This window comes from Pseudomonas sp. CAN1 (genome assembly GCF_030462585.1).
Taxonomy (GTDB): domain Bacteria; phylum Pseudomonadota; class Gammaproteobacteria; order Pseudomonadales; family Pseudomonadaceae; genus Pseudomonas.
Window position 1 is genome coordinate 1 of sequence record NZ_JASMRU010000012.1, and the last position, 56,216, is coordinate 56,216.

A 56,216-nucleotide genomic window follows, 5' to 3' on the forward strand; every position below is an offset into this window, starting at 1 on the left:
GGAGCTTCGACTTTCACGGTCTTCACGGTGGAAGCGGTGGAAACGCCCAGGGCGTCCGGGGTCACCACGTCCAGCGGCTTCTTCTTCGCCTTCATGATGTTGGGCAGCGACGCGTAGCGCGGCTCGTTCAGGCGCAGGTCGGTGGTGACGATTGCCGGCAGGTTCAGGGCAACGGTCTGCAGGCCGCCGTCGATTTCACGGGTGACGTTGACCTTGTCGCCAGCGACTTCGACCTTGGAGGCGAAGGTGCCCTGGGCGTAGCCGGTCAGCGCAGCCAGCATCTGGCCGGTCTGGTTGTTGTCGCTGTCGATGGCCTGCTTGCCGAGGATTACCAGCTGCGGCTGCTCCTTGTCGACAATGGCTTTCAGCGCCTTGGCGATGGCCAGGGAGCTCAGTTCTTCGTTGGATTCAACGAGGATGGCGCGATCAGCACCCAGAGCCAGCGCGGTGCGCAGTTGCTCCTGGGCAGCGGTCGGGCCGACGGAGACCGCGATGATCTCGGTGGCGACGCCTTTCTCTTTCAGGCGGACGGCCTCTTCCACGGCGATTTCGCAGAAGGGGTTCATGGACATCTTGACGTTGGCGAGATCGACGCCGGAGTTGTCCGCCTTGACGCGGACCTTGACGTTATAGTCAACCACTCGTTTGACAGCTACAAGAACCTTCATGGATTCCTCGTTTTTCTCCGGTGAATAGGAATGTCGCCAGACAGGCCTGGCCGGTAGTGCACGCCATCTGCGACTACATCCAGCGCAACGCGACCGCAAAACCGCAGGTATCTTGACCGCATCGACCGGGCGGGTCAATACACGAAAATACCCCTTTATAAGCCGCGGACCCCGATTCTATCAGGGTTACGCGCGATTCAAACAAACGTTTGTATTGCGGTGGATAAAGGGTTTAGATATAGCAACAGGTCTAGCTATAATGCGCCCCGCTCTTACTGGGTGGGGGCACGCCCATCCCAATACCTACAAAATGCCCAGAGCCTTGATTCAGGAGAGATCGATAGTGGAACGCGAATTTATGGAATTCGACGTCGTCATCGTCGGCGCCGGCCCTGCCGGTCTGTCCGCCGCATGCCGACTGAAACAGAAGGCCGCCGACGCCGGTCAGGAAATCAGCGTCTGTGTGGTCGAGAAGGGTTCCGAAGTGGGCGCCCACATTCTCTCGGGCGCCGTGTTCGAGCCCCGCGCGCTGAACGAGCTGTTCCCCAACTGGAAGGAACTCGAAGCGCCGCTCAACACCCCCGTCAAGCGCGACGACATCTATGTGCTGAAGAGCCCGGAAGCAGCGGCCAAGGTGCCGAACCTCTTCGTGCCCAAGACCATGCACAACGAAGGCAACTACATCATCTCCCTGGGCAACCTGTGCCGCTGGCTGGCCCAGCAGGCCGAAGGCCTGGGCGTCGAGATCTACCCGGGCTTCGCCGCCCAGGAAGCGCTGATCGACGAGAATGGCGTGGTGCGCGGGATTGTCACCGGTGACCTGGGCGTCGACCGCGAAGGCAATCCGAAAGAGGGTTACTACACCCCGGGCATGGAACTGCGCGCCAAGTACACCCTGTTCGCCGAAGGCTGCCGTGGCCACATCGGCAAACAGCTGATCAAGAAGTACAAGCTCGACAGCGAAGCCGACGCCCAGCACTACGGCATCGGCATCAAGGAAATCTGGGACATCGACCCGTCCAAGCACGAGCAGGGCCTGGTGGTACACACCGCCGGCTGGCCGCTGAACGACGACAACCCGGGCGGTTCCTTCCTCTATCACCTGGAAAACAACCAGGTGGTGGTCGGCCTGATCATCGACCTGTCCTACACCAACCCGCACCTGTCGCCGTTCGACGAATTCCAGCGCTACAAGCACCACCCGGTGATCAAGCAGTACCTGGAAGGCGGCAAGCGCGTGGCCTACGGCGCCCGCGCCATCTGCAAGGGCGGCCTGAACTCGCTGCCGAAGATGGTCTTCCCGGGCGGCGCACTGATCGGCTGCGACCTGGGCACCCTGAACTTCGCCAAGATCAAGGGCAGCCACACCGCCATGAAGTCCGGCATGCTGGCCGCAGACTCCGTGGCTGAAGCCCTGTTCGCCGGCCGTGAAGGCGGCGACGAGCTGACCAACTACGTCGAAGCCTTCAAGGGCAGCTGGCTGTACGACGAGCTGTTCCGCAGCCGCAACTTCGGCGCGGCGATGCACAAGTTCGGCGCCATCGGTGGCGGTGCGTTCAACTTCATCGACCAGAACATCTTCGGCGGCAAGCTTCCATTCACCCTGCACGATACGACTCCGGACTACGCGACCCTGAAGAAGGCCAGCGAAGCGCCGAAGATCGACTATCCGAAGCCGGACGGCAAACTCAGCTTCGACAAGCTGTCCTCGGTGTTCCTGTCCAACACCAACCACGAGGAAGACCAGCCGATCCACCTGAAGCTGACCGACCCGAACACCCCGATCGCCAAGAACCTGCCGCTCTACGACGAGCCTGCGCAGCGTTACTGCCCGGCCGGCGTGTACGAAGTGGTGAGCAACGACGACGGCAGCAAGCGCTTCCAGATCAACGCGCAGAACTGCGTGCACTGCAAGACCTGCGACATCAAGGACCCGGCCCAGAACATCACCTGGGTTGCCCCCGAGGGCACCGGCGGTCCGAACTACCCCAACATGTAATGGGTTGGCAGTAACGAAAAAGGCTCCCTCGGGAGCCTTTTTCTTTGCAAGCTAAGTACTTGTAGCGATGAGCCGCGAGGACTACTGGCCGCATTCCGACTGCCAGGTCATGGCTGCGGCGCGATGGGGAAGAACTCCCCCGAACTCCATACTCCAAGCCAGTCAACGCCGTCGATCTCGCGGGGAACTGCCAGTTCCACCAGCTGGTAGAACACGTTGCGGTGGATCAGTGCTTCCAGGTTCACTCGCACCAGCACGTAGGGCGACGGCTCCTGGGTCTGCGCGTCCAGTTCGACGCGGATCGGATGCGCGGCGTCGGCCACCACTTCATCCTCGACGTTGGTGGTGAAGCGCAGCACCTGCTGCTCCCCCTCCCCTTCAACGGCCAGGGTGACCGCGACGAAGGGCGCATCATCGACAGTGATTCCGCACTTCTCCACCGGCGTGACCAGGAAATAGTCGTCGCCATCGCGGCGGATGATGGTGGAGAACAGCCGCACCATCGGCTTGCGGCCGATCGGCGTGCCCAGGTAGTACCAGGTGCCGTCGCGGGCGATGCGCATGTCGATATCGCCGCAGCAATCGGGGTTCCACAGGTGCACCGGCGGCAGGCCCTTGTCCTTGCTGGAGGGAATCTGCGCCAGCAGGTTGCCGGCCCGGTCCGCTTGATGCTGTGGATCTGTCATTGGTACTCCTCTCGCGTCTTCACCCCCAGCAGGCTGCGGGCATAGTCTTCCAGCGGGCGCCCGATCAGGTCCTCGGGGCTGGCGTCATAGAATGTCAGAAAACCGCCGCGGCTGCGGATAGTCGCACTGTCCACCAGGTAGCGGTTGTCGGTCTCGATCAGCATCACCTGGATCACGCTGCGGTCGCGTCCCACGGCGTTGTCGGTGTCTTCGTACTGCTCGTAGGTGCCGGCATTGTCCTCCCCACGGGCAAAGCGCGTATACAGCAGATAATTGGCGCCCGCCGCGCGCGCCTCCTGCATCGCCCCTTCCAGCCCCAGTGGACTCTTGGCCCGGCGCACCAGCGGGAAGTACTGGACGAAGCCGTTGAACGCCTCTTCGGCTACCACATTGGGCCGTGCATAAGGGTGGCCCGGCGGCACGAACGGGCCCTGGGCGATATAGATGAAGGAGTCCTGCTGCAGGCGCCAGTTGGAGGTGCGGCGGGTCTGGCTGTGATCGAGGAAGCCCGCGTCGCGCAGGTAGTAATCGGTGCCGTCGGCCAGGTCGTTGGGGCTCATGCAGCCGCCCAGGGCGGCGAAGGCAAGGATCAGAATCAGTTGGCGCATGCAAAGTCTCCGGAGCCGGCGACGGAAAACCGGCATTCGGACAGGCGATGCAGCTTCCGCGCCATCACAGGCCGCGCTGCCATTCCTGGCGCAGGTGCGCGCGCTGCGGCTGCTCGATGGCCTGGCGCACCTGGGCGAGCAGCTTTGCCTTGTCCGCCCCCAGCGTGCCCTTGAGAACCAGGTAATTGGAGGCGTGATCGCTGCGGAACACCGTGTCGCGCAACTCCAGGGCGCTCAGCAGGCGCTCGACCTCGACGAACAGCTCGGCCTGGGACAGCGGCTGAAAGTCCGGGAAGCCGGCGCGATACCGCTCCTCGCCGGTCGGGAAGCTCACCACCAGGGTGGAAAGGAATTCCGGTTGCGCTTCGTTCATCAGCCGCGCCGAGTTGTCGGCGTGCTGGGCGCTCAGGGTGCTGCCGCCCAGACCGTTGAGGATCATCACCGAGCGCGTGATTCCCGCCTCGCCCAGCTTCTGCAACGCATCCAGGGTGGAAGCGTAGGTCTCGCCCTTGTTCACTTTCGCGAGCACCTCGTCGTCGCCGGACTCGGCGCCCACGTAGGCCATGCGCAGGCCGGCGTCGGCCAGCTCCTTCAGCTCTTCCACCGACTTCTTGCGCAGGTTGCGCGGCAGGCAGTAGCTGGAGACGCGGTCCACCTCGGGCATGTGCTCACGGATGGCACGCAGGATGTTGAGCAGGCGCCGCGTAGGCAGCACCAGCGCATCGCCGTCAGCGAGGAACACCCGCTGGACGATCAGGCGCTCGCCGCAGCGACGAATCTCCTCCAGTACTTCGGCCTCGTCGCGGGCGCGGAATTTCTTCTGCGGCTGCGTATACATCTCGCAAAACCCGCACTGGTTCCACGAGCAGCCGTTGGTGACCGGAAGAATGAGCGAGTTAGCTTCGCTCGGCGGCCGGAACACCGGCTCGATATAGGAGATAGGGAATTCGTTGGGCATGGGCTAATCAGGTCTGGGGGCGATCTCAGCCGCCGATGATCTTCATGATGGTGACGCCGCCGGAGAAGGCGACTTCCTGCTTGTCCGCCAGGGCGCGCACCAGCAGGCGCTGCAAGGCCGGGAGCGCCTGGTGGCGGGGCTTGTCCAGCAGGTCGCCGACGTAGTGGCGGTTGCTCGACGACAGGCAGCCATGCAGCCAGCCGGTGGACGACAGGCGCAGGCGCGAACAGGTCCGGCAGAACGGCACGCTTTCGTTGGCGATCACCCCGAAGAAACCGCGCCCCGGCACTTCATAGCGCAGCGCAGTGGCATCCACCGGGGCATTGGCCTGGATGTAGGGGTGATCTTCGCCGATCAGTTCCAGCAGCTCGGTCATGCCGATGAACTGCTGGTTGAAGCCGTTCGGATCGCGGGCCAGGTGGCCCATGCGCATCAGCTCGATGAAGCGCAATTCGAAGCCGTGCTCCAGGCAGTAGTCGAGCAGCGGCACCACCTGGTCGAGGTTCTGCCCGCGCAGGGGCACCATGTTCAGCTTGATCTTCAGACCGGCGGCGCGCGCTTCGTCGAGCCCCTTGAGCACGGTGGCCAGGTCGCCGCCGCGGGCGATCCGACGGAAGGCGTCGGCATCCAGGGTATCGAGGGACACATTCAGGCGGCGGATGCCGCAGTCCAGCAGCAGCGGCAGCTTCTTCGACAGCAACTGGCCGTTGGTGGTCATGGCGATGTCCTGCAGGCCCAGGCGACTGACGCCGTGCAGGAAGGCATCCAGTTTCGGGCTGACCAGCGGTTCGCCACCGGTGACCCGCAGACGCTCGATGCCGGCAGCCTCGATCAGGTAGGCCACACCGCGCACCAGCGACTCGGCGGAGAGCTCGTCCTGGGCGGCGACCAGACGCTTGCCGTCCGGCACGCAGTAGGTGCAGGCGTAGTTGCACGCGGCGGTCAGGCTCACCCGCAGGTTGCGGAAGCGCCTGCCCTGGCGGTCGACGATCATGCTCGGCTCCGGTGGAGAACACTCACCTCAGTATATCTCCACCCTCGCCCGCTGCCCTGTCGCACAGGCGACGATGGGCCGCGCGAATGGCGACTCAGGCAGCCGGCGTATCGCCGTCGCGCTTGCGCTTGTTGCCCATGCGTACGCCGATCTCCATGAGGAACTGGAAGAAGCCTTCCTGATCCTCCAGCACATCGCGCCAGAACGGCGAGTGGTACAGCGCCACGGCGCCATGCACCAGCGCCCAGGCTGCGCAGTAGTGGAAGTAGGCCGGCACGTCTTCCAGCTTGCCCGCCGCGATGCGTTCCTTGATCAGCTGACTCAGGCGCTCGAAGTTGGATTCGCGGATCTTGTGCAGCTCCTCGACCATCTCCGGAACCTGGCTGGTCTTCACCACCTTCTCTTCCAGGCGGTCGAACAGGCGGTAGCGCTGCGGGTCGCGCATGCGGAACTCGAAGTAGGCGCGCGACAGGCGCTCCTTGTCGCGGGCGACGTCTTCGGAGTGGAACAGATCGGCCAGGTCGCGCTCGTAGTCCAGCATCAGGCGCAGGTAGATCTCAGCCTTGGACTTGAAGTGCTTGTAGATGGTGCCTTTGCCGATACCCACGGCATCGGCGATCATTTCGACCGTGACACTGTCTTCGCCCTGCTCAAGGAACAGCTTGAGGGCGGTATCGAGGATTTCCTGTTCGCGACGGCGGAATTCGCGAACCTTGCGCGGCTCTTTCTGCATAAAAAGACTGTTCGGTCAAAAATAGTCAAAATTCGAAGCCGCGTATTATGCCTATTCAGCGCCAAATTGCACGGATCATCCGACATGATTAGCTTTTCTTCCGAGTTTCCCCAACAAGCCGGCCTGCGCTACCTGAATCACGCGGCCGTCGCCCCCTGGCCCAGGCGCGCCGCAGACGCCGTCGCGGCGTTCGCCCAGGAGAACATCCTGCAGGGCGCCCGCGACTATCCGCAGTGGCTGACCATCGAGAAGCGCCTGCGCGAGCGCCTGATGCGTCTGGTGAATGCCCAGACCACCGGCGACATCGCGCTGGTGAAGAACACTTCCGAGGCGCTGTCATTCGTCGCCTTCGGCCTGGACTGGCGCGCTGGCGACCAGGTGGTGATCAGCGACCAGGAATTCCCCTCCAACCGCATCGTCTGGGAAGCGCTGAAGCCGCGCGGCGTGGAAGTCATCCAGGTGAGCCTGGATGGCGATGACCCGGAAGGCGACCTGCTGGCCGCCTGCACCCCGCGCACGCGCCTGCTGTCGATCAGCGCCGTGCAGTACGCCAGCGGTCTGCGCATGGACCTGGAGCGTCTCGGCGCCGGTTGTCGCCAGCGCGGCGTGCTGTATTGCATCGACGCCATCCAGCAACTGGGCGCCCTGCCCTTCGACGTGCAGGCCTACGACTGCGCCTTCGCCATGGCCGACGGACACAAGTGGATGCTCGGCCCGGAGGGCCTGGGGGTGTTCTATTGTCGCGCCGCCGAGCGCGAGCAACTGGCGCTGCAGGAATACGGCTGGCACATGCTGGAAAACGCCGGCAACTACGACCTTGCCGACTGGCAGCCGGCGCGCAGCGCGCGGCGCTTCGAGTGTGGCAGCCCGAACATGCTCGGCGCCGTAGCGCTGGAGGCCAGCCTGAGTCTGCTGGAGGAAGTCGGCATGGCGACGGTGGGCGAGTTGGTGCAGGCGCGCGTCCAGCAACTGCATGACGGCCTGGAGCGTATCGACGGGGCTTCACTGCACAGCCCGCTGGACCCGGCACGACGCGCCGGCATCCTGACCTTCAGCCTGGCCGGCTGGGACAACACCCGTCTGCTGGAGCGCCTGCGCGCCGAACAGGTAGTGTGCATCCAGCGTGGCGCCGGCATCCGTTTCTCGCCGCACTTCTACACCAGCGAGGCGGTCATCGAGGAAACCCTGGGGCTGATCGGCGCTCTGGCGGGGCAGTAAGGCAGGTGCGGCCGAGAAAGCTGCTCAGCCCGGTGTGATGTATTCCAAATCCGTTTAAAAAACCCCGGCCACCCTGTGGCAGCCCGCGCATCTTGGCCAATACTTGTAGATACCGGTGCGCGGCATCTCCCCCCAAGTGCCCCGCCGGTGAAGGTACCGAGGATTGCGTACCTTATTGTTACACTCCTAATGGTCTTGACCCGGATTCATCCCCCAGAACCCGGGTTTTTTTTGCCCGCAGGAAATGTATCCGGGACGACGCAATCAGGTCGTCAGCGGGAACAACCGGCGGAAGTTGGCGCTGGTCTGCTCGGCCAGGGTCTCGAAGCTCACCCCGCGCAGCACCGCCAGGTACTCGGCCACTTCACGCACGTACTCGGGCAGGTTCGGCTTGCCGCGATGGGGCACCGGCGCCAGGTACGGCGAGTCGGTCTCTACCAGCAGGCGATCCACCGGCACCTGGCGCGCCACTTCGCGCAGCTGCTCGGCGTTGCGGAAGGTGACGATGCCCGACAGCGAGATGTAGAAGCCGATATCCAGCGCCGCCTTGGCCATCTCCCAGTCTTCGGTGAAGCAGTGCAACACGCCGCCCTGCGGCAACGCGGCCTCGCGCAGCAGCGCCAGGGTGTCGGCACGAGCCTCGCGGGTATGCACGATGACCGGCTTGCCGGTGACCTTGGCTGCCTCCAGGTGCAGGCGGAAGGCTTCCTGCTGCAGCTCGGCGGCTTCGGGCTCGTAGTGGTAGTCCAGCCCGGTCTCGCCGATGGCCACCACGCGCGGGTGGTTCAGCTCGCCCAGCAGCCAGTCCAGCGCAGGCGCAGCGCCCGGCTCCAGGTCCAACGGGTGAACGCCCACCGAGCAGTGCACGTCGGCGTAGCGATCAGCTAGGTCCTTCACCGCTTTGGCGTTATCCGCACTTACGCCGATACACAGGAACTGACTGACGCCGCGCGCACGGGCGGCGTCCAGTGCGGCGTCCAGCGAACCGTTGTGGGCGGCCAGATCGAGACGATCGAGGTGGCAGTGGGAATCGACCAGCATGAAAACTTTCTCCGGAAAATGACGAAGCGCCCCTCAGGGCGCTTCGTGCTTGTAGCCTGTACAGCTGGTGGATTCTACATGGTATGAGTCGGGCGGTCCGACTTCAGCGCGCCGGCGAGGTAGGTCTCGATCTTGTTGCGCGCGGTGTTGTCGCCGTCGTTGAACTGCACGCCGATGCCGGCAGCGCGGTTGCCCTGGGCGCCCCGCGGGGTGATCCAGACGACCTTGCCGGCCACCGGGATTTTCTCCGGCTCATCCATCAGGTTGAGCAGCATGAAGACCTCGTCGCCCAGCTTGTAGGTCTTGTTGGTCGGAATGAACAGCCCACCATTGCGGATGAACGGCATGTAGGCGGCATACAGCACGGATTTGTCCTTGATGGTCAGGGACAGGATTCCGTTACGCGGACCCAGATTCGGTGGCAAGCTCATTCAGCTGTCCTGGCAGATTTTTCCGATGGCCGGATTCTAGCCCGGCCCGGGGAGACTTGCCCACTGTACGAGCAAGGCTTCGAGAAGCAGGGCACGATTGAGGTTGGCTTTATTGAGGACTTTCTGCCGCTGCGCGAGCAGCCAGTCCTGCATGGCCAGCACCTTGGGCTGCGAGGACTTCTGCGCCAGGTACTGCACCACCTTGCTCATGTCGGCGAGGCCGAGGCCCGCTTCGTCACGTGCCAACTGGTAGCGCAGGACGAGCAGCGTCCAGTCGCAGAACCAGTCGAAGAGGAGCGGCAAGGGTACCGCATTCCAGCTCTCGGCCAGCTGACTTGGGGCAACCTGCTGCTTGAGCAGCTTCTTCACCCCGTCCACCACCTGCGCCCGTTGCTCACGCACGCCCTGCCCATGCAGGCGCTGCGCGGTGAGCGGCGAACCGCCAGCCAGCACCAGCAGTTCATCCAGCACTTCGGCCGACTCATCCGGCAACGCCTGGGCCAGCCAACTGCGCGCCTGTTCGGCAGCAGGCTGCGGACAGGCCTGCTGCACACAGCGGCTCTTGATGGTCGGCAGCAGGCGGCTGGGCTGATGGCTGATCAGCAGCAGGACGGTATTGCCCGAAGGCTCTTCCAGGCTTTTCAGCAGGGCGTTGGCGGAGTTGAGGTTCATCGCCTCGGCCGGCTCCAGCAACACCACCTTGCGCCCGCCCAGCTGGGCGGTCTGCACCACGAAATTCACCAGCTCGCGCACCTGGTCGACGCGGATCGGCTTCTCCGCCTCTTCCGGCTCCAGCGGGAAATAATCCGGATGGGTGCCGGCCGCCAGCAGCTGGCAGGCCTTGCACTGCCCGCAGGCCTTGCCGCCTTCGGGGCGCTGGCAGAGCAGGAAGTGCACGAAGTTGTCCGCCAGCACACGCTTGCCGATGCCGGCGGGGCCGTGCAGCAGGTAGGCGTGGGCGTGCTGCGGGCGATTGCTCAGTTGCTGCCAGAGCCCCTGCTGCCAGGGATAGATATCAGCCATTCAGGCGCTCCAGCAGGGTCGGCAGCAGGCCGTCGAGATCACGCTGCACTTCGGCCAGCGTCTGCGCGGCATCGAGAATGTGATAACGCCCGGGCTCGGCGCGAGCGCGGTCCAGGTAGGTATTGCGCACCGCGTCGAAGAAGGCGCGGCCTTCCTGCTCGAAGCGGTCCAGCCGGCCACGGGCCGCAGCGCGGGACAGGCCGATTTCCACCGGCAGGTCGAAGACCAGGGTCAGGTCCGGGCGCAGGCCGCCCTGGACGAAGCTTTCCAGTTGCGCGATGCGCTCCACCGGCAGGCCGCGGCCGCCACCCTGGTAGGCGTAGGTGGCGTCGGTGAAGCGGTCGCAGAGGACCACCGCGCCGCGTGCCAGGGCCGGGCGGATCACCTCGGCGATGTGCTGCGCGCGAGCGGCGAAGACCAGCAGCAACTCGGTGTCCACCGCCATCTTCTCGTCGCTGGGGTCCAGCAGCAGCTCGCGGATGCGCTCGGCCAGCGGCGTACCGCCGGGCTCGCGGGTCAGCTGGACTTCGATGCCGCGCTCGCGCAGGCGTTCGGCCAGGTACTCGCGGTTGGTGCTCTTGCCCGCGCCTTCGGGGCCTTCCAGGGTGATGAACAGGCCGGTCACTCGGCTCACTCCTTGCGTTGTCGGGCTAGTGCGCCGCCGGGGTATCCGCGGCGGGCGCGTCCGGCGTGGGGGCCGGCAGAGAAGTCGGCGCCGGACTGGAACGGTAGTCGGCGCGGCGCTTGATCTGGAACTCCTGGACGGCCTTGTTATGGTCGTCGAGGTTGTCGGAGAAGGTGTGACTGCCATCGCCGCGGGCGACGAAGTAGAGGCTCTGCCCCGAGGCCGGGTTGAGCGCGGCGTGGATGGCCTCGCGGCCGGGCAGTGCGATGGGCGTCGGCGGCAGGCCGGCGACCACGTAGGTGTTGTAGGGCGTCGGCGTGCGCAAATCGGCGCGGGTGATCTTGCCGGCGTAGCGCTCCCCCATGCCGTAGATCACGGTCGGGTCGGTCTGCAGCAGCATGTTCTTCTGCAGACGGCGCACGAAGACGCCGGCGATCTGACCGCGCTCCTGGGGCACGCCGGTTTCCTTTTCCACCAGCGAGGCCATGATCAGCGCCTGGTAGGAATCCTTGTAGGGCAGGTCCTCGCCGCGCTTGTCCCACTCCTCGGCGAGGATGGTGTCCATGCGCTGGTAGGCGTGCTTGAGGATGTCGATGTCCTTGGTGCCGCGGACGAAGCGGTAGGTGTCGGGGAAGAAGCGGCCTTCCGGGAACACGCCGGGCTTGCCCAGCCTGGCCATGACATCGGCGTCGCTCAGGCCATTGAGGGTCTGGTCGAGCTTGGGCTGGCGGGCGAGCAGTTCGCGCACCTGATGGAAGTTCCAGCCCTCCACCAGGGTCAGGCCGTACTGCACCACATCGCCGTCGCGCCACAGGTCAAGCATCTGTGCGGCGGTCATGCCGGGCGTCAGGCGGTATTCGCCGCTGTGCAGGGCCTCGCCGGCCAAGTTGAAGCGCCAGTACAGGCGCAGCCAGAAGCCACCGTGCAAGACGTCTTCGTCCTCCAGGCGGGTCAGCAGGCGGCCGGGGGTGGCGCCGCTGGGAGCGTCCAGTAGACGCTCTTCGGTGAGCTGGAGCGGCTGCTGCAGCGCACGGTGCTGTTCCCAGGCGGCCAGGCCCAGTACGAGCCCGGCCAGCAGCAGGCCGCCTTCCAGCAGCACCAGCAATTTGCGCATCACGTATCAGAAATCCAGAAGTTCGCGGAGTTGGCCCTGCAGTTTACGGGTCAGCGGCCCGACCGGCCAAGCGTGCTCGGCAACACCGCGCACCGGCCAGATACCGTAGAGACTGTTGCAGAGAAAGACCTCATCGGCCTGCGCCAGTTCGCTGTGCTCGATGTCGCGGACGATGACCGGCAGGCCCAGGCCGCGCGCGCGCTCGATGATTTCGGCACGCATCACGCCAGCGACGCCGCAGCGGCTGAGTTCAGCGGTGATCAGCTCGCCCTGCCTTACCAGGAACAGGTTGCTGAACACGCCCTCGACGACACGCCCGGAAACATCGCGCATCAATCCTTCGGCGAAAGCCGGATCGCTCCATTCGGCGCGAGCCAGGACCTGCTCCAGGCGATTGAGGTGCTTGAGGCCGGCGAGCAGCGGCTGCTCGGCCAAGCGGGTGGTGCAAGGGAAGAGCGTCACGCCCTCCTCCCAGTGCTTCGCCGGGTAGGCCGGCGCGGGCGAAGCCAGGAGCAGGCGACGCACCTGGGCATCAGCCTGCGGCGCGTAGCCGCGTGCGCCTTCGCCACGGGTCAGCATCAGCTTGGCGACGCCGTCGCCGAGCAGGGCGGAAAAGCGCAGGAGTTCGTCTTCGACGAGATCGAGAGAGACCGGCAGGGACAGGCGTCGGACGCCCTCCTCCAACCTCGCTCGATGCCGTGCCAGCAGGCGCGGACGGCCTGCGGACACGCGGATGGTCTCGAACAGCCCGTCGCCGTAGGCCAGCCCGCGATCACGCGCGGACAGGGCCTCGGCGCTCTGGCCGTCGATCCAGCTCAACATCAGCCGTGGAACCGGCGGAATACCAGGGAGCCGTTGGTGCCACCGAAGCCGAAGGAGTTGGACAGGGCGACGTCGATCGGACGCTGCTTGGCCTGATGGGCGACCAGGTCGAGGTCGCAGCCTTCGCTGGGGTTGTCCAGGTTGATGGTCGGCGGAGCTACCTGATCGCGCAGGGCGAGCACGCAGAAGATCGCCTCGACCGCGCCGGCAGCACCCAGCAGGTGGCCGGTCATGGACTTGGTGGAGCTCATCGACAGTTGGTAGGCGTGGTCGCCGAAGATCGACTTCACCGCGGCGATTTCCGCGATGTCGCCAGCCGGGGTCGAGGTGCCGTGGGCGTTGATGTAGTCGACCTGCTCGGGGTTCAGTCCGGCATCGCGCAGCGCAGCCTTCATGCAGCGTGCAGCACCGGCGCCGTCTTCCGGCGGAGCGGTCATGTGGAAGGCGTCACCGCTCATGCCGAAGCCGACGACTTCCGCATAGATGCGGGCGCCACGGGCCTTGGCGTGCTCAAGCTCTTCGAGCACCAGGGAACCTGCGCCGTCGGAGAGTACGAAGCCGTCACGATCCTGGTCCCACGGGCGGCTGGCCTTGGTGGGTTCGTCGTTACGGGTGGACAGCGCGCGGGCAGCGCCGAAGCCGCCCAGGCCAAGACCACAGGCCGCCATCTCGGAGCCGCCAGCAACCATCACGTCAGCGTCGCCGTAGGCGATGTTGCGCGCGGCCATGCCGATATTGTGGGTGCCGGTGGTGCAAGCAGTGGTGATGGCGTAGTTGGGGCCCTGCAGACCTAGGTTGATCGACAGGAACCCGGAAACCATGTTGATGACCGAGCCGGGCACGAAGAACGGCGAGATGCGCCGTGGGCCCTGCTCGAACAGCGAGCGACAGGTGTTTTCGATGTTGGTCAGACCGCCGATGCCCGAACCGATGGCAACGCCGATGCGCTCCCGGTTGGCGTCGGTGACTTCCAGGCCGGAGTCACGCACCGCCTGGTAGCTGGCGGCGAGGCCGTACTGGATGAACAGGTCGAGTTTGCGAGCTTCCTTGGCGGACATGTATTGCTCGACGTCGAACCCTTTCACCGAGCCGCCGAAACGGGTGGCAAAGGCGGACAGGTCCATGTGTTCGATCGGGGCGATACCGCTGCGCCCGGCGAGAATGCCTTCCCAACTGCTCGGCACATCCACACCCAGGGGCGACAACATACCCATGCCAGTGATGACTACGCGTCTACGCGACACTGTGACTTCCTCTCATGTGTTTCACGGCAATAACGCCGGCAGAAGCCGGCGTTAAAGAAAAGCCGCACGCCTTTGCAGGCCGTGCGGCTTCTTTCGTCGGGGAGCCGACGACTACTTCTTATGCCTGGTGGGCAACGATGTAGTCGATGGCTTCCTGAACGGTGGTGATCTTCTCGGCTTGCTCGTCGGGGATTTCGGTCTCGAATTCCTCTTCCAGAGCCATCACCAGCTCAACGGTGTCAAGGGAGTCGGCGCCCAGGTCTTCGACGAAGGAAGCGCTGTTGGTGACTTCTTCTTCCTTAACGCCGAGTTGCTCAGCAACGATCTTCTTGACGCGTTCTTCGATGGTGCTCATACCTTGTTTTCACTCCTATGGACAATCCGTACAGCTGGGCTGCGGGTAAGTGTATAGAAAGGGTTTTCTGCATTTCAAGCTGAACGCTGACGCCCCTTCGCGGCAACCCAGATGCTCTGTCTATTCCAGCGTTACGACGCTTGGATAATTTAGACAGCGCATATGACATCGCCACGAAGGAACTCGTCACATCAGCTCATGTACATTCCGCCATTCACCGGTACCGTGGCACCCGTTACATAAGCTGCGCCCTCGGAAGCGAGGAATGCTACCACTTTGGCGATCTCTTCGGCTTGTCCCAGTCGACCCAGCGGAATCTGGCCGAGCAGCGCTTCACGCTGGGCTTCGGGCAGTTCGCGGGTCATGTCGGTGTCGATGAAGCCGGGAGCCACCGCGTTGACAGTGATAGCACGGGAACCCACTTCACGCGCCAGGGCGCGGGTGAAGCCTTCCAGGCCGGCCTTGGCGGCCGCGTAGTTGGTCTGCCCGGCATTGCCCATGGCGCCGACCACGGAGCCGATATTGATGATGCGACCCCAGCGTGCCTTGGTCATGCCGCGCAGGACGGCTTTCGACAGACGGTAGAGGCTGTTGAGGTTGGTGTTGACGACATCGAACCATTCGTCGTCTTTCATGCGCATCAGCAGGTTATCGCGGGTGATGCCGGCGTTATTGACGACGATGGCCGGTGCGCCGGATTCCTTCTGGATGGCCTCGACAACGGCGGTCACGGACTCGTCGTTGGATACGTCCAGGACCATGCCGGAACCCTGGATGCCGTTTTCCTTGAGGTACTCGGAAATCTTCTGCGCACCGGATTCACTGGTGGCGGTACCGACCACAGTAGCGCCCATGCGACCCAGTTCCAGAGCGATGGCCTGGCCAATACCGCGGCTCGCGCCGGTAACCAGGGCAACCTTACCTTGCAGACTCATGCCTTATCTCCTGTTCAAGCCAGAGCCGCGCGGGCTGCGCCGAAGGCGTCCGCGGAATCCAGGTTGTGGGTGGTCACGCCCTTGGCGCAACGCTTGTTCAAACCAGCCAGCACCTTGCCTGGGCCGCACTCGGCCAGGTCGGTGACGCCTTTCTCGGCCAGCAGTTGCACGCTCTCGACCCAACGGACCGGGCTGTACAGCTGCGCCAACAGGTCGCGCTTGAGCGCGGCCAGATCGGCCGGAACCTGGGCGGTGACGTTCTGCACCAGAGCGATCTGCGGCATCTGCCACTGAACGGCTTCTACGGCCTCCGCGAAACGCTCGGCAGCCGGGCGCATCAGCGCGCAGTGCGACGGCACGCTGACCGGCAGCGCAACGGCACGCTTGGCGCCACGAGCCTTGCAGCCTTCGATGGCACGCTCAACAGCCTTGGCCGCACCGGCGATTACCACCTGGCCCGGCGCATTGAAGTTCACGGCGCTGACCACTTCGCCCTGGGCCGCTTCGGCGCAGGCGGCGAGCACGTCGGCATCGTCCAGGCCGAGGATGGCAGCCATGCCACCGGTGCCGGCGGGAACGGCTTCCTGCATCAGTTGGCCACGGCGCTCGACCAGCTTCACCGCATCGGCGAAGGCCAGGCTGCCAGCGGCGACCAGTGCGGAGTACTCACCCAGGCTGTGGCCGGCAACGTAGGCCGGCTGCGCACCACCTTCGGCCTGCCACAGGCGCCACAGGGCGATGGAGGCGGTGAGGATGGCGGGCTGGGTCTTGTCGGTCTGGTTCAGGCGCTCTTCCGGCCCTTCCTGTACCAGGGCCCAGAGGTCATAACCCAGGGCGGCGGAAGCTTCGGCGAAGGTATCGCGGACAACGGCTTGTTGTGCACCCAGCTCAGCAAGCATGCCGAGCGACTGCGAACCTTGACCGGGGAATACGAAGGCGAGGGATGCGGACATTGCAACAGGTCCCTTTTGTCTGTGTCGTCAAATGGATAACGCCGGCGAGAGCCTGGCGCATTGAACTGACAGTTGGATGACGGTCTGACGACCGCGGTCACACATTACAGCAGATGTTCCAGGCGGCCATGCAGCCGCTGGGGCAGATTCTCGCGGACTTCCAGCAGCGCGCGACGCAATGCGCTCTGGATGCCCTCCTCTTTCGCACTGCCGTGACTCTTCACCACGATGCCCTGCAGGCCGAGGAAACTCGCGCCATTGTGCTGCGAAGGCGTGAGATCGCCACGCAGCCGGCGCAGGAATGGCATCGCCATCAGGCCGACCGCCTTGGCCGGCAGACTGGAGCGGAACAGCTCTTCCAGGCGCGCGGCGACCATGGCCGCCAGCCCTTCGCTGGACTTGAGCAGGATGTTGCCGACAAAGCCATCGCACACCACCACATCGGCCAGCCCGCGGTACAGGCCGTCACCTTCTATGTAACCGATATAGTTAACGCCGCGCGCCTGCTGCAGGAGACTGGCCGCCAGCTTCACCTGCTGGTTGCCCTTGATGTCTTCGGTGCCGACGTTCAGCAATGCAACACGGGGATTGTGCTTGCCGAGGGTCTCCGCCGCGACGGCGCCCATGACGGCGAACTGGTAGAGGTGCTCGGCACTGCAATCGACGTTGGCGCCCAGGTCGAGCAGATGGCAATGGCCAGTCTGCGTCGGCACGGCAGTCACCATCGCCGGGCGGTCGATGCCGGGCAAGGTCTTGAGCAGGTAGCGGGACAGCGCCATCAGCGCGCCGGTATTGCCGGCACTGACGCAGGCATGGGCCTTGCCATCCCGAACCAGTTCGAGGGCAACACGCATGGAGGAATCGGGCTTGCCACGCAACGCCTGGGACGGACGCTCGTCCATCGTGACGACTTCGCTGGCAGGGTGGACGTGAAGACGCTGGCGTTCAGCCGGAGAAAGGCCGCGCAGGTGTTCTTCTATCAGAGGAGCTTGGCCGACAAGGACCAGCTGGAGGGAAGCATACTCGGCCAGAAAGGAAATGCAGGCCGGAACAATGCAGTGGGGACCGTAGTCCCCACCCATTGCATCAATCGCGATGATTGGTGCGGACAAAGATTACTCGTCAGAGCCTTTGTCTACGACCTTGCGGCCGCGATAGAAACCGTCCGGGGAGACGTGGTGGCGCAGGTGAACTTCACCAGTGCTCTTTTCCACGGACAGAGCGCTCGCGTCCAGGGCATCGTGCGAACGACGCATGTCACGAGCGGAACGGGATTTTTTGTTCTGCTGAACAGCCATGATTGATTAACTCCTAAACGTTTGGGTCACGCTTCAACTGCGCCAGTACGCTGAACGGATTGGGCCGCTCTTCGACGTTCTCGCTCGGTTCGGGCGCTGTAGCGTATCCCACCGGCTGCTGGCAATCCTCAGGGTCATGGACCGGCACGATGGGCAAGGCGAGCAGCAACTCGTCCTCAGCCAGCGAGGTCAGGTCGATGGGGTCATCCCCCACTTCCAACGCATCGTAGCCACTGGGCAGATCATCGATCGACTTGCCTTCCGGGATGATGACGTAATCGTACTCACCACCCACATGGAAGTTGGCCGGCTCGAGACAGCGCTGGCATACCATGCTCACCTCGCCATTGAGCTCGACGTGCATGACCGCCAGTTTCTGCTGATCACGGAAGAAGGAAAACTTCGCGTGAATATCGCCATCACTGCTGGTCAGTTGCTCGCTGAGACGTGCCATCTTGGCGATCGGCAGCACACCCTCGAGGGTGGCGGCGCGCTCGACCAATTTGCGCGGATCAACGTGAGGTGGTATCGGTCCATTCAACATAAGCGCGCCATTATAGGGATGCACCTGAAGCTGTCAAAGGAAATTAGCCATAAACCGCTGTATGGACAGCTCTTTTCGCTAGAATCGCCGGGACGCTCCGAAGGAATTTCCCATGCTGCCCCTGATCCTTGCTTCCAGCTCACCCTACCGCCGTGAATTGTTGCAGCGCCTGCGCCTGCCCTTCGACTGCGCCAGCCCCGATATCGATGAAACCCCGCTACCCGGCGAAAGCGCCGAGCAACTGGTGCGCCGACTGGCAGAAAGTAAAGCGCGCGCCCTCGCCCAGCGCTATCCCGCCCATCTGATCATCGGCTCGGACCAGGCCGCGGTGAACGGCCAGCGAATTCTCGGCAAGCCCCACGACATCGAGCGCGCCACCGAGCAACTGCTGGCCGCCAGCGGCAGGAGCGTCAGCTTCCTCACCGGCCTCTGCCTGCTGAACAGCCAGACCGGCCAGGCCCGCGTCGACTGCATCCCCTTTACCGTGCACTTCCGTGAACTCGACGAAGCACGTATCCGTCACTACCTCGAAGCCGAACAGCCCTTCGACTGTGCCGGCAGCTTCAAGGCCGAGGGCCTGGGCGTCAGCCTGTTCCGCCGCACCGAAGGCGAAGACGCCACCAGCCTGGTCGGCCTGCCGCTGATCCGCCTGGTGGACATGCTGCTCGCCGAGCAGGTGCAAATCCCCTGACCGGGCGAATCAAAAGGCCCAGCAATCGCCGGGCCCTTTCTTCTATAAGCAGCTTTATATATGGCGCCTTATACAAGGACGCCTATTTAAGGAAGCGCATCAGCGCAGCATCGGCCCCTGCCAGCCCATCCACAGCGCCATGCGCTCGGCGACGCTGGCGCCCAGCTTCTTGGCGAAGCGGTCGAAAGGCGAGTCCTGGACGGTGTAGTCGACGATTTCCTTTTCCTTGATGATCTCGCGCGCCACGTAGCTGGTGCTGCCCAGGCCATCGATCAGACCCAGTTGCAGCGCCTGCTCGCCAGACCAGATCAGACCGGAGAACAGCTCCGGATGATCCTTGTCCTTCAGGCGATCGCCACGCCCCTTCTTCACGCTGTCAATGAACTGCTTGTGCGTGGTATCCAGCACCTGCTGCCAGAACGCGGTTTCATCCGCTTTCGGCGGCTGGAACGGATCGAGGAACGCCTTGTGCTCGCCCGAGGTATAGATGCGGCGATCCACCCCCAGCTTCTCCATGGTGCCGACGAAGCCGAAAGTCGCCGCGGTCACGCCAATGGAGCCCACCAGGCTGGCCTTGTCCGCATAGATCTCGTCGGCAGCGCTGGCAATGTAATAGGCACCGGAAGCGCCCAGATCACTGATCACTGCATAGACCTTGATATCCGGATGCTCGCCGCGCTGGCGTTTGATCTCATCGTAGATATAGCCGGACTGCACCGGGCTGCCGCCGGGGCTGTTGATACGCAGGACGATGCCCTTGGTGCCGGCATCCTCGAAGGCCGCACGCAGCGCACCAACGATGTTGTCGGCACTGGCCGCCTCATTGTCGGCGATCATGCCCTTCACTTCGATCATCGCCGTGTGGCTGGCGCCGCGCGAGGCGGACTTGGACAGACCACTCAACGGACTGAACAGCGCCAGCGCGCCGAACAGATAAAGGAAGGTCAGCAACTTGAAGAAGATGCCCCAGCGGCGCGACCGGCGCTGCTCCTGCACGCCCGCCAGAACTGCCTTTTCCAGCAGCTTCCAGCTCTTGTCATCAGCCGCCGCGGGTTGCGCAGCCTTGCTATCGTCCGCCTTCCATTCATCCGACATCAGTTACCCACCTCAAGCTGCGGTTTCACCGAGCGCCCGGCCAGCCAGGCGCGCAATTCATTGAAATGCCCTACTTCCAGCGCCGGAGCATACTCGCGAAGAATCTCCAGCGACTGCGCACCATAACCCACCGCCACCGAATCCATGCCGGCACGACGAGCCATTTCCAGATCGAACGGCGAGTCCCCCACCATCAGCGCATCACGGGCATCGACGCGGCAGTGCTCGAGAATCTCGTGCAACATGCGCGGGTCCGGCTTGCTCGCCGACTCGTCGGCGGCGCGGGTAATATCGAAGAAATCGGTCCAGCCCTGCCCCGCCAGCACGCGATCCAGCCCGCGGCGGTTCTTCCCGGTKGCCACGGCCAGCTGGTAGCCGGCACTGCGAAACTCTGCCATCGCTTCGGCCACGCCAGGGAACAGCGGCGAAGGCTGCACCTCCAGGCTCAGGTAGTGATTGCCGTAATCGACACGGAAGCGCTCCAGCGGCTCGCCATCCACGACTTCGGGATACAGCGTCTGGATTGCCTCGGGCAGCCCCAGGCCGATGATGCCCTTGATCGCCGCATCACTGCGCTCGGGAAGCCCGGAGTTGACCGCCGCGACGCGCATCGCCTCGACGATACGACCGATGGAATCCACCAGCGTGCCATCCCAATCGAAGATCAGCAGGGAATACTCACGCATCCAGGCGCTCCACGGTACGCAGCCAGACCTCATCCACCGGCGCTTCCAGCTCCAGCACCGCGCCATCAGGCAGCGGCACACGCAGGTAGGCCGAGTGCAGGAACAGGCGCTTGCCGCCCAGCTCACGGATTTCGCGGGAGAAGTCTTCGTCGCCGTACTTGGGATCGCCGGCGATGGAGTGGCCGGCATGCTTGGCGTGCACGCGAATCTGGTGGGTACGGCCGGTGATCGGCCGCGCCTCCACCAGGGTGGCGAAGTCACCGAAGCGGCGCAGCACCTTGAACTCGGTCAGCGCTTCCTTGCCCTCGGGATTCACTTCCACCACACGCTCGCCGGAGCGCAGGTTGTTCTTCAGCAGCGGCACGGCGATCTGCTTCTTCGCCGCCGGCCAGTTGCCGCGCACCAGCGCGTGATAGCGCTTGTCCACAATGCGTTCACCGCGCAGGGCGTCGTGCAGGTGGCGCAGCATGCTGCGCTTCTTGGCGATCATCAGCAGGCCGGAAGTGTCGCGATCCAGACGGTGCACCAGCTCCAGGTCCTTGCACTCCGGACGCAGCTGCCGGAATGCCTCGATGACGCCGTAGTTCAGGCCGCTGCCGCCATGCACAGCGATACCGGTAGGCTTGTTCACCACGATCAGCGCCTTGTCCTCGAAGACGATGGAGGCTTCCAGGCGCTCGAGCAGACCCTGGGCCAGCGGCACCGGCTCATCACGCTCGGCCAGCCGCAGCGGCGGAACACGGATCACATCGCCCGCCTGCAGCTTGTACTCGGGCTTGATGCGTCCTTTATTCACCCGCACTTCGCCCTTGCGCAGGATGCGATAGATCAGCGTCTTGGGCACGCCCTTGAGCTGAGTACGGAGGAAATTGTCGATTCGTTGGCCGGCATACTCCGGCGCGACTTCAAGCAGCTGGACGCCGGAAGTCGGAGGGGCGGGATTTGTCATCCGTACATGATAACAATTTTTCATTCAATTGAAGCACTTAATCATTGCTGCTATATTCGGGAGGCCGCCAAAAGTGGCCAGGCCTGCGGATGATCGCGTAATCGCCATCCCCAACCGCCTGCAAACACATTGAACGGACACGAGGCAGTCCCCGGAAGCGTTGCAACGGCCCGAGCGATTCTCGCGCCGACAGCGCCTCGAAACCCAGGCCTTCAGACATGACCACGGCAGCCAATGTCGCCGTGATAAAAGCCAACCCCGCTCCCGGATTCAGCGAGTGGCACCCGGCTCTTAGGGAAATGTGCAGGGTGGAGATGCACAACTGTCGGATTGCGTTGCTTTCATGCCTTGAACGCATGCCTTGAACGTAGACGCACTTGCCGTCCGCATCTGACAGCCAATTCCTCCTCCTGATGAGTGCTTGTTCTTACTCGACAAGCAGGAAACGTAGTCGCGGCACAGCAGATTTATCCTGCTGCCGCTGGACACTGGAATGGTCCGCCGTTCCTGAGTACGTGCCTTAGCACCGACCGTGAGAGTCGTGTGTGCCGATCGCCGTTTCCGGTGGCCCCGGAAACCATTGGTACTACATGAAAAGAATGCTGATCAACGCAACTCAACCCGAAGAGTTGCGTGTAGCGCTGGTAGACGGCCAACGCCTGTTCGACCTGGACATCGAGTCCGGCGCGCGCGAACAGAAAAAGGCCAACATCTACAAAGGCCGCATCACCCGCATCGAGCCGAGCCTCGAGGCCGCATTCGTCGACTTCGGCGCCGAACGCCACGGCTTCCTTCCCCTCAAGGAAATCTCCCGCGAGTACTTCAAGAAGAACCCTGAAGGCCGCATCAACATCAAGGACGTCCTGAGCGAAGGCCAGGAAGTCATCGTCCAGGTCGAGAAAGAAGAACGTGGCAACAAGGGCGCCGCCCTGACCACCTTCATCAGCCTCGCCGGCCGTTACCTGGTCCTCATGCCCAACAACCCGCGCGCCGGTGGCATCTCCCGCCGCATCGAGGGTGAAGAGCGCAACGAACTGCGTGAAGCCCTGAACGGCCTGACCGTTCCCGGCGACATGGGCCTGATCGTCCGCACCGCGGGCCTGGGCCGCAGCTCCGAAGAGCTGCAATGGGACCTGGACTACCTGCTGCAACTGTGGGGCGCCATCAAGGAAGCCTCCGGCGAGCGCAACGGTCCGTTCCTGATTTACCAGGAAAGCAACGTCATCATCCGCGCCATCCGCGACTACCTGCGCCAGGACATCGGCGAAGTGCTGATCGACAGCATCGACGCCCAGGAAGAAGCCCTGAATTTCATCCGCCAGGTCATGCCGCAGTACGCGAGCAAGGTGAAGCTGTACCAGGACAGCGTTCCGCTGTTCAACCGCTTCCAGATCGAGAGCCAGATCGAAACCGCCTTCCAGCGCGAAGTGAAACTGCCCTCGGGCGGCTCCATCGTCATCGACCCGACCGAAGCCCTGGTGTCCATCGACATCAACTCGGCGCGCGCCACCAAGGGCGGCGACATCGAGGAAACCGCGCTGCAGACCAACCTGGAAGCGGCCGAGGAAATCGCCCGCCAGCTGCGTCTGCGTGACATCGGCGGCCTGATCGTCATCGACTTCATCGACATGACCCCGGCGAAGAACCAGCGCGCCGTGGAAGAACGCGTCCGCGAAGCCCTGGAAGCCGACCGTGCCCGCGTCCAGGTCGGTCGCATCTCGCGCTTCGGCCTGCTGGAAATGTCCCGTCAGCGCCTGCGTCCGTCCCTGGGCGAGACCAGCGGCATTGTCTGCCCGCGTTGCAACGGCCAGGGCATCATCCGTGACGTCGAATCCCTGTCGCTGGCCATCCTGCGCCTGATCGAGGAAGAAGCCCTGAAGGACCGCACCGCCGAAGTTCGTGCGCGCGTGCCGTTCCAGGTTGCCGCCTTCCTGCTCAACGAGAAGCGCAACGCCATCACCAAGATCGAACTGCGCACCCGCGCGCGCATCTTCATCCTGCCGGACGACCACCTGGAAACTCCGCACTTCGAAGTCCAGCGCCTGCGTGACGACAACCCCGAACTGCTGTCCGGCCACGCCAGCTACGAGATGGCCCCGGAAGAGCACGAGGAAGTCCAGCCGGTCAGCGCCACCCGCACCCTGGTTCGCCAGGAAGCCGCGGTGAAGACCGTTTCCCCGCAGACCCCTGCTCCGCAACAGACTGCCGCTGAAGCACCGGTCGCCGTCGAAGCCACCAAGCCCATGCCCGAGCCGAGCCTGTTCCAGGGCCTGGTGAAGTCGCTGGTAGGCCTGTTCGCCGGCAGCAAGCCGGAGCCGACTCCGGTCGCCGCCGAGAAACCGGCCGCCGATCGCAGCGAGGGCCAGGGCGAGCGTCGCAACGGCCGTCAGCAGAACCGTCGCCGTGACGGTCGCGACAGTGGCCGCCGTGATGACGAGCGCAAGGAACGTGGCGAGCGTGGTCGTCGCGACGAGCGTGGCGAACGCGGCGAGCGTGCCGAGCGCCCTGCCCGCGAAGAGCGTCAGCCGCGTGAAGAACGCGCCGAGCGTCAGCCCCGCGAGGAGCGCCAGCCGCGCGAAGAGCGTGCCGAGCGTCAACCGCGCGAGGAGCGTCAGCCCCGTGAAGAGCGCGCTGAACGCCAGCCGCGCGAAGAGCGTCAACCGCGTGAAGAGCGTGCCGAGCGTCAGCCGCGTGAAGAGCGTCAGCCCCGCGAAGAGCGTGGCGAGCGCAGCGAACGTCAACCGCGCGAAGAGCGCCAGCCGCGTGAAGAGCGTCAACCGCGTGCCGAACGTGGTGAGCGCGCCGAGCGTCAGCCCCGTGAAGAGCGCCAGCCGCGCGAAGAGCGTCCGGTTAGCGATGTCGCCGCCCTGGAAGCCGAAGAGCTGCCGAACGAGGAGCTGCTGGATCAACAGGACGACGAAGGCTCGGACGACGAGCGTCCGCGTCGCCGCTCCCGTGGCCAGCGTCGCCGCAGCAACCGCCGCGAGCGCCAGCGTGAAGCCGGTGTGGATGGTGTTGAAGGCGCCGATGGCGAAGTGAGTGCCGAAGGTACTGCCGAACAGGCTGCTTCCGACACCCCGTCGCCTGCCGCCATGGTCGCTGCCGCCGCCACCGCTGTAGCCGTTGCCGAAGCCGCCGCCGAGCAGGAGCAGCCCGCTGCCCAGGCCGAGGCCCAGCCGCTGGAATCCGGCGTGGTTGAAGCCGTACGCACCGAAAGCGCCCTGGAGCAGACCATCGAGTTCCTGGCCAAGCCCGCCGAACAGGCTGCCGAGCCGGTAGAAGCCACCAGCGAAAGCGCTGAAGTGGTTGCTGCCGAACCAGCGTTCGCGGAAGAAGCACCGACCCCGGCTGCTGAAACCGTGATCGAAGCCGTCGCCCAACTGGTCGAAGAGCCCAAGGTCGAAGCCGAAGCTGCAGTGGTTGCCGAGGAAGCTCCGGCTGCTGCCGAAGCGGCTACCGAAGAAGCTGCGGCCGTTCCGGCCAACGCCACCGGCCGCGCCTCCAACGACCCGCGCGAGCGTCGTCGCCAGGAACGCGCCGCCCGCGAAGCCGCCGCTGCTGCAGCTGCTGCCCCGCAGGTCGAGCAGGCTCCGGTTGCCGAAGTAGTGGTCGAAGAGACCGCTGCCGTGGAAGCTGAAGTCGTGGTCGAGCCGGCCGCCGACGTTACCGCCGAAACCCTTGTGGCCGAGGTAGTGAACGAAGCTGAAGCTGCCGAGCAGGCTGAAGGCGAGAAAGCCGAACAGGCTGAGAAGACCGAGGAAGAAGAAGGTTCCGTGGTGGAAAAGCACCACCACTGATAGCTTCCTGATCGGAAAAAGGGGATGCCACGGCATCCCCTTTTTTATTGCCTGCACTGCTGGGTTCGCCTGTTACGTAGGAGCGGACTCCGTCCGCGATAGGTCCGCAGCGCGCCGGAGGCCAATCGCGGACGGAGTCCGCTCCTACGCCCAGCTTGGCTCCGCCCCCTGGCCGGTTCGCGAGCAAGCTCGCTCCTACAAGGAGATGCAGCGTCGCTGGGCATATAGCGGCGAATCGCAGACACAAAAAAGGGGATGCCGCGGCATCCCCTTTATTCGGACGAAGCGATCTCAGTAGAGATTCGGCTCCATCTCCAGCTCCACACCGAAGCGCTGGCGGATGTCGTCACGAATGCGCTCGGCCAGGGCATGCAGCTGCACTCCCGTGGCGCCGCCGTAGTTCACCAGTACCAGCGCCTGCTGCGCATGCACGCCGGCGGCGCCATCGCGGAAGCCCTTCCAGCCGGCCTTGTCGATCAGCCAGCCGGCGGCCAGCTTCATCAGGCCATCGCCCTGCGGATAAGCGACCAGGTCGCTGTACTGCTGAAGCAGTGTTTCGGCCTGCGCGGCAGTGACCAGCGGATTCTTGAAGAAGCTGCCGGCATTGCCCAGCATCGCCGGGTCCGGGAGCTTCTCGCGGCGGATCGCGCAGATCACCCGCGAAACATCGGCCGGCGTCGGCGCGGTCACGCCCTCCTCTGCCAGACGTTGACGCACCGGACCGTAGTCCAGGTGCAGCTTGGCCGCACGGCTCAGGGCGAAGCGCACCCGCAGGATCAGCCAGCGCCCCGGCTCGCGCTTGAAGCGACTTTCGCGGTAGGCAAAGGCACAGTCTTCCAGCCCGAACTCGTGCAGCTCGCCGCTCTCGCGGTCCAGTGCGGTCAGTCCAGCAAAGACGTCCTTGATCTCGACACCGTAGGCGCCGATGTTCTGCATCGGCGCAGCACCCACGGTGCCGGGGATCAGGCTGAGGTTTTCCAGACCGCCCAGCCCCTGGGCCAGGGTCCAGCGCACGAAGTCGTCCCATACCTCGCCAGCTTCTGCCTCGACCACCACGCGCTCGCCATCATCACTGACGACACGCACACCGCGGGAGGCCATGCGCAGCACCAGTGCCCCGACATCACGGGTCAGCAGCAGGTTGCTGCCGCCGCCGATGACCATCAATGGCAGGCCCTTTTCAGCCGCGGCAACAATCCCCGCGCGCACCTCGGCGTCATCGTGGGCCTGGGCGAACCAGCGCGCTGCGACTTCGACACCGAAGGTGTTGTAGGGCTTGAGGGAAATGCGTTCTTGCAGTTGCAGCGTCACAGGCGCCCCTTCGCTTCTGCCAGCAGGCCGTCGCAGGCCCTTTCCACCAGGTCCAGCACCTGCTCGAAACCATCCTCGCCGCCGTAGTACGGGTCAGGGACTTCATCGAGTTCCAGCTCGTAGCGGCGCAGGAACAGGTCCAGCTCCGCCTGGCCGCTGCTACCGCGCAGACGTTTCAAGTCACGCAGGTTGGCGTTATCCATGGCCAGGACCAGGTCATAGCGGGAAAAGTCGGCAACGCTGACCTGCCGCGCCCGCAGGCCCGACAGGTCATAGCCACGACGCAGCGCGGCGGCACGGGTGCGCGCATCCGGCGCCTTGCCGACATGCCAGTCGCCAGTGCCGGCCGAGTCGATCTCGATGCGTTCTTCCAGGCCAGCCGCACGCACCTTGTGGCGGAACACGCCCTCGGCGGTGGGCGAGCGGCAGATGTTGCCCAGGCAGACGAACAGGACCTTCATCAGGCCCCCAGGATGCGCCGGACGCGCTCCAGGTCTTCCGCGGTATCGACGCCGGCCTGCGGCGCTTCCAGGGCATCGGCCACATGGATGCGCACGCCATGCCAGAGCGCGCGAAGTTGCTCCAGGCACTCGGTGTCTTCCAGCCAGCACGGGCCCCAGGCCACGAAGTCGCGAAGGAAGCGCGCGCGATAGGCGTAAATGCCGATGTGGCGGCGGTACGGTACGTTGGCCGGCAGGCTTTCGCGGTCCACTGCGAAAGCGTCGCGCGCCCAGGGCAGCGTGGCGCGGCTGAAGGTCAGGGCCAGGCCATTCTTGTCGCTGACTACCTTGACGATGTTCGGGTTGAACAGCGCGGCCGGGTCATGGATTTCCTCGCACAGGGTGGCGATGCCGGCTTCCGGGTGCGCGGCGAGGTTGGCGGCCACCTGGTCGATGATCGACGGCGGCACCAGCGGCTCGTCGCCCTGCACGTTGACCACGATGGCGTCGTCGGCCAGGCCCAGCGCGTCGGCCACTTCCGCCAGGCGGTCGGTGCCGGAGTTGTGGTCGGCGCGGGTCAGCACCACCTGGGCACCGAAACCCTGGCAGGCATCGAAGATGCGCTGGTCATCGGTGGCGACCACCACCTGGGTGGCCGAGCTTTTGCCGGCCTGCGCCCAGACGTGCTGGATCATCGGCTTGCCGGCTATGTCCTGCAGCGGCTTGCCGGGCAGGCGGGTGGAGGCATAGCGGGCGGGAATGACGACGGTATAGGCCTGGCTCATGGCGTTACTTGTCCAGACGCTCGTCGACGTTCAGGGTACGCGCCTCGCCTTCGAGCATCACCGGGATGCCGTCGCGCACCGGGTAGGCAAGGCCGTCGGTCTTGCAGATCAGCTCGGACTTGTCGTCGGTGAGCTTGAGCGGGCCCTTGCACAGCGGACAGGCGAGGATATCGAGGAGTTTCGGGTCCATGGTGCGTTCCTTGAGCTTGAAAAGGTAGAAAGCCGGCGGTACCGGGCTGCGACGACGGATCAGCGGGCGAGCAGGCGCTCGAGCTGGGCGTCGAACCAGGCGACGAAGGCCGGCGACGGCTGCGCTTCGACGGCGAGATACCACCAGTCGGGCGCGGCGAAGGACCGGCATTTCACCGCGTCCTTCTCGGTCATGACCAGCGGCAGTTCCGGCGTAAAGCGCAGCTGCTCGGCGGTATAGGCCGCWTGGTCGGGGAAGGGATGCGGAATCGGCCGCCAGTTTAGCGCCTCGAGCGTCGTGAAGAAACGCTGCGGGTTGCCGATCCCGGCCAGCGCATGTAGCGACTGTCCTGTAGGAAAATGCGCCACATCCCGCCGCTCGCCACTCGCCAGGTTGACCAGGGCAGAAGGTCGCAGGGTGAAGGAGAAGGCCCCCGGCGGATCGGACGGCGCACCGTTGTGCAGCACGGCGTCGACTTCGGCCAATCGCTCGGCGGGCTCACGCAGCGGCCCGGCTGGCAGGCAGTGACCGTTACCCAGGCCTCGCGCGGCATCGATCAGCACCAGTTCCAGGTCGCGGGCCAGACGGTAGTGCTGCAGGCCATCGTCGCAGAGGATCAGGTCCAGCGGCTCTTCGGCGAGCAACGCGCGCACGGCGCTGGAGCGGTCCGGGTCGATCATCAACGGTACGCCGCTGCGGCGCACGATCATCAGCGGCTCGTCGCCCGCTTCCGCCGCCGACTGCTCGGCGCGCACGCGCCAGGGTGTCTGCGGCGGCTTGGCGCCATAGCCACGGCTGACCACACCGACCTTCAGCCCACGGGCGCGGCAGTGTTCGATCAGCCAGAGGATCATCGGCGTCTTGCCGGTACCGCCCACGGTGATGTTGCCGACCACGATGATCGGTACGGGAGCTCGGTAAGCTGGCTTCGCGCCGGAGAGGAAGTCCTGCCGGCGGCCCTGGGCGACGCGCCGGTAGAGCAGCTCGAGCGGCCTGAGCAGCGCAAGGGCCGGGTGGCCCTTGTACCAGGCGTCGAGCAGGCGGTCGGAGAACGCCATCAGGGGGTCTTCTTGTCCGCCCGGGACTCGATGGTGGTGATGCGCAGGTGGGTGAAGCCCAGCTTGCCGGCGGCATCCATCGCAGTGACCACGGACTGGTAGTCCACCTTGCCGTCGGCGGTGATGACCACCGGCAGGCTGTTGTCACCGGCGGATTCGCGCTGCATGGCGTTCATCAGGTTTTCCAGGTCGTCGCGCGCCAGGCTCTGGCCGTTGAGCGCGTAGTGACCTTCCACGCTGATGGAAATCTCCAGCTGCTTGATCTCGGTGGCTTCGGGCGGCGTGCCGCTGACCGCCTCGGGCAGTTCGACCTTGAGCTGCGAGGGCTTGGTGAACGAGGTGGCGACCACGAAGAACAGCAGCAGCACGAAGATCACGTCGATCAGCGACGCCAGGTTGATGAAGACGTCCTCGCGGGCCGCTCCGCCCGCTCTGCGGCGGAATTTCACGCTTTGCCTTCCTCGACGAAGTCGACTTCGCGATCGCCCTGGGTCACTTCCACCAGCTTGATGGCTTCCTGCTCCATGGCGATGACCAGTTCATCGACGCGGCGCAGCAGGTAGCGGTGGAAGAACACCGCCGGGATCGCCACGATCAGGCCGGACGCGGTGGTGATCAGGGCCTTGGAGATACCGCCGGCGAGCATCGGCGCGTTGGCCATGCCGTCGCCCATGAAGGCGCTGAAGATCTGGATCATGCCGAACACGGTACCCAGCAGGCCGAGCAGCGGCGCCATGGCGGCGATGGTGCCCAGGGCATTGAGGTAGCGCTCCAGCTCGTGGATGACGCGGGAAGCGGCCTCCTCGATGCACTCCTTCATGATTTCGCGACCATGCTTGGAGTTGGCCAGGCCGGCGGCGAGGATTTCACCCAGCGGGGAAGAGGCGCGCAGGTCCTTCAGGGCCTGGCTGTTCATCTTCTTGTCCTTGATCTGCTTCCACACCTGGCCGAGCAGCTGCGGCGGGGCCACGCGGCTCAGGCGCAGGGTCCACAGACGTTCGGCGACGATCGCCATGGCAGCGACGGAGCTCAGCAAGATCGGCAGCATCATCCAGCCGCCAGCTTTGACCAGTTCCCACACAGTGGTGAATCCCCTGAAAAAAAGTGGCGCCACTCTAGCACAGGGGCCATGGCGAACCGACGGCCCCGGTCTCAATTTTCCTGCCAGAAATGTGCGCCTTCCCGCACTCCCCCAAGCTCGCCATGGGCGCCGAGCATCAGGGTCAGCGCGCCCTGCTCCGCCGTATCCTGAATCCGTATGCCCAGCGCGCGAAAGCGCTCGACGACCGACGGATGCGGATGGCCATAGGGGTTGTTCGCGCCCCGGGAGATGATCGCCGTGGACGGCTGGATCGCCTGCAGGAAGGCCAGCCCGGAGGAGCTGCGGCTGCCGTGATGCCCGGCCAGCAACCAGTCGATGTGCTCGCCCGGATGCGCGGCCAGCCAGGCCAGCTCGGCGGGCTGCGGCAGGTCGCCGGTGAGCAGGATGCGTTCGCCGTTGGCCTCGATCTCCAGCGCGCAGGAGCGGTCGTTGCTTTCCCGCGCCCCCTCCCAGCTCCAGCTGGAAAAGCGGACGCCATCGACCATCCATTGCGCTGAACGGCACGGACTGGCCTGCAGCTCCGGCGGCAGGCGCTCGGGTTCACCGCTGATGACCTGCGCCGGGCGCAGTGCGCGCTTGACCGCGGGGGCGCCACCGGCATGGTCGTTGTCCGCATGGCTGAGCATCAGCATGTCCAGACGACCGATGCCCAGGCTGCGTAGCGTCGGCACGACGACGCGCTCGCCAATATCGAAATCGCCATTACGCGCGCCAGTGTCGTAGAGCCAGACCTGGCTGCGCGTGCGGATCAGCACTGAAAGCCCCTGCCCGACGTCCAGCACGCGGATCTGCGCCTGACCCGATGCCGGCAGCGGCAGCGCCGGCCAGAACACCGGCAGAAACATCGCCAGCCCGAATGCCCGCAGGGGAATGCCGCTGGGTGCCAACAACAGCAAGGCACCCAGCATGGCCAGCACGAGCGCCCAGCCCGATGCGGCCACCGGCTGCCAGGCCGGCGCCAGTTCAGCCATCCAGCCGAGCAGGCGGAACAGCAATTCCAGCAATCCGCCGGATACCCACAGCAGCAACTCGCCCAGCCAGGGAATCCCCAGCGCCAGGCTGCCCAACAGCGCCAGCGGCACCACCACCAGCTCCACCCAGGGCACGGCAATCAGGTTGGCGACCACTCCGGACAGGCTCAGCGGCAGTCCCAGGGCTATCGACGCCGGCAGCAGCCCGACCGCCATCAACCATTGCGCACGCAGCCAGGTGCGCCAGGCGGTCCAGCGCCCCAGTCGGCCGGAGAAGCCGAAGATCAGCAACGCCACCGCCGCGTAGGACAACCAGAACCCCGGCAACAGCACCACCAGCGGCTCGGCCAGCAACACCACCAGCAAGGCACCCAGCAGCGGCGTCCACAGCCCGCGATGGCGATAGCGCAGGCGCCACAACAGGACGATGGAGACCATCACGCAGGCGCGCTGCAGCGGCACGTCGAAACCCGCCATCAGGCTGTAGGCCCAGGCTCCCGCCGCGGCCAGCCCGCAGGCACAGGACAGCCAGGGAAGGCGCGCCGGCCAGCAGCCGAAGCGCGCCAGCCCGGCCACCACGGCATAAAGCAACCCCGCCAGCAGCGAGATGTGCGAGCCGGAGATCACCATCAGGTGCAGGGTTCCGGTGTCCTGCAGGACCTGCCAATCCGCCGTGGTCAGCCCGGAAGCATCCCCCAGCACCAGGGCCGCCAGGGCTCCCGAGCGGCCATGGGCGTCCACCGCCAGCAGGCGCTTGCGCCAGGCTTCGCGCCAGGCGCTGGGGCCGCTGGCGAATTCCAGCCGCTGGCCGTCCTTGATGCTACCGGTAGCGCCAATGCGCTGCGCGGTGAGCCAGGCTTCGTAATCGAACCCCGCGCCATTGGCCATGCCGTGGGGACGCTTGAGCTTTACCGCCAGCCGCCAGCGCTCGCCGCCCTCCACGGGCGGCCCACCGAACCAGGACAGGCGCAACGTGGCAGGGACCTTCTCCCGCGGGCTGGAAACCTCGCCGAGCATGAAACGCACCGATGGCCCGGAGCGATCCGGCAAGCCTTCCACCCTGCCCTCCAGCCACAGCGTGCGGCCATCCAGCGCCGTTGCCAGCCGGTCGTCCAGCGCCCACTGCGCCGACTGGCAGGCCCAGGCAAAACCGAGCAGGAACAGGCCGACGAAATAGCCGCGAGTGATCAGCAAAAGCAACGCAACCAGCGCGATAAGCAGCAGCACCCAGCCGGGCGGCAGCGCCGGCATCCAGCGCAGGAGCAGCAATCCCAGGGCCAGTGCGAACATCCCTGCACGAGGCAAGCCGATTCCCCCAGCGACTCCGCGTAGCCGCCGGCCCACCTGGCCTGCAGCGGTTACACACGGACATGATTGGCAACCAATGACTGTCATCTAGCTAGGCATAATGGTGCGTCGTCCGTCTGCCAGAGATTTCCTTCATGCCGCGCCGAATCTTCAAGCGCTACATGCCGGATCCGGAGAGCATCAGGAACCACAAGGGCCTGCGCTTTCTCGGACCGCTGATCCAGTCGCCCAACCTCTGGCACCTGAATCGCCGCTCCGTGTCCCGCGCCATGGGCATGGGGCTGTTCGCGGCATTCATCCCGATCCCGCTGCAGATGCTGCTGGCCGCCTCGCTGGCCGTGTGGGTGCGGGCCAACCTGCCGATCTCGGTGGGGCTGGTCTGGCTGACCAACCCGATCACCATGCCGCCGGTCTTCTATTGCACCTACAAGATGGGTGCCTGGGTCATGGGCATCCCGGCACGCGCCCTGCCCGAGCACCTGACCTGGGAATGGATCAGCGGCGAGTTGTCGATGCTCTGGCAGCCGTTCCTGCTTGGTTCGGTGATCTGCGGCATCCTCGTGGGCATCCTCGGCTACCTGGCTACCGAGGGTTACTGGCGCTGGTGGATCGGCCGCAGCTGGCGCCGGCGCCGGGCGATGCGCAATCTGCAGCAGGGGTTGTGATTTTTTCGTAGGAGCGAGCTTGCTCGCGAACCGCCAAACCCCAGAGTCGCCGGTAAGATTGTTCGCGAGCAAGCTCGCTCCTACAGGATGCCCCTGGAAACGAAAAAGCCGCCCCGAGGGGCGGCTTTTTCGTGGACCGGTGGATCACTCGTAACGCAGCGATTCCGCCGGCTGGGTCGAGGCCGCACGCCAGGCCGGGTACAGCGTGGCGAGGAAGCTCATCGACAGCGCCGCGACACAGATCAGCACGATGTCGCTGATCTGCGGGTCGGACGGCAGGTAGTTGATGAAGTAGATGTCCGAGTTGAACACATGGGTGCCGGCGACGCGCTCCAGGGTCGAGACGATGGCGGTGACGTTGTACGCCGCCAGCACGCCCAGCACGCAGCCGATGACGGTGCCGATCAGGCCGATCACCGTGCCCTGCACCATGAAGATCGCCATGATCTGCTTCGGCGTGGCGCCCAGTGTGCGCAGGATGGCGATGTCCGCACGCTTGTCGGCCACCACCATGATCAGCGTGGCGATGATGTTGAACGCGGCAACCGCGACGATCAGCAACAGCAGCAGGCCGATCATGGTCTTTTCCATCTTCATCGCGCTGAACAGGCTGCCCTGGGTGTGGGTCCAGTCCACCGAGCGATACCCGTCGCCCAGTTGCCTGGCGATGGCCGCGCCGACTTCCGGTGCCTGGAACAGGTCCTTCAGGGCAATACGCACGCTTTGCACCTGACCGGGCTGCCAGCGCATGAGGCTGGCTGCGTCGTCCACGTGAATCAGCGCCAGGCTGCTGTCCAGTTCGGCGCCGACCTTGAAGATGCCGACCACGTTCAGGCGCTGCATGCGCGGGGTGATGCCGCCGGGCGCAGTGCTCGGCTCGGGAACGATGAGCAGCAGGCTGTCACCGACGTTGACGTGGAAGCGCCGCGCGGTGATCTCGCCGATGACCACACCGAATTCGGTGGCCTTGAGATCGTCGAGGCTGCCGCGGACCATGTGCTGGCCGATGATCGACACCTGGGTTTCCAGCGCCGGGTCGACGCCATCCACCTCGATGGGCTGCATCATGCCCTTGTAGGAGAGCATGCCGTCGACTTCGGTGTAGGGCACCGCGCCGACGATCTTCGGGTTCTGCTTGGCCACTTCGGCGACGTGCTGCCAGTTGTCCAGCGGGCCGCTGGCCTGCTGCAGCACGGCGTGCGGGACCATGCCGAGGATGCGCGAGCGCATTTCCTTCTGGAAGCCGTTCATCACCGAGAGCACCACGATCATGGCCAGCACGCCCAGGGCGAGGCCGATCATCGAGGTCAGCGAGATGAACGAGATGTAGTGGTTGCGGCGCTTGGCACGGGTGTAGCGGGTGCCGATGAAGACGGACAGGGGTCTGAACATTCCGTTATCCCTCAGGCGGCGACCAGCCGACCCTCTTCCAGGCGCAGCACGCGGTCCATCTGCTGGGCGAGGTGGGTGTCGTGGGTCACCACCAGGAAGGCGGTGCGCAGGGACTGCGACAGCTCCAGCATCAGCTCCTGGATACCGTGGGCGGTGTGTTGGTCGAGGTTGCCGGTGGGCTCGTCGAGCAGTACCAGCTTCGGCGTATTGACCAGGGCGCGGGCGATGGCCACGCGCTGGCGCTCGCCGCCGGACAGCTCGGACGGCTTGTGGCTCAGGCGATGGCCCAGGCCCACCCGCTCCAGCAGCGCGGTGGCACGCTGGCGTGCTTCCGGGATCGGCGTCTTGCCGATCAGCAGCGGCATGCAGACGTTCTCCAGGGCGGTGAACTCCGGCAGCAGGTGGTGGAACTGGTAGACGAAGCCCAGCGCGCGGTTGCGCAGCAGGCCGCGCTGCTTCTCGTTGAGCGCCGACAGCTGCTCGCCGGCCAGCCAGACGCTGCCGGTGCTGGGCGTGTCGAGGCCGCCGAGCATGTTCAGCAGGGTGCTCTTGCCCGAGCCGGAGCTGCCGACGATGGCGACGCGCTCGCCGGGCAGCAGTTCCAGCTGCACGCCGGAGAGCACCTCGACCGACTGCGGGCCTTCCTCGTAGCGCTTGCCGAGGTCGCGGCAGCTCAGGACGGCCTGGTCGTTGGGGGTCGGCTTACTCATAACGCAGGGCCTCCGCGGGCTGGGTGCGGGCCGCACGCCAGGCCGGATACAGGGTGGCGAAGAAACTCAGGATCAGCGCGGCGCTGCACACCAGGATCACGTCCTCGCTCATCAGTTGCGAGGGCAGGTAATCGATGAAGTAGACGTCCGCGTTGAGGAATTTGTGGCCCAGCAGGCGCTCCAGCAGGGCAATGGCGGAGCTGACGTTGAGCGCCGCGAGGATGCCCAGCACGCCGCCGATGAAGGTGCCGATGACGCCGATCACCGTGCCCTGGACCATGAAGGTCGCCATGATCTGCCCGGGCGTGGCGCCCAGGGTGCGCAGGATGGCGATATCGGCCTTCTTGTCGGTGACGACCATGACCAGGGTGGAAATGATGTTGAACGCGGCGACCGCGACGATCAGCAGCAGCAACAGGCCGATCATGGATTTCTCCATGCGGATCGCCTGGTACAGGTTGCCGTGGCTGCGGGTCCAGTCGCGGGCGAAGTAGTCGTTGCCCTTCAGCGTGCGGGCAATTTCCCAGGCGGTGCGCGGCGCCTGGAACAGATCGTCGAGCTTCAGGCGCAGGCCTTCGACCTGGCCCTGCTTGAGGCGGCGCATGCGCGCAGCGTCGTCGATGTGGACCATGGCGACGTAGCCGTCCAGCTCGCCGGCACCGACATGGAAGGTGCCGACCACGGTGAAGCGCTTCATGCGCGGGAACATGCCGGCCGGGGTGACCGAGACTTCCGGGGCGATGAAGGTGACCTTGTCGCCCAGCTTCACGCCCAGATTGTTCGCCGCCTTGTCACCGATGATGATGCCGAACTCGCCGGGCTTGAGGCTTGCGAGCGAACCCTGCTGGAAGAACTGGTCGATGATCGAGACCTTGCTCTCCTCGTTCGGGTCCACGGCGTTGATCAGCACCTTCTGTACCGTGCCGCCGGCGCTGAGCAGGCCCTGCATCTGGATGAAGGGCGCGACCTCCAGCACGTTGGGGTGCTGGGTCTTGATCTGCGTGGCGATGCCCTGCCAGTCGGAAATCGGCTGGTAGGACTCCACCGTGGCGTGGGGCACCATGCCCAGAACGCGGGTGCGCATCTCGTGGTCGAAGCCGTTCATCACCGAGAGCACCACGATCATCACCACCACGCCCAGCGCGAGGCCGATCATGGAAGTGAGCGAGATGAAGGAAACGAAGTGGCTGCGGCGTTTGGCGCGTGTGTAGCGCGTTCCGATGTAGACGGAAAGAGGTCTGAACATGTGGGGCCGAATGAGAAGGTGAAGAGTGCGTCGGGCGTCAGATCCATCTGGCGTGCGACTTCCGTGTGGCGAGGCCCGGCAGGCGGCTTTACACTCAGACCATCACTGCCGCCGTGGGTTCGCCATGTCCACTCCAGACGCGGATGACCGCCGCGAATACTATCGTATTGAAGACACGCTCGCATTGGAATTTCGCCCGCTGCGCGAGGACGAAATCCATTCCGGAGAAGTGCTTCAGGATGATTCCGCGCTGTTCAATCTGCTCAGCGACCTGCACCTGACCGACTTCGAGTCGCAGCACCTGCTGCGCCATATCCATGAGCGCGACCGCCCGCTGGCCAGCTACCTGAAGGTGATGAACAAGCGCATCGACCTGATCGCCCAGGCCCTGACCCAGAGCCTGCTGCGCGAGATCGGCCCGGCGCGGCGGGTGACCTTGTCCGAGGGCGGCATCAATTTCCGCGACGATCAGCCACTTCCCGTCGGCCAGGCCCTGGCGCTCAAGATAGTCCTGCTGCCCCAGGGCCTCGGGCTGCTGCTGCGCGCCAAGGTGACCCATTGCCAGCAGCAGGCCGAAGGCGACTACGAGATCGGCACCGAATTCGACATACTCGGCGATGCCCAGCGCCAGTTGCTGGCCCGCCACATCCTCCAGCGCCAGGCATCGGAACGCCGCCAGGCCAAGGCCCGCGGCGAATGAAAGAAGGGATTGCCATGCGCCACCTGCTCCTGCTGCTCTGCCTTGTCACACCGCTGCCGCTGCTGGCCGATACCATCGAAATCCCGGTGGGCGCCCAGGGCGACCCGCACATTGCCCTGCCGGTCCGCGGCGAAAGCCAGAAGGCCGTGCTGGAGCGCTTCGGCCTGCCGGACGAGGAACACCCGGCCGTGGGCAAGCCACCCATCTCGCGCTGGGACTATCGCGAATTCAGCGTCTATTTCGAGAGCGGGGTGGTGGTCGATGCCGTCCGCCAGCACCGCTCGCAATATCTCAAGGACCTCTCACCGACTCCCAAGGAGCGCCAGTGACTCTGATCTATGGCCATCGCGGCGCCAAAGGCGAAGCACCGGAAAACACCCTGAACAGCTTCCTGCGCTGCCTGGAACATGGCGTGAAGCGTTGCGAGCTGGACCTGCACCTGTCCCGCGACGGCGAGCTGATGGTGATCCACGACCCGACGCTCAAGCGCACCACCGGCCGGCGCGGCAAGGTCTCCGAGCAGTTGGCGGACGACCTGGTGACCATGGACGCCCGTGATGGCGGTCCGGGCTGGGTACGCCCCTGCCCTATCCCGCGGCTGGCGGAGCTGTTCGAGCGCTGCGAGTTCGAGCACTGGCAGCTGGAAGTGAAAAGCGCATCGAAGGACCGTGCCGGGCGCACGGTGCAGGCGATCCACCAGCTGGTGGGCCGTTTCGGCCTGCGCGACCGGATCACCGTGACCTCGAGTTCGCGCACGGTGCTGCGCGCGCTGGAAGAACTGGCGCCGGACCTGTCACGCGGGCTGGTGGCCGAATACGCCTGGCTCGACCCGTTGAAGGTCGCCGCGCACTACGGTTGCGATCTGCTGGCGCTGAACTGGGCGCTGTGCACCCCGGAGCGCCTGCAGAAAGCGCAGAAACAGGGGCTGCATGTGTCGGTGTGGACCGTCAACGAGCCGGCCCTGATGCGCCGGCTCGCCGATTTTGGCGTGGATAGCCTGATCACAGACTTTCCCGGTTTGGCCACTGCCACGATCGGGAATCGCTGAGCAGGTTCCCCCCGACCGGCTCAGGCCGCCGGTCGGGGTATTTCAAAAAATCCGGTTCAGGCCGTCGAACGCCGCTACGCGGTAGGCTTCGGCCATGGTCGGATAGTTGAAGGTGGTGTTGACGAAGTACTTCAGGGTATTCAGTTCGCCCGGCTGGTTCATGATCGCCTGGCCGATGTGGACGATCTCCGAGGCCTGGTCGCCGAAGCAGTGCACACCGAGGATTTCCAGGGTGTCACGGTGGAACAGGATCTTCAGCATTCCCACCGGCTCGTTGGAGATCTGCGCGCGGGCCATGCCCTTGAAGAAGGCCTTGCCCACTTCGTAGGGAATCTTCGCCACGGTCAGTTCCTGCTCGTTCTTGCCGATCGAGCTGATCTCCGGAATGGTGTAGATGCCGGTCGGCACATCGTTCACGAAGCGCCAGCCATCGTGCTCGACGATGTTGCCGGCAGCCGAACGACCCTGGTCGTAGGCGGCGCTGGCCAGGCTCGGCCAGCCGATCACGTCACCGGCGGCGTAGATGTTCGATACCGAGGTGCGGTAGTTCTCGTCGGTCTCGATCTGGCCGCGGCTGTTGACCTTGATGCCGATGTTCTCCAGGCCCAGGCGGTCGGTGTTGCCGGTACGGCCGTTGCACCACAGCAGGGCGTCAGCCTTGATCTTCTTGCCCGACTTCAGGTGCAGGATCACCCCGTTGTCCAGGCCTTCCACGCGCTCGTACTCCTCGTTGTGACGGATCAGCACGTTGTTGTTGCGCAGGTGGTAGCTCAGCGCATCGGAAATCTCGTCGTCGAGGAAGCTGAGCAACTGGTCGCGGGTGTCGATCAGGTCCACCAGCACGCCCAGGCCGCTGAAGATCGAGGCGTACTCGCAGCCGATCACGCCGGCTCCGTAGATGATCAGGCGGCGCGGGGTGTGGCTAAGCGACAGGATGGTGTCGCTGTCATAGACGCGCGGGTGGTTGAAGTTGATGTCCGAGGGACGATACGGGCGCGAACCGGTGGCGATGACGAACTGGTCGGCCACCAGGCGCTCCACGGCGCCGCTGGGGGTCACGACTTCAACGGTGCGCTCGTCGACGAAGCTGGCGGTGCCGTTGAACATGTCGATGCGGTTGCGCGCGTAGTAGCCAGTACGCGAGGACACCTGCTTGGAGATCACCCGCTCGGCGCTTTTCAGCACGTCCGGGAAGGAGAACCAGCGCGGCTCGCCGATCTGGCGGAACATCGGGTTGGTGTTGAACTCGATGATCTGCTTCACCGAATGACGCAGTGCCTTGGACGGGATGGTGCCCAGGTGCGTGCAGTTGCCGCCGACCACGCGACGGCTGTCGACCACCGCCAGCTTGCGCCCGTACTTGGAGGCGTTCATTGCCGCCCCCTCGCCTGCCGGGCCCGTGCCGAGAATCACCACGTCGTAGTTGTAGACAGCCATGCGTACTCCTTCAGAACAGGCCGGGGCGCCCGCGTGGCGCTCCCGGCGAAGCCCCGGCACCACATGCGCCGAGGCGGATCGAAATCATTGGGCAGCTTAGCCCTGCGGCAAAAGGCTGCACATTAGCGGTTGGTCGGCAGGTAGGCGAATTTTGCCGCCACTACATGCCTTTACCAGCCTGCGGGCGACCATCATGCCCGCCAAAGCTTTCATTCAGGCGACGGGAACAGCGCTTCGAAGCGCGTCGTCGCACGGGTTACGAACCCCTCGCCCTGGCGCACGATGAAGAAGGCCGCCAGCCCGTTGCGTTCGGCAAAGGTATAGCCCTCCTCCGGCCCCAGCACCATCAGCAGGGTCGACAGGCCATCGGCGCGCAGGGCCTGGGCTTCCGCCACGGTGACCGCCGCCAGCGCATGGCGGACCGGCGCACCGGTGCGCGGATCGAAGGTGTGCGAATAGCGCTGCCCACCCTCTTCGAAATAGTTGCGGTAGTCGCCGGAGGTGGACAGGCCGATGCCGTCCAGCGCCACCGAACGCTCCACCTGCCGCTCGCGCTCGCCGCTGGGCACTTCCAGGGCGATGCGCCAGGGCGTGGCGTCCGGCTTGTGGCCCACGGCCTTGAGCTCGCCGGTAATCTCCACCAGGTAATCCTTCAGGCCCAGCTCGGCCAGGCGTTCGCTGACCTTGTCCACCGCGTAACCGGCGACGATGCTGTCGAAGTCCAGCTGCGCAGCGACATCCTTGCACAGCTGATCGCCATCCTGGCGCACGTGCTGGTGACCGACGCGAGCACGCGCCTGCTCCAGGGCGGCGGCATCGGGCACCTTCTCGGCGCGCGACTGCGGGCCGAAACCCCAGAGGTTCATCAACGGTTCCACCGTGAGGTCGAAGGCACCGCCGCTCTGCTGGGAAAGTTGCTCGCCATAGCGCCAGAGTTGGAGCAGGTCCGCCGGCATCGCCATGCAGGCGCCGGCCGGCAAGGCATTGAAGCGGGACAGCACGGAGTCGTCGCGGTAGGTGGAGAACTGCTCGTCCAGGCTCGCCAGGATCGTGTCGACCTCCACCTTGAGCTTCGCTGCCTCCGGCGCCTTGCCGACAGGCACGAACTGCACCGTGTAGCTGCTGCCCATGGTCGGCCCGCCGAAGCGCTCGACGGATTGCCCGCAGCCGCTCAGGGCTACCACAACCAGCACGATCAACAGGCTTGCACGGGACAAGATCATCTCCATCAGCCGCCAGGGGCGCGGCGCCGGGCATTCTACCGCAAGCACCCGGCGCCACTGTTTCCGCTCTGGCAAAGGTGCATTACCAAAAGAAAACGGGAGCCGAAGCTCCCGTTTCTCATCCGGTTCAGGCGTTGGCCTTGCCCGGGGACTTGCGCTTGAACAGGTAGCACACACCCATCAGCACGATCCAAACCGGGATCGCGTACACCGACACGTCGATGCCCGGGATCTGCAGCATGATGCCGAGGATGAACACCACGAAGGCCAGGCACAGCCAGTTGCCGTAGGGGTACCACAGCGCGCGGAAGAACGGCTGCACGCCCTTGGCGGTCATGGCCTTGCGGAACTTCATGTGGGCCAGGCTGATCATCGCCCAGTTGATCACCAGCGCGGCGACCACCAGGGACATCAGCAGCTCCAGCGCCTGGTGCGGGATCACGTAGTTGACCACCACGCAGGCCAGGGTGATGAAGGCCGAAACGCCGATGGCCAGCAGCGGCACGCCACGGTCATCGACCTTGGCGAAGGCGCGCGGGGCGTCGCCCTGCTCGGCCAGGCCGAAGAGCATGCGGCTGTTGCAGTACACGCAGCTGTTGTAGACCGACAGCGCGGCGGTAAGCACCACGAAGTTCAGGATGTTGGCCGCGTACTCGCTGCCCAGCAGCGAGAAGACCTTGACGAACGGGCTGCCGCTGTAGGGGTCGCCGGCGCTGTTGATGCTCTGCAGCAGGGCATCCCAGGGGTACAGCGAGAGCAGCACGGCCAGGGCGCCGATGTAGAAGATCAGGATCCGGTAGATGACCTGGTTGATCGCCTTGGGGATCACCTTCTTCGGCTCGGCCGCTTCGGCGGCGGTGATGCCGACCAGCTCCAGGCCACCGAAGGAGAACATGATGATCGCCAGGACCATCACCAGGCCCTTCCAGCCGTTGGGGAAGAAGCCGCCATGGGACCACAGGTTGCTCACCGAGGCCTGTGGGCCGCCGGTGCCGCTGACCAGCAGCCAGACGCCGAGCAGGATCATGCCGATGATGGCGACGACCTTGATGATCGCGAACCAGAACTCGGTCTCGCCGAAGGCCTTCACGTTGAACAGGTTGATGGCGTTGATCAGCACGAAGAACACTGCCGCCGTCGCCCAGGTCGGGAAGTCCGGCCACCAGAACTGGATGTACTTGCCGACCGCGGTCAGCTCCGACATGCCCACCAGGATGTACAGCACCCAGTAGTTCCAGCCCGACATGAAGCCGGCGAAACCGCCCCAGTACTTGTGCGCGAAGTGGCTGAAGGAACCCGCGACGGGCTCCTCGACGATCATCTCGCCCAGCTGGCGCATGATCAGGAAGGCGATGAAGCCGCCGATGGCGTAGCCGAGGATCATCGACGGGCCGGCAGATTGCAGTACGCCGGCGGAGCCCAGGAACAGGCCGGTACCGATGGCGCCGCCGAGGGCGATCAGCTGGATGTGGCGGTTCTTCAGGCCGCGCTTCAGCTCGCCTTCATGCAGATGTTGTCCATCCATTTGAAGTCTTTCCAGGTTCGGGAATTGGCAGATTTTATTGGTGTTTATGGTGGAGCCAGTAACGAAAAACGGGAGCCCGAGAGCTCCCGTTTATCTAGACCGCCTGGATCAGCGCGGGAAAGCCGGCGGGTTCACGCCAGCCATGTCTTCCATCACGCGGACGACCTGGCAGCTGTAGCCGAACTCGTTGTCGTACCAGACGTACAGGACGACGCGGTTGTCGTTGGCGATGGTCGCCTCGGCATCGACGACGCCGGCATGGCGGGAGCCGACGAAGTCGGTGGACACCACTTCCTGGGAGGAGACGAAGTCGATCTGCTTCTGCAGGTCCGAGTGCATGGCCATCTGGCGCAGGTACTCGTTGATCTCTTCGCGGTTGGTGGCCTTTTCCAGGTTCAGGTTGAGGATGGCCATGGAGACGTTCGGCGTCGGAACGCGGATGGCGTTGCCGGTCAGCTTGCCTTTCAGAACCGGCAGAGCCTTGGCGGCAGCGGTAGCGGCGCCAGTCTCGGTGATCACCATGTTCAGCGGCGCGGCGCGGCCACGACGGCTGCCCTTGTGGAAGTTGTCGATCAGGTTCTGGTCGTTGGTGAACGAGTGAACGGTTTCGACGTGGCCGTTGACGATGCCGTACTGGTCGTTCACAGCCTTGAGCACCGGCACGATGGCGTTGGTGGTGCAGGAAGCGGCGGAAACGATCTTGTCGTCAGCGGTGATGTCGCCATGGTTGATGCCGTGGACGACGTTCTTCAGCGCGCCCTTGCCCGGAGCGGTCAGGATCACGCGATCGATACCCGGGCACTTCAGGTGCTGGCCCAGGCCTTCGGCGTCACGCCACTTGCCGGTGTTGTCGACCAGCAGGGCTTTCTTGATGCCGTACTGGGTGTAGTCGATCGACGCCGGGTCGTTGGAGTAGATCACCTGGATCAGGTTGCCGTTGGCGGTGATGGTGTTGTGTTCTTCGTCGATGGTGATGGTGCCGTCGAACGGACCATGCACGGAGTCACGACGCAGCAGGCTGGCACGCTTGACCAGGTCGTTCTCGGCGCCCTTGCGGACGACGATGGCGCGCAGGCGCAGGCCGTCGCCACCACCGGTCTTCTCGATGAGGATGCGCGCCAGCAGGCGGCCGATACGACCGAAACCGTAGAGGACGACGTCGGTGCCTTCGCGGGCGCCGCCGTTCTGCTTGCCGACGACATCGGCCAGCTCGTCCTTGGTGAACTGCTCGATGCTGCGGCCGTTACCGTCGGTCTTGAACTTGGCAACCATCTTGCCCAGGTCTACCGAGGCTGCGCCCAGCTTGAGCTCGCTCATCGCCTTGAGGATCGGGAAAGTGTCGTGAACCGACAGCCCGCCTTCTTCGGCCAGGCGGTGACGGGCGAAACGGTGCGCTTTGAGGATCGCGATCACCGAACGGTTGATCAGGCCACGGCCGTAGATCGAGGTCACCACGTTGTTGTTACGGTACAGCTGACCGATCAGCGGAATCATGGCTTCCGCGAGGGCTTCACGATCGATCCACTCACCGAGACACTGGTCGGGCTTCTGGGTCACGGGCAATACCTTCCACATGTAGGAGAAGAAAAAAGGGGCTACATTATGACGGCGTGAACAATCGCCGGCAATCCGCAGCGGTCGTATGACTGACATCCGTCAATCGGGATAGTTACAATCCCCCGGGTCAAATCCCTCGACCGGAGCCACGACTGCCCGTGTCCGTATTGCGCATTCCCTCGCTGCCGACCGCTGCCGGCAAGCAATCCTGGGGCAACCTCCCCGGAGCCGCCCTGAGCCTGGCCATCGCCGAAGCCGCCGGTCCGGCGAAGCGTTTCACCCTGTTGCTGACCGCCGACAGCCAGAGCGCCGAGCGCCTGGAGCAGGAACTGCGCTTCTTCGCGCCGGACCTGCCGGTACTGCAGCTGCCGGACTGGGAAACCCTGCCCTACGACGTGTTCTCGCCGCACCAGGACATCATTTCCCAGCGCGTCGCCACCCTTTACCAGTTGCCCGAGCTGCGCCGCGGCGTGCTGGTGGTGCCGATCACCACCGCCCTGCACCGCCTGGCGCCGGCCAAGTTCCTGCTCGGCAGCAGCCTGGTGCTGGATGTCGGCCAGAAGCTCGACGTCGAGCAGATGCGCAGCCGCTTCGAGGCCGCCGGCTATCGCTGCGTCGACACCGTCTACGAACACGGCGAGTTCGCCGTGCGCGGCGCGCTGATCGACCTGTTCCCGATGGGCAGCGAATTGCCCTACCGAATCGACCTTTTCGACGATGAAATCGAGACGCTTCGTACATTCGATCCGGAAACCCAGCGCTCCATCGACAAGGTGGAGAGCATCCGCCTGCTGCCGGCCCGCGAGTTCCCGCTGCGCAAGGACGCAGTCACCGGCTTCCGCGGCCGCTTCCGCGAGCGTTTCGACGTCGACTACCGCCGCTGCCCGATCTACCAGGACCTGGCGAGCGGCCTGACACCCTCCGGCATCGAGTACTACATCCCGCTGTTCTTCGAAGAGGGCGAGACTTCGACGCTGTTCGACTACCTGCCGCAGGACACCCAGGTGTTCTCCCTGCCAGGCATCGAGAACGCCGCCGAGCAGTTCTGGACCGACGTGCGCAGCCGCTACGAAGACCGCCGCTACGATCCGGAACGCCCACTATTGCCGCCAGGTGAAGTATTCCTGCCGGTGGAAGACTGCTTCGCCCGCCTGAAGAACTGGCCGCGCGTAGTGGTCAGCCCCGAGCCGATCGAGACCGGCGTCGGCCGCGAGCGCTTCCCCGCCGAAGCCCTGCCGGAGCTGGCTATCGAGGCCAAGGCCAGCGAGCCGCTGGCACGTCTGCGCCAGTTCATCGAGCAGTTCGACGGGCGCATCCTGTTCACCGCCGAATCCGCCGGTCGCCGCGAGGTACTGCTGGAACTGCTGGCACGGCTGAAGCTGCGCCCGGTGGAAGTCGAGGGCTGGCCGGGCTTCCTGGCGCACAAGGACCGCCTGGCGATCACCATCGCGCCGATGGACGAAGGCCTGCTGCTGGATGCCGACAAGGGCCAGCCAGGCATCGCCCTGGTCGCCGAGAGCCCGCTGTTCGGCCAGCGCGTCATGCAGCGCCGACGCCGCGAGAAGACCCGCGACGGTGGCGAGAACGTCATCAAGAACCTCACCGAGCTGCGCGAAGGCGCGCCGGTAGTGCACATCGACCACGGTGTCGGCCGCTACATGGGCCTGATCACCCTGGAAATCGACGGCCAGAACGCCGAGTTCCTCGCCCTGCAATACGCCGACGAGGCCAAGCTCTACGTGCCGGTGGCCAACCTGCACCTGATCGCCCGCTACACCGGCAGCGACGACGCCCTGGCGCCGCTGCACAAGCTGGGCTCGGAAACCTGGCAAAAAGCCAAGCGCAAGGCCGCCGAACAGGTCCGCGACGTCGCCGCCGAGCTGCTCGACATCTATGCCCGCCGCGCCGCCCGCAAGGGCTACGCGTTCAAGGACCCGCAGGTCGACTACGCGACCTTCTCCGCCGGCTTCCCCTTCGAGGAAACCCCGGACCAGCAGTCCGCCATCGAGGCGGTGGTGGCCGATATGCTTGCCGACAAGCCGATGGACCGCCTGGTGTGCGGCGACGTGGGCTTCGGCAAGACCGAAGTGGCCATGCGCGCGGCCTTCGTCGCGGTGCACAGCGGCAAGCAGGTCGCCGTACTGGTGCCCACCACCCTGCTCGCCCAGCAGCACTACAACAGCTTCCGCGACCGCTTCGCCGACTGGCCGGTGACGGTCGAGGTGATGAGCCGCTTCAAGTCCGCCAAGGAAGTCGAGGGCGCCGTGGCGCAGCTGGCCGAAGGCAAGGTCGACATCGTCATCGGCACCCACAAGCTGCTGCAGGACGACGTCAAGTTCAAGAACCTCGGCCTGGTCATCATCGACGAGGAACACCGTTTCGGCGTGCGCCAGAAGGAACAGCTCAAATCTCTGCGCAGCGAAGTGGACATCCTCACCCTCACCGCCACGCCGATCCCGCGCACGCTGAACATGGCGGTGGCCGGCATGCGCGACCTGTCGATCATCGCCACGCCGCCGGCGCGCCGGCTGTCCGTGCGCACCTTCGTCATGGAAGAGCAGAAGTCGGTGATCAAGGAAGCCCTGCTGCGCGAACTGCTGCGCGGCGGCCAGGTGTACTTCCTGCACAACGAAGTGAAGACCATCGAGAAGTGCGCCCGCGACCTGGCGGAGCTGGTTCCCGAGGCGCGCATCGGCATCGGCCACGGGCAGATGAACGAGCGCGACCTGGAACGGGTGATGAGCGACTTCTACCACAAGCGCTTCAACGTGCTGGTGGCCTCGACCATCATCGAGACCGGCATCGACGTGCCGAGCGCCAACACCATCCTCATCGAGCGCGCCGACAAGTTCGGCCTGGCCCAGCTGCACCAGCTGCGCGGACGCGTCGGCCGCAGCCACCACCAGGCCTATGCCTACCTGCTCACCCCGCCGCGCAAGCAGATGACCCCGGACGCCGAGAAGCGCCTGGAAGCCATCGCCAACGCCCAGGACCTCGGTGCCGGTTTCGTGCTGGCCACCCATGACCTTGAAATCCGCGGCGCCGGCGAGTTGCTCGGCGACGGCCAGAGCGGGCAGATCCAGGCAGTCGGCTTCACCCTCTACATGGAAATGCTCGAACGCGCAGTGAAGGCCATCCGCAAGGGCGAGCAGCCGAACCTGGAGCAGCCGCTGGGCGGCGGCCCGGACATCAACCTGCGCGTGCCGGCGCTGATCCCCGAGGATTACCTGCCGGACGTCCATGCCCGCCTGATCCTCTACAAGCGCATCGCCAACGCCGCCGACGAGGACGGCCTGCGCGAACTGCAGGTGGAAATGATCGATCGCTTCGGCCTGCTGCCGGAGCCGGCGAAGAACCTGATCCGTCTGACGCTTCTCAAACTGCAGGCGGAAAAACTCGGCATCGTGAAGGTAGATGCCGGTCCACAGGGCGGACGGGTAGAATTCGCCGCAGACACCTGCGTCGACCCGCTGGTGCTGATCAAGATGATCCAGAGCCAGCCCAACCGGTACAAATTCGAAGGGGCCACCCTCTTCAAGTTCCAGGTGCCCATGGAGCGCCCGGAAGAACGCTTCAACACGCTGGAGGCGCTGCTTGAGCGCCTCACGCCACAGACTCACTAAGGACCCTGTGCATGCGCCTGTTCCAACCCCTGCTGTTGTCCCTGGCACTGCTGTCGCCAGCGGCCTTCGCCGAGCCTTACCAGGTGGAGCTGATCCTGTTCCAGCAGTCCGGCGACGCCGTGTTTGCCAGCCGCCCCGCGCCCGACGACTGGGCCAAGGGCGCGCAGCCGCCGGGGCCGGACAGCTCACGCCCCACCGCAATGGACGCCCAGGTCGCCAAGCTGAAACAGAACGAAGGCTTCCAGGTGCTGATGCACAAGGCCTGGCGCCAGGAGATCGATGCCAACCCGGTAAAGATTTCCCTGACCGAAGGCGCCCAGCGTGACGGCCACTTCCCGGTGGAAGGCACCGTCACTCTCAGCCAGCAGCGCTTCGTGAACACCCAGACCGACTTCTGGATCAACCAGTTCGGCCAGGACGGCCTGCTCGCCAACAGCCAGCACATGGTCCAGGAAGCCAGCCTGAAGAACAGCGTGCTGACCTACCTCGATCACCCGAGCCTGGGCATGCTGATCAAGGTCAGCCCGCTCAACGCCAAGCCCGCCTCCGCCCCGCCGCCAGGGATGGAAGACGAGGCGCCGACCGGCCCGGACGCACCGCAACAGCAACAGCAGGCACCGGCTGCCCCGGCAGACGGCGGCTTCGACGCCCCGCCGCCGGCACAGCCCGCACAATAACCAAGCCCTGACAAAGGCCGCGCCATGGGACCGTTTGCCGAGCRGTTGCAGCGCATTCCCTGGCGCCGATTGTTTCCCGCGGTCACCCTGGTGCGCGGGGAAGCCTACGCCCGAGAAGGCCGGGCGCGTATCCTGCGCCTCGCCGAGCGGTCGCTGGAGGGCCTGTGCGAGGGCTCGAACCAGCGCCGCTATCGGCAGAAAATCACCCTCTCGCGAAGCGGCGACACGCTCGATTGCAGCTGCGATTGCCCAGTCGGCTTCGACTGCAAGCATTGCGCCGCGCTGTTGTTGCGCTTTCTCGAGGAGCAGGACTTCTCGCCTGCACCTGAAAAACCTGTCGCGCCGTCAGCAGCGAGGCCCGCGGCAACGCCGGCCACCCAGTTATCGGCAACCTTGCAGGGCTGGCTGAGGAAGCTTCCAGCCACACTGAAGGCTGCTCCCGAGCCCCGCGCGCCTCATACCGAGCCACTTTGTTACCGACTGACCAAGACCGGCCGAGTATTCATTCACGCCCGGGCACGCGGGGAGGACGGCACAGGTATCACCTATGCCCGGCTGACCTCGATCGCCGCAGCCCTGGCGCGCGGCGTCACCGAGCCGGACCAGCGCATCCTGCTGCGCGCCCTGGCTTGTAGCGGGGTGGAAGCCCAGGAGAATGAAGTTCTCCTGGATGGTCGCGAGGGCGCCGAGCTGATGGCGCTGATCCTCGACAGCGGCCAGCTGTTCTTCGATCTGGAGCACCCCAATGGCCGCCTGCAAGCAGGCAGCGAATTGCCGATCGAGCTGAAATGGCAACAGCGCGAAGACGACAGCTACGTCTGCGCCTGGCAGATCGCGGCCGACCCGACGCCGCAGCTGCTGGGGAACCTCTGCCCGCCCTGGTACATCGACCGCCATAACTCGCTCGCCGGCCCTACACGCCACAACCTCCCCGACGCCCTGCCGGCCTCCCTGCTCAGCGCCCCACCCGTCTCAGCCGCGGAAGCGGCACTGTTCGGCCTGCAACTCAGGCAGCTGGCACCCGAGGCGCCGCTTCCCCTGCAAACGGCCGAGCGCCGCCGTGACGACCTGCAGCCGGTGGCACACCTGCTGTTGAATGCCGAGCGCGACTACTTCGGGCGGCCCGACCGGTATCAGGCCTGCCTGCGCTTTGCCTATGGCGAACACTTCGCGCACGGCCCGGCACGCAGTGACCAACCCATCCGCGTCGTGGAAGATGGCGCCTTCGTCGTCATCGAGCGGCAAGCCAAAGCCGAGCAGAGCCTGCGCAGAAGGCTGCAGCGCCTGAACCTGAAGAAACTCGCCAAAGGCGACCTGCCGTCCAGGCTGGACGCTGACTACGAAGGCTTCCGCCCGCTCGATGAAGGCTCCTGGGCCGCCATCGTCCCTGCCCTGCTGCAGGAGCTGCGCACCGAAGGCTGGGTGGTGCAGATTGCCGATGACTTTCCTTTCGATTTCAGCGAGATCGAGGAGTGGTACGCCGATGTCCAGGAGGAACCGGGTCATGCCTGGTTCGACCTGGAACTGGGCATCGTCGTCGACGGCCAGCCGATCAGCCTGCTGCAGCCGCTGCTCAAGCTTCTTCAGCAACCCCCGGCAGCCCTGCGCGAGGGCTCCGGCCAGAGCGCCGTAGCGCTACGCCTGAATGCCTTGCGCCAAACCGATGGCAAGCCGATCAGCGTCAGCCTGCCAGTGGCGCGCGTACAAGCCATGCTTCGGTTACTGGAGAGCCTGCTGCTGGCCAGCTCGCAGCATGACGACAGCCGCCTGCGGATACCCCGGGTCGATGCCAGCCTGCTGACCCTGCTGGATGAACAACCGCTGCGTTGGCAAGGCAGCGACAACCTGCTGCGCCTGGCCCGCCGTTTGCGCGACCACCGCCAACAACCGTGCCCCGTTCCGGAGGGCCTGCAGGCGCACCTGCGCCCTTACCAGGAGCAAGGCCTGGCCTGGATGCAGGCCCTGCGCGAACTGGAGCTTGGCGGCATCCTCGGTGACGACATGGGCCTGGGCAAGACCTTGCAGGTACTGGCCCACCTGCTCACGGAAAAACACGCCGGGCGCCTGGATCGCCCGGCCCTGGTGCTGATGCCCACCAGCCTGGTCTCCAACTGGCAGGACGAGGCCGCGCGCTTCGCCCCGCAACTGCGCGTGCTGACCCTGCATGGCGGCGACCGCCCCAGGGACCTGGATACGCTCGGGCAACACGACCTGCTCCTGAGCACTTACGCACTGCTGCCCCGCGACATCGAGATGCTGGCCCAACAGCCCTTGCACCTGGTGGTGTTCGACGAAGCGCAATACCTCAAGAATGCCCGCAGCAAGTCCGCCAGGGCCGCCACTCGCCTCGACGCCCGGCAGCGCCTGTGCCTGACCGGTACCCCGCTGGAAAACCACCTGGGTGAGCTGTGGTCGTTGTTCAACCTCGTACTGCCCGGCTGGCTGGGCGATGAACGCAGCTTTGCCCGTCTCTATCGCAACCCCATCGAGCGGGCTGGAGACGAACGCCGCCTGGCCCACCTGAATGCCCGGATCAAGCCTTTCCTGCTGCGCCGGCGCAAGGACCAGGTCGCCAGCGAGCTGCCGCCGAAAAGCGAAATCACCCAGTGGGTGGAGCTCAGCGATACCCAGCGCGACCTCTACGAAACAGTTCGCCTGGCAATGAACCGCAAGGTCCGCGAGGAAATCAGCCGCAAGGGCCTGGCCAGTGCCCACATCGTCGTGCTCGAAGCGCTGCTCAAGTTGCGCCAGGTCTGCTGCGACCCACGCCTTCTGCACGAAGGTGTGCCAGCAACCGATTCAGGCAAGCTCACCACCGTGCTGGAGATGCTCGAAGAACTGCTCTCCGAAGGCCGGCGCGTTCTGCTCTTCTCGCAATTCACTTCCATGCTGGATCTGATCCGGACGGAGCTGGAGGCGCGCAACATTGCCTACGCCCTGCTCACCGGCGACACCCACAATCGCCGCCAGCCGGTGGACGACTTCCAGAAAGGTCGCGTGCCGCTGTTTCTGATCAGCCTGAAGGCCGGCGGCACCGGCCTGAACCTCACCGCCGCCGATACCGTGATCCACTACGACCCGTGGTGGAACCCGGCGGTGGAGCAGCAGGCCACCGACCGCGCCTACCGCATTGGCCAGGACAAGCCGGTGTTCGTCTACAAACTGATTGCCCGCGGCACCCTGGAAGAAAAGATCCAGCAACTGCAGGCACGCAAGGCTGCCCTGGCTGCCGGCGTGCTGGAAGAAGGCAAGAACACCGGACTGCAATTGCAGGAGGGCGACATCGACGCGCTCTTCGCGCCGCTGCCGAGTCCGTAAGGACAGAATAAAGGGCTACTGATCCTGCCGGAGCGGACCGCTCCGGCAAGCTGTCAGCTCACCAGTACACGCCCCAGCACTTCGCGCACCTTGCCGATGCCTTCGTGCAGCGCCTGCTCGATCTCGGCCATGGTGATGATGCCGCTGGACTTGCCGGCCGCCGGGTTCACCACCAGCGACAGGCAGGCGTAAGGCAGGTCCAGCTCACGAGCCAGCGCCGCCTCGGGCATGCCGGTCATGCCGATGATGTCGCAACCGTCGCGCTCCAGCTTGGCGACTTCCGCCACGGTTTCCAGGCGCGGGCCCTGGGTCGCGGCGTACACGCCATGGCTGCTGTAGGCATAGCCCAGCGCCTGCAACGCGGCGACCAGCTTCTGCCGCAACGGCTCGTCATAGGGATGGCTGAAATCGATGTGGGTGACATGCTCGATATCACCGGCGAAATAGGTGTGCTCACGACCCCAGGTGTAATCGATGATCTGGTGCGGCACGCAGAGATGGCCACTGCCCATGGCGGCGTGGATGCCACCCACGGCGTTCACCGCCAGGATGGCTTCGGCACCAGCCTGCTTCAGCGCCCAGAGGTTGGCGCGGTAGTTCACCTGGTGCGGCGGGAAGCGATGGGGATGGCCGTGGCGGGCGAGGAACAGCACCTCGCGGCCGGCGAACTCGCCCCGCTGGATGGCCGCCGAGGGCGCGCCATAGGGTGTGTCGAGTTCGATGGCATCCTTCAGGGTCAACCCTTCCAGCTGGGTCAGGCCGGTGCCGCCGATGATGGCGTAGACAGTCATGGCAAATCCTTAATCAATCAGTTGTGCGGCACGCAATTCGCCGACGGCCTGTTGCCAGCGCGGCAGCTGCTTGTACTCGGTACCCGGCCAGGCCTTGGCGCGCATGCGTTGCAGGCGCTGTGGCGCAGTGACCTTCAGGCGCTGCAGGGCGCTCAGGGCCAGCTCGGCGGAAGCACGGTCGTTGCACACCAGGCCCATGTCGCAACCGGCATTCAGCGCCGCTTCGATACGGTTGGCGGCATCGCCGACCACGTGGGCGCCGGCCATGGACAGGTCGTCGCTGAAGATCACCCCATCGAAGCCCAGTTCGCCGCGCAGGATGTCCTGCAGCCAGCGGCGGGAGAAGCCTGCCGGATTCGGATCGACCTGAGGGTAGATCACGTGGGCCGGCATCAGCGCGTCCAGCTCGCCGGACAGGCGCTGGAACGGCACCAGGTCTACGGCACGAATCTGCTCCAGCGTGCGCTCGTCCTCGGGAATGCCTACGTGGGAATCGACTTCCGCCCAGCCATGGCCGGGGAAGTGCTTGCCAGTGGACGCCATGCCGGCGGCGCGCATACCGCGAACGAAGGCGCCAGCCAGCGCAACGGCGCGCTCCGGATTGCCTTCGAAGGCGCGGCTGCCGACCACGGCGCTGCGCTGGTGATCCAGATCCAGTACCGGGGCGAAGCTCAGGTCGAGCCCCACCGCCAGCACCTCAGTCGCCATCAGCCAGCCGCACTGCTCAGCCAGGCGCTCGGCGTTGGCGTTATCGGCGATGGCACGCATGGCAGGCAGTCGCAGGAAGCCCTGGCGCAGGCGCTGCACGCGACCGCCTTCCTGGTCAACCGCCAGCAGCAGGTCGGGGCGTACTGCGCGGATGGACTCCATCAGCTCGCGCACCTGGCGCGGCGATTCGATGTTGCGGGCGAAGATGATCAGGCCACCGACTTCCGGGTGGCGCAGGATCTGGCGGTCCTCGGCGGTGAGCCAGGTGCCGCCGATATCGAGCATCAGGGAGCCTTGCATGTGCATTCCTTAATCCAGTTGCACCGCCTGCCACTCGGGACAGGCGGCTTCTTCAATACAGACCCGGCAATGGAGCGGCACCCGCGGGAAGAGTTCCAGCAGGTGGTCATTGCGCAGGCGGATACAGCCGTGGGACAGCGCCACTCCCATGGGCTCGCAGTCCGGCGTGCCGTGCAGGTAGATGTAGCGGCGGAAGGTGTCGACCACGCCCATCCGGTTGCGGCCGGGTTCGCAGCCGCTGAGCCAGAGGATGCGCGAGAGAATCCAGTCGCGACCGGGAAACGCCTCGTGCAGCTCGGCCGTCCAGGTCTCGCCGGTCCAGCGTCGACCCTTCAGCACCGCACCTTTGGGCAGCCCCTCGCCGATCCGCGCACGGACCTGGTGCAAGCCACGCGGCGTGCAGCCCGAGCCATTGCGCTCCCCCGCACCGTTGGCGGCGCTGGATACCGGAATACGCACGACCAGTCGCCCTGCGGCAAAGCCGTAGAGCGTCTGGTCAGCAAGGGAAATATGCAGGAGGTCGAGGTCAGCCATGGCCGGCTACTGTAGCCGATCACGCCGACGCAGCCCAGCGCGAAGCCGGGCGCGGATCAGGCCTTGGCGGGCGCCTGTGCGGCACTCGGCTTGGTACGCGGCTTGAGCTGCGCGCCGGCCAGCGAAGGATCGCTGACACCGCTGTCGGCACGCATGCCGGCGGCGAGGAACGGCACCATCAGGCGCATCACCTGCTCGATGGAAGTGTTCACGCCGAAATCGTTCTCAGCCATGGCCCGCAGGGCCTTGATGCCGGACATGCTGAACACCGCGGTACCCAGCATGAAGTGCACGCGCCAGAACAACTCCAGCGGCGGCAGGCGCGGCGCGGACTCGTTGACCAGCAGCATGTAGCGGCGGAACACCTTGCCGTAGACCTCTTCGAGGTACTTGCGCAGGTGACCCTGGCTCTGGCTGAAGGCCAGGCCGAGCAGGCGCATGAAGATCGACAGGTCATTGCCGCTGCGCGGCTTCACCGCCATGGCCTGGACGACCAGCAGTTCAAGCAGCTCTTCGAGGGAAGCGCGCGGCGCGTCCGGCTTGGCCTGGCGGCGGTCCAGTTCCTTCTCGAGACTGGCGCAGAACGGGCCGAGGAAGCGCGAGAAGACTGCCTGAATCAGCGCCTTCTTCGAGCCGAAGTGATAGTTCACCGCCGCGAGGTTCACCCCCGCCTTGCTGGTGATCAGACGCAGCGAGGTTTCGGCGAAGCCTTTCTCCGCGAACAGCTGTTCCGCAGCATCCAGGATGCGTTCGACGGTTTCCGACTGGGCCATGGCTACTCCGCCTGACAAACACTTGTTTGAAACATACGTTTCAGCGTCTTCTATTGTCAAGCAAAGTGCGATGGATTGTTACCAATATCATGGCAATGCGACGAGACACCCTACTTATTAGCAAAACGCCAATAGCAAGACGCCTGCCAGCTGCCAAAGGTTACATGCAGCGGCGGCGCCTCGACAGACGCGCACAACAAAAGCATTGCCAGCCCGCCATCACTGTATATAATTCCAGGCACTGTATAAAAAGCCAGAGTATGGACATGCTGAAGCTCACGCCGCGCCAAGCCGAGATCCTCGCCTTCATCAAACGCTGCCTGGAAGCCAACGGCTACCCGCCCACCCGCGCGGAAATCGCCCAGGAACTCGGCTTCAAGTCGCCCAACGCCGCCGAGGAGCACCTGAAAGCCCTCGCCCGCAAAGGCGCCATCGAGATGACCCCGGGCGCTTCCCGCGGCATCCGAATCCCCGGCTTCGAGCCCAAGGCCGCCGCCAACGACGACGAGCTGCCGATCATCGGCCGCGTCGCCGCCGGTGCGCCTATCCTCGCCGAGCAGAACGTCGACGACACCTGCCGGATCAACCCCACCTTCTTCAACCCGCCGGCCGACTATCTGCTGCGTGTACGCGGCCAGAGCATGAAGGACGTCGGCATCATGGATGGCGACCTGCTCGCCGTGCACGTCACCCGCGAGGCGCGCAACGGCCAGATCGTCGTCGCCCGCCTGGGCGAAGAGGTCACGGTGAAGCGCTTCAAGCGCGAAGGCAGCAAGGTCTGGCTGCTCGCCGAGAACCCGGAGTTCGCCCCTATCGAGGTCGATCTCAAGGAACAGGAACTGGTCATCGAAGGCTTGAGCGTCGGCGTCATCCGTCGCTGAACAGGAGATCCCCATGCAGTACCCGCAGCCGCAGAACCTGCCGCAACTCCCGCTGTTCCAGGAAGCACTCTGGGCAAGCGGTACTGCTCCCCTGCTCCCGGAGCTGATGGAAGAAGAGCCCGTCGCCGACGAGAGCGCCTTCAGCGAGATATCCCTGCGCGGCCTCCCCGGCCAGTGCCTGACCCTGCTGGCGCCGATGCTCCGCGAGCTGAGCGAGGAAAGCGACTCGCGCTGGCTGACCCTGATCGCCCCGCCGTCGAGCCTGACCCCGGACTTCCTGCGCAAGGCCGGGCTGAACCGCGAACGCATCCTGCTGCTGCCGGCCCGCGATCAGGCCGCCGCCCAGGCCCTGGCCTGCGAAGCACTGCGCCTGGGCAACAGCCACACCGTGGTGAGCTGGCTGAATCTCAGCACGAAGGCGCGCACGCAACTGTCCCGCGCCGCCGTTGCCGGCCAGGCGCAGAGCCTGAATATTC

General features: G+C 65.1%; 54 protein-coding genes (1 of these 54 running past the window's edge). 13 read left to right on the plus strand and 41 right to left on the minus strand.

All coding sequences use genetic code 11. The features are described from left to right. On the minus strand, positions 1–668 hold a 668-nt coding region (locus QO207_RS16860; RefSeq protein ID WP_301533491.1), incomplete at its 3' end, for an electron transfer flavoprotein subunit beta/FixA family protein. Between the two features lie 310 nt (positions 669–978). On the opposite strand from QO207_RS16860, the gene QO207_RS16865 reads away from it, so the two are divergent. Next, positions 979–2,667, plus strand: coding sequence for an electron transfer flavoprotein-ubiquinone oxidoreductase (locus QO207_RS16865; protein ID WP_301533492.1), 1,689 nt, complete (start codon positions 979–981; stop codon positions 2,665–2,667). Positions 2,668–2,774: 107 nt separating this feature from the next. Here QO207_RS16865 and QO207_RS16870 read toward each other — a convergent pair whose 3' ends face one another. From QO207_RS16870 to QO207_RS16890, 5 genes are all read right to left on the minus strand, one after another. Beyond that, on the minus strand, positions 2,775–3,353 hold the full coding sequence (locus tag QO207_RS16870; RefSeq protein WP_301533493.1) for a DUF1285 domain-containing protein: 579 nt from the start codon (positions 3,351–3,353) through the stop codon (positions 2,775–2,777). Further along, entirely contained in the window at positions 3,350–3,961 is a 612-nt protein-coding gene (locus QO207_RS16875; protein WP_301533494.1) for a DUF4823 domain-containing protein, read from the minus strand. The genes QO207_RS16870 and QO207_RS16875 overlap by 4 nt, the downstream gene beginning before the upstream one ends. A 64-nt stretch (positions 3,962–4,025) precedes the next feature. After that, complete coding sequence (locus tag QO207_RS16880; RefSeq protein ID WP_301533495.1) at positions 4,026–4,919, minus strand: radical SAM protein; 894 nt, start codon at positions 4,917–4,919, stop codon at positions 4,026–4,028. 25 nt (positions 4,920–4,944) lie between these two features. Beyond that, on the minus strand, positions 4,945–5,913 hold the full coding sequence (locus QO207_RS16885) for a GTP 3',8-cyclase MoaA (protein ID WP_301533496.1): 969 nt from the start codon (positions 5,911–5,913) through the stop codon (positions 4,945–4,947). Positions 5,914–6,007: 94 nt separating this feature from the next. Next, positions 6,008–6,646, minus strand: coding sequence for a TetR/AcrR family transcriptional regulator (locus QO207_RS16890; RefSeq protein ID WP_301533497.1), 639 nt, complete (start codon positions 6,644–6,646; stop codon positions 6,008–6,010). 84 nt (positions 6,647–6,730) lie between these two features. Between QO207_RS16890 and QO207_RS16895 the strand changes: the two genes are divergently transcribed. After that, complete coding sequence (locus QO207_RS16895) at positions 6,731–7,864, plus strand: aminotransferase class V-fold PLP-dependent enzyme (RefSeq protein ID WP_301533498.1); 1,134 nt, start codon at positions 6,731–6,733, stop codon at positions 7,862–7,864. A 264-nt stretch (positions 7,865–8,128) separates the two neighbouring features. Here QO207_RS16895 and QO207_RS16900 read toward each other — a convergent pair whose 3' ends face one another. The 13 genes from QO207_RS16900 to QO207_RS16960 form a co-directional block, all read right to left on the minus strand. Beyond that, positions 8,129–8,905 (minus strand): TatD family hydrolase, encoded by a 777-nt coding sequence (locus QO207_RS16900; RefSeq protein WP_301533499.1) that lies wholly within the window; start codon positions 8,903–8,905, stop codon positions 8,129–8,131. Positions 8,906–8,979: 74 nt separating this feature from the next. After that, positions 8,980–9,336 (minus strand): PilZ domain-containing protein, encoded by a 357-nt coding sequence (locus QO207_RS16905; RefSeq protein WP_024764484.1) that lies wholly within the window; start codon positions 9,334–9,336, stop codon positions 8,980–8,982. A 36-nt stretch (positions 9,337–9,372) separates the two neighbouring features. Beyond that, positions 9,373–10,359: a DNA polymerase III subunit delta' gene (locus QO207_RS16910; protein WP_301533500.1), complete on the minus strand. Its 987-nt coding sequence runs from the start codon at positions 10,357–10,359 to the stop codon at positions 9,373–9,375. Next, positions 10,352–10,984 (minus strand): dTMP kinase, encoded by a 633-nt coding sequence (gene tmk, locus QO207_RS16915; RefSeq protein WP_301533501.1) that lies wholly within the window; start codon positions 10,982–10,984, stop codon positions 10,352–10,354. The genes QO207_RS16910 and tmk overlap by 8 nt, the downstream gene beginning before the upstream one ends. 25 nt (positions 10,985–11,009) lie before the next feature. Further along, entirely contained in the window at positions 11,010–12,098 is a 1,089-nt protein-coding gene (gene mltG / locus QO207_RS16920) for an endolytic transglycosylase MltG (protein WP_301533603.1), read from the minus strand. Positions 12,099–12,104: 6 nt separating this feature from the next. After that, positions 12,105–12,920, minus strand: a complete 816-nt coding sequence (gene pabC, locus QO207_RS16925; RefSeq protein WP_301533502.1) for an aminodeoxychorismate lyase — start codon at positions 12,918–12,920, stop codon at positions 12,105–12,107. Further along, positions 12,920–14,164: a beta-ketoacyl-ACP synthase II gene (fabF, locus tag QO207_RS16930; RefSeq protein WP_301533503.1), complete on the minus strand. Its 1,245-nt coding sequence runs from the start codon at positions 14,162–14,164 to the stop codon at positions 12,920–12,922. The genes pabC and fabF overlap by 1 nt, the downstream gene beginning before the upstream one ends. Before the next feature lie 118 nt (positions 14,165–14,282). Continuing rightward, entirely contained in the window at positions 14,283–14,519 is a 237-nt protein-coding gene (gene acpP, locus QO207_RS16935) for an acyl carrier protein (RefSeq protein ID WP_015477931.1), read from the minus strand. Between the two features lie 191 nt (positions 14,520–14,710). Continuing rightward, positions 14,711–15,454, minus strand: a complete 744-nt coding sequence (fabG, locus tag QO207_RS16940) for a 3-oxoacyl-ACP reductase FabG (RefSeq protein ID WP_037014455.1) — start codon at positions 15,452–15,454, stop codon at positions 14,711–14,713. Between the two features lie 14 nt (positions 15,455–15,468). Continuing rightward, positions 15,469–16,407 (minus strand): ACP S-malonyltransferase, encoded by a 939-nt coding sequence (gene fabD / locus QO207_RS16945; RefSeq protein ID WP_301533504.1) that lies wholly within the window; start codon positions 16,405–16,407, stop codon positions 15,469–15,471. A 104-nt stretch (positions 16,408–16,511) separates the two neighbouring features. Next, complete coding sequence (gene plsX, locus QO207_RS16950; protein ID WP_367620476.1) at positions 16,512–17,519, minus strand: phosphate acyltransferase PlsX; 1,008 nt, start codon at positions 17,517–17,519, stop codon at positions 16,512–16,514. Positions 17,520–17,522: 3 nt separating this feature from the next. Then, a complete protein-coding gene (rpmF, locus tag QO207_RS16955) occupies positions 17,523–17,705 on the minus strand; it encodes a 50S ribosomal protein L32 (RefSeq protein ID WP_184586892.1) in 183 nt (60 codons plus the stop codon). Between the two features lie 13 nt (positions 17,706–17,718). Next, positions 17,719–18,249, minus strand: a complete 531-nt coding sequence (locus QO207_RS16960) for a YceD family protein (protein ID WP_301533505.1) — start codon at positions 18,247–18,249, stop codon at positions 17,719–17,721. Positions 18,250–18,361: 112 nt separating this feature from the next. On the opposite strand from QO207_RS16960, the gene QO207_RS16965 reads away from it, so the two are divergent. Next, positions 18,362–18,940 (plus strand): nucleoside triphosphate pyrophosphatase, encoded by a 579-nt coding sequence (locus QO207_RS16965; RefSeq protein ID WP_301533506.1) that lies wholly within the window; start codon positions 18,362–18,364, stop codon positions 18,938–18,940. Between the two features lie 99 nt (positions 18,941–19,039). On the opposite strand, the gene QO207_RS16970 is transcribed toward QO207_RS16965, so the two are convergent. From QO207_RS16970 to rluC, 3 genes are read right to left on the minus strand one after another with little or no spacing between them, the layout of a single operon-like run. Further along, positions 19,040–20,035: a S49 family peptidase gene (locus QO207_RS16970; RefSeq protein WP_301533507.1), complete on the minus strand. Its 996-nt coding sequence runs from the start codon at positions 20,033–20,035 to the stop codon at positions 19,040–19,042. Further along, positions 20,035–20,721: an HAD-IIIA family hydrolase gene (locus tag QO207_RS16975; protein WP_301533508.1), complete on the minus strand. Its 687-nt coding sequence runs from the start codon at positions 20,719–20,721 to the stop codon at positions 20,035–20,037. The genes QO207_RS16970 and QO207_RS16975 overlap by 1 nt, the downstream gene beginning before the upstream one ends. Next, on the minus strand, positions 20,714–21,670 hold the full coding sequence (gene rluC / locus QO207_RS16980; protein ID WP_301533509.1) for a 23S rRNA pseudouridine(955/2504/2580) synthase RluC: 957 nt from the start codon (positions 21,668–21,670) through the stop codon (positions 20,714–20,716). Before rluC ends, QO207_RS16975 begins: the two co-directional genes overlap by 8 nt. 590 nt (positions 21,671–22,260) lie before the next feature. On the opposite strand from rluC, the gene rne reads away from it, so the two are divergent. Next, positions 22,261–25,467, plus strand: a complete 3,207-nt coding sequence (rne, locus tag QO207_RS16985) for a ribonuclease E (protein WP_301533510.1) — start codon at positions 22,261–22,263, stop codon at positions 25,465–25,467. A gap of 291 nt (positions 25,468–25,758) precedes the next feature. Here rne and murB read toward each other — a convergent pair whose 3' ends face one another. From murB to QO207_RS17025, 8 genes are all read right to left on the minus strand, one after another. Then, a complete protein-coding gene (gene murB / locus QO207_RS16990) occupies positions 25,759–26,778 on the minus strand; it encodes a UDP-N-acetylmuramate dehydrogenase (protein ID WP_301533511.1) in 1,020 nt (339 codons plus the stop codon). Continuing rightward, positions 26,775–27,239, minus strand: a complete 465-nt coding sequence (locus QO207_RS16995; protein ID WP_301533512.1) for a low molecular weight protein-tyrosine-phosphatase — start codon at positions 27,237–27,239, stop codon at positions 26,775–26,777. Before QO207_RS16995 ends, murB begins: the two co-directional genes overlap by 4 nt. Beyond that, complete coding sequence (gene kdsB, locus QO207_RS17000) at positions 27,239–28,003, minus strand: 3-deoxy-manno-octulosonate cytidylyltransferase (protein ID WP_301533513.1); 765 nt, start codon at positions 28,001–28,003, stop codon at positions 27,239–27,241. Before kdsB ends, QO207_RS16995 begins: the two co-directional genes overlap by 1 nt. Before the next feature lie 4 nt (positions 28,004–28,007). Further along, complete coding sequence (locus tag QO207_RS17005) at positions 28,008–28,193, minus strand: Trm112 family protein (protein ID WP_081519465.1); 186 nt, start codon at positions 28,191–28,193, stop codon at positions 28,008–28,010. A gap of 59 nt (positions 28,194–28,252) precedes the next feature. Beyond that, the gene (gene lpxK, locus QO207_RS17010; protein WP_301533514.1) at positions 28,253–29,251 is read right to left on the minus strand and encodes a tetraacyldisaccharide 4'-kinase; all 999 of its coding nucleotides are present in this window, start codon (positions 29,249–29,251) and stop codon (positions 28,253–28,255) included. Further along, the gene (locus QO207_RS17015) at positions 29,251–29,700 is read right to left on the minus strand and encodes a biopolymer transporter ExbD (protein ID WP_017519261.1); all 450 of its coding nucleotides are present in this window, start codon (positions 29,698–29,700) and stop codon (positions 29,251–29,253) included. The genes lpxK and QO207_RS17015 overlap by 1 nt, the downstream gene beginning before the upstream one ends. Then, entirely contained in the window at positions 29,697–30,332 is a 636-nt protein-coding gene (locus QO207_RS17020; RefSeq protein WP_301533515.1) for a MotA/TolQ/ExbB proton channel family protein, read from the minus strand. Before QO207_RS17020 ends, QO207_RS17015 begins: the two co-directional genes overlap by 4 nt. Before the next feature lie 71 nt (positions 30,333–30,403). Beyond that, complete coding sequence (locus tag QO207_RS17025; RefSeq protein ID WP_301533516.1) at positions 30,404–32,614, minus strand: DNA internalization-related competence protein ComEC/Rec2; 2,211 nt, start codon at positions 32,612–32,614, stop codon at positions 30,404–30,406. 152 nt (positions 32,615–32,766) lie between these two features. Here QO207_RS17025 and QO207_RS17030 point away from each other — a divergent pair, with 152 nt between their 5' ends. Then, entirely contained in the window at positions 32,767–33,297 is a 531-nt protein-coding gene (locus tag QO207_RS17030; RefSeq protein ID WP_301533517.1) for a DUF2062 domain-containing protein, read from the plus strand. Positions 33,298–33,441: 144 nt separating this feature from the next. Here the strand turns inward: QO207_RS17030 and QO207_RS17035 are convergent, their stop codons facing one another. From QO207_RS17035 to QO207_RS17045, 3 genes are read right to left on the minus strand one after another with little or no spacing between them, the layout of a single operon-like run. Further along, positions 33,442–34,689 carry a lipoprotein-releasing ABC transporter permease subunit gene (locus tag QO207_RS17035; RefSeq protein ID WP_301533518.1) on the minus strand — a complete coding sequence of 416 codons (1,248 nt, stop codon included), beginning with the start codon at positions 34,687–34,689 and terminating at the stop codon, positions 33,442–33,444. Between the two features lie 11 nt (positions 34,690–34,700). Further along, entirely contained in the window at positions 34,701–35,399 is a 699-nt protein-coding gene (gene lolD, locus QO207_RS17040; protein ID WP_017519266.1) for a lipoprotein-releasing ABC transporter ATP-binding protein LolD, read from the minus strand. After that, positions 35,392–36,645: a lipoprotein-releasing ABC transporter permease subunit gene (locus tag QO207_RS17045; protein ID WP_301533519.1), complete on the minus strand. Its 1,254-nt coding sequence runs from the start codon at positions 36,643–36,645 to the stop codon at positions 35,392–35,394. Before QO207_RS17045 ends, lolD begins: the two co-directional genes overlap by 8 nt. 124 nt (positions 36,646–36,769) lie before the next feature. On the opposite strand from QO207_RS17045, the gene QO207_RS17050 reads away from it, so the two are divergent. The 3 genes from QO207_RS17050 to QO207_RS17060 are packed head-to-tail and all read left to right on the plus strand — an operon-like array spanning position 36,770 to position 38,393. Then, positions 36,770–37,345: a PilZ domain-containing protein gene (locus tag QO207_RS17050; RefSeq protein WP_301533520.1), complete on the plus strand. Its 576-nt coding sequence runs from the start codon at positions 36,770–36,772 to the stop codon at positions 37,343–37,345. Between the two features lie 14 nt (positions 37,346–37,359). Continuing rightward, positions 37,360–37,674: a phosphodiesterase gene (locus tag QO207_RS17055; protein ID WP_301533521.1), complete on the plus strand. Its 315-nt coding sequence runs from the start codon at positions 37,360–37,362 to the stop codon at positions 37,672–37,674. After that, a complete protein-coding gene (locus QO207_RS17060; RefSeq protein WP_301533522.1) occupies positions 37,671–38,393 on the plus strand; it encodes a glycerophosphodiester phosphodiesterase in 723 nt (240 codons plus the stop codon). The genes QO207_RS17055 and QO207_RS17060 overlap by 4 nt, the downstream gene beginning before the upstream one ends. Positions 38,394–38,435: 42 nt before the next feature. On the opposite strand, the gene sthA is transcribed toward QO207_RS17060, so the two are convergent. The 4 genes from sthA to QO207_RS17080 form a co-directional block, all read right to left on the minus strand. Beyond that, entirely contained in the window at positions 38,436–39,830 is a 1,395-nt protein-coding gene (sthA, locus tag QO207_RS17065; protein WP_045211662.1) for a Si-specific NAD(P)(+) transhydrogenase, read from the minus strand. 209 nt (positions 39,831–40,039) lie between these two features. Then, positions 40,040–41,053 carry an FAD:protein FMN transferase gene (locus QO207_RS17070; protein ID WP_301533523.1) on the minus strand — a complete coding sequence of 338 codons (1,014 nt, stop codon included), beginning with the start codon at positions 41,051–41,053 and terminating at the stop codon, positions 40,040–40,042. A gap of 127 nt (positions 41,054–41,180) precedes the next feature. After that, a complete protein-coding gene (locus QO207_RS17075) occupies positions 41,181–42,578 on the minus strand; it encodes an amino acid permease (RefSeq protein ID WP_301533524.1) in 1,398 nt (465 codons plus the stop codon). A 108-nt stretch (positions 42,579–42,686) separates the two neighbouring features. Next, positions 42,687–44,153 carry a glyceraldehyde-3-phosphate dehydrogenase gene (locus tag QO207_RS17080; RefSeq protein ID WP_301533525.1) on the minus strand — a complete coding sequence of 489 codons (1,467 nt, stop codon included), beginning with the start codon at positions 44,151–44,153 and terminating at the stop codon, positions 42,687–42,689. Positions 44,154–44,293: 140 nt separating this feature from the next. On the opposite strand from QO207_RS17080, the gene mfd reads away from it, so the two are divergent. The 3 genes from mfd to QO207_RS17095 are packed head-to-tail and all read left to right on the plus strand — an operon-like array spanning position 44,294 to position 51,753. Further along, entirely contained in the window at positions 44,294–47,758 is a 3,465-nt protein-coding gene (gene mfd, locus QO207_RS17085) for a transcription-repair coupling factor (RefSeq protein ID WP_301533526.1), read from the plus strand. A gap of 11 nt (positions 47,759–47,769) precedes the next feature. Then, positions 47,770–48,435, plus strand: a complete 666-nt coding sequence (locus QO207_RS17090; RefSeq protein WP_301533527.1) for a CsiV family protein — start codon at positions 47,770–47,772, stop codon at positions 48,433–48,435. A gap of 24 nt (positions 48,436–48,459) precedes the next feature. Next, on the plus strand, positions 48,460–51,753 hold the full coding sequence (locus QO207_RS17095) for a DEAD/DEAH box helicase (protein ID WP_301533528.1): 3,294 nt from the start codon (positions 48,460–48,462) through the stop codon (positions 51,751–51,753). Positions 51,754–51,806: 53 nt separating this feature from the next. Here QO207_RS17095 and QO207_RS17100 read toward each other — a convergent pair whose 3' ends face one another. Genes QO207_RS17100 through QO207_RS17115 form a run of 4 tightly spaced genes read right to left on the minus strand, consistent with a single transcriptional unit; the run spans position 51,807 to position 54,859 of the window. Beyond that, complete coding sequence (locus QO207_RS17100; RefSeq protein WP_301533529.1) at positions 51,807–52,544, minus strand: S-methyl-5'-thioinosine phosphorylase; 738 nt, start codon at positions 52,542–52,544, stop codon at positions 51,807–51,809. A gap of 9 nt (positions 52,545–52,553) precedes the next feature. Continuing rightward, the gene (nagZ, locus tag QO207_RS17105) at positions 52,554–53,552 is read right to left on the minus strand and encodes a beta-N-acetylhexosaminidase (RefSeq protein WP_301533530.1); all 999 of its coding nucleotides are present in this window, start codon (positions 53,550–53,552) and stop codon (positions 52,554–52,556) included. Positions 53,553–53,561: 9 nt separating this feature from the next. Then, the gene (locus QO207_RS17110) at positions 53,562–54,086 is read right to left on the minus strand and encodes a L,D-transpeptidase (RefSeq protein WP_301533531.1); all 525 of its coding nucleotides are present in this window, start codon (positions 54,084–54,086) and stop codon (positions 53,562–53,564) included. 56 nt (positions 54,087–54,142) lie between these two features. Then, positions 54,143–54,859: a TetR/AcrR family transcriptional regulator gene (locus QO207_RS17115; protein ID WP_301533532.1), complete on the minus strand. Its 717-nt coding sequence runs from the start codon at positions 54,857–54,859 to the stop codon at positions 54,143–54,145. A 266-nt stretch (positions 54,860–55,125) separates the two neighbouring features. Here QO207_RS17115 and lexA point away from each other — a divergent pair, with 266 nt between their 5' ends. Beyond that, positions 55,126–55,740 (plus strand): transcriptional repressor LexA, encoded by a 615-nt coding sequence (gene lexA, locus QO207_RS17120; RefSeq protein ID WP_026079098.1) that lies wholly within the window; start codon positions 55,126–55,128, stop codon positions 55,738–55,740. 13 nt (positions 55,741–55,753) lie between these two features. Further along, on the plus strand, positions 55,754–56,216 hold the 5' portion of the coding sequence (gene sulA, locus QO207_RS17125; RefSeq protein ID WP_301533533.1) for an SOS-induced cell division inhibitor SulA. Its footprint extends 11 nt past the window's final position; 463 of the gene's 474 nt are visible here — the first part of the coding sequence; it begins with the start codon at positions 55,754–55,756; its stop codon lies beyond the right edge, outside the window.

Bases quoted from the DNA above. Each gene is read 5' to 3' on its own strand.
- QO207_RS16865 (WP_301533492.1), top strand. From the start codon at position 979: ATGCCCAGAGCCTTGATTCAGGAGAGATCGATAGTGGAACGCGAATTT.
- QO207_RS16870 (WP_301533493.1), bottom strand. From the start codon at position 3,353: ATGACAGATCCACAGCATCAAGCGGACCGGGCCGGCAACCTGCTGGCG.
- QO207_RS16875 (WP_301533494.1), bottom strand. From the start codon at position 3,961: ATGCGCCAACTGATTCTGATCCTTGCCTTCGCCGCCCTGGGCGGCTGC.
- QO207_RS16880 (WP_301533495.1), bottom strand. From the start codon at position 4,919: ATGCCCAACGAATTCCCTATCTCCTATATCGAGCCGGTGTTCCGGCCG.
- QO207_RS16885 (WP_301533496.1), bottom strand. From the start codon at position 5,913: ATGATCGTCGACCGCCAGGGCAGGCGCTTCCGCAACCTGCGGGTGAGC.
- QO207_RS16890 (WP_301533497.1), bottom strand. From the start codon at position 6,646: ATGCAGAAAGAGCCGCGCAAGGTTCGCGAATTCCGCCGTCGCGAACAG.
- QO207_RS16895 (WP_301533498.1), top strand. From the start codon at position 6,731: ATGATTAGCTTTTCTTCCGAGTTTCCCCAACAAGCCGGCCTGCGCTAC.
- QO207_RS16900 (WP_301533499.1), bottom strand. From the start codon at position 8,905: ATGCTGGTCGATTCCCACTGCCACCTCGATCGTCTCGATCTGGCCGCC.
- QO207_RS16905 (WP_024764484.1), bottom strand. From the start codon at position 9,336: ATGAGCTTGCCACCGAATCTGGGTCCGCGTAACGGAATCCTGTCCCTG.
- QO207_RS16910 (WP_301533500.1), bottom strand. From the start codon at position 10,359: ATGGCTGATATCTATCCCTGGCAGCAGGGGCTCTGGCAGCAACTGAGC.
- mltG (WP_301533603.1), bottom strand. From the start codon at position 12,098: ATGCGCAAATTGCTGGTGCTGCTGGAAGGCGGCCTGCTGCTGGCCGGG.
- pabC (WP_301533502.1), bottom strand. From the start codon at position 12,920: ATGTTGAGCTGGATCGACGGCCAGAGCGCCGAGGCCCTGTCCGCGCGT.
- acpP (WP_015477931.1), bottom strand. From the start codon at position 14,519: ATGAGCACCATCGAAGAACGCGTCAAGAAGATCGTTGCTGAGCAACTC.
- fabG (WP_037014455.1), bottom strand. From the start codon at position 15,454: ATGAGTCTGCAAGGTAAGGTTGCCCTGGTTACCGGCGCGAGCCGCGGT.
- fabD (WP_301533504.1), bottom strand. From the start codon at position 16,407: ATGTCCGCATCCCTCGCCTTCGTATTCCCCGGTCAAGGTTCGCAGTCG.
- rpmF (WP_184586892.1), bottom strand. From the start codon at position 17,705: ATGGCTGTTCAGCAGAACAAAAAATCCCGTTCCGCTCGTGACATGCGT.
- QO207_RS16960 (WP_301533505.1), bottom strand. From the start codon at position 18,249: ATGTTGAATGGACCGATACCACCTCACGTTGATCCGCGCAAATTGGTC.
- QO207_RS16965 (WP_301533506.1), top strand. From the start codon at position 18,362: ATGCTGCCCCTGATCCTTGCTTCCAGCTCACCCTACCGCCGTGAATTG.
- QO207_RS16970 (WP_301533507.1), bottom strand. From the start codon at position 20,035: ATGTCGGATGAATGGAAGGCGGACGATAGCAAGGCTGCGCAACCCGCG.
- rluC (WP_301533509.1), bottom strand. From the start codon at position 21,670: ATGACAAATCCCGCCCCTCCGACTTCCGGCGTCCAGCTGCTTGAAGTC.
- rne (WP_301533510.1), top strand. From the start codon at position 22,261: ATGAAAAGAATGCTGATCAACGCAACTCAACCCGAAGAGTTGCGTGTA.
- QO207_RS16995 (WP_301533512.1), bottom strand. From the start codon at position 27,239: ATGAAGGTCCTGTTCGTCTGCCTGGGCAACATCTGCCGCTCGCCCACC.
- kdsB (WP_301533513.1), bottom strand. From the start codon at position 28,003: ATGAGCCAGGCCTATACCGTCGTCATTCCCGCCCGCTATGCCTCCACC.
- QO207_RS17005 (WP_081519465.1), bottom strand. From the start codon at position 28,193: ATGGACCCGAAACTCCTCGATATCCTCGCCTGTCCGCTGTGCAAGGGC.
- QO207_RS17025 (WP_301533516.1), bottom strand. From the start codon at position 32,614: ATGTTCGCACTGGCCCTGGGATTGCTGCTCCTGCGCTGGATGCCGGCG.
- QO207_RS17030 (WP_301533517.1), top strand. From the start codon at position 32,767: ATGCCGCGCCGAATCTTCAAGCGCTACATGCCGGATCCGGAGAGCATC.
- QO207_RS17035 (WP_301533518.1), bottom strand. From the start codon at position 34,689: ATGTTCAGACCCCTGTCCGTCTTCATCGGCACCCGCTACACCCGTGCC.
- lolD (WP_017519266.1), bottom strand. From the start codon at position 35,399: ATGAGTAAGCCGACCCCCAACGACCAGGCCGTCCTGAGCTGCCGCGAC.
- QO207_RS17045 (WP_301533519.1), bottom strand. From the start codon at position 36,645: ATGTTCAGACCTCTTTCCGTCTACATCGGAACGCGCTACACACGCGCC.
- QO207_RS17050 (WP_301533520.1), top strand. From the start codon at position 36,770: ATGTCCACTCCAGACGCGGATGACCGCCGCGAATACTATCGTATTGAA.
- QO207_RS17055 (WP_301533521.1), top strand. From the start codon at position 37,360: ATGCGCCACCTGCTCCTGCTGCTCTGCCTTGTCACACCGCTGCCGCTG.
- sthA (WP_045211662.1), bottom strand. From the start codon at position 39,830: ATGGCTGTCTACAACTACGACGTGGTGATTCTCGGCACGGGCCCGGCA.
- QO207_RS17070 (WP_301533523.1), bottom strand. From the start codon at position 41,053: ATGATCTTGTCCCGTGCAAGCCTGTTGATCGTGCTGGTTGTGGTAGCC.
- QO207_RS17075 (WP_301533524.1), bottom strand. From the start codon at position 42,578: ATGGATGGACAACATCTGCATGAAGGCGAGCTGAAGCGCGGCCTGAAG.
- QO207_RS17080 (WP_301533525.1), bottom strand. From the start codon at position 44,153: ATGTGGAAGGTATTGCCCGTGACCCAGAAGCCCGACCAGTGTCTCGGT.
- QO207_RS17090 (WP_301533527.1), top strand. From the start codon at position 47,770: ATGCGCCTGTTCCAACCCCTGCTGTTGTCCCTGGCACTGCTGTCGCCA.
- QO207_RS17100 (WP_301533529.1), bottom strand. From the start codon at position 52,544: ATGACTGTCTACGCCATCATCGGCGGCACCGGCCTGACCCAGCTGGAA.
- nagZ (WP_301533530.1), bottom strand. From the start codon at position 53,552: ATGCAAGGCTCCCTGATGCTCGATATCGGCGGCACCTGGCTCACCGCC.
- QO207_RS17110 (WP_301533531.1), bottom strand. From the start codon at position 54,086: ATGGCTGACCTCGACCTCCTGCATATTTCCCTTGCTGACCAGACGCTC.
- QO207_RS17115 (WP_301533532.1), bottom strand. From the start codon at position 54,859: ATGGCCCAGTCGGAAACCGTCGAACGCATCCTGGATGCTGCGGAACAG.
- lexA (WP_026079098.1), top strand. From the start codon at position 55,126: ATGCTGAAGCTCACGCCGCGCCAAGCCGAGATCCTCGCCTTCATCAAA.